This window comes from Pseudomonas nicosulfuronedens (genome assembly GCF_005877905.1).
Classification (GTDB): domain Bacteria; phylum Pseudomonadota; class Gammaproteobacteria; order Pseudomonadales; family Pseudomonadaceae; genus Pseudomonas; species Pseudomonas nicosulfuronedens.
The window spans coordinates 169491-224602 of the sequence record NZ_SWDV01000013.1 but is presented as its reverse complement, the minus strand read 5'-3'; the positions used below and the strand labels follow the sequence as shown (position 1 = coordinate 224602).

Annotated in this window: 49 protein-coding genes (1 of these 49 only partly in view); 16 read left to right on the top strand and 33 right to left on the bottom strand. The window is 65.0% G+C overall.

Features of this window, described 5'->3' with window-relative positions:
- Positions 1-290: 290 nt before the first annotated feature.
- Entirely contained in the window at positions 291-1724 is a 1434-nt protein-coding gene (locus FAS41_RS13885; RefSeq protein WP_138523137.1) for a basic amino acid/polyamine antiporter, read from the bottom strand.
- 580 nt (positions 1725-2304) lie between these two features.
- Positions 2305-3225 carry a LysR family transcriptional regulator gene (locus FAS41_RS13880; protein WP_138523135.1) on the bottom strand — a complete coding sequence of 307 codons (921 nt, stop codon included), beginning with the start codon at positions 3223-3225 and terminating at the stop codon, positions 2305-2307.
- A 117-nt stretch (positions 3226-3342) separates the two neighbouring features.
- Between FAS41_RS13880 and FAS41_RS13875 the strand changes: the two genes are divergently transcribed.
- The 4 genes from FAS41_RS13875 to FAS41_RS13860 all read left to right on the top strand — a co-directional run bounded on the left by FAS41_RS13875 (position 3343) and on the right by FAS41_RS13860 (position 7017).
- The gene (locus tag FAS41_RS13875; protein ID WP_138523133.1) at positions 3343-4257 is read left to right on the top strand and encodes an alpha/beta hydrolase; all 915 of its coding nucleotides are present in this window, start codon (positions 3343-3345) and stop codon (positions 4255-4257) included.
- Between the two features lie 27 nt (positions 4258-4284).
- Positions 4285-5214 (top strand): alpha/beta hydrolase, encoded by a 930-nt coding sequence (locus tag FAS41_RS13870; protein WP_138523131.1) that lies wholly within the window; start codon positions 4285-4287, stop codon positions 5212-5214.
- 30 nt (positions 5215-5244) lie between these two features.
- On the top strand, positions 5245-5883 hold the full coding sequence (locus FAS41_RS13865; protein WP_138523129.1) for an SDR family oxidoreductase: 639 nt from the start codon (positions 5245-5247) through the stop codon (positions 5881-5883).
- 243 nt (positions 5884-6126) lie between these two features.
- Positions 6127-7017: a serine hydrolase domain-containing protein gene (locus FAS41_RS13860; RefSeq protein WP_138523127.1), complete on the top strand. Its 891-nt coding sequence runs from the start codon at positions 6127-6129 to the stop codon at positions 7015-7017.
- 280 nt (positions 7018-7297) lie between these two features.
- Here the strand turns inward: FAS41_RS13860 and FAS41_RS13855 are convergent, their stop codons facing one another.
- On the bottom strand, positions 7298-8092 hold the full coding sequence (locus FAS41_RS13855; RefSeq protein WP_138523125.1) for an SDR family NAD(P)-dependent oxidoreductase: 795 nt from the start codon (positions 8090-8092) through the stop codon (positions 7298-7300).
- 108 nt (positions 8093-8200) lie between these two features.
- On the opposite strand from FAS41_RS13855, the gene FAS41_RS13850 reads away from it, so the two are divergent.
- The 3 genes from FAS41_RS13850 to FAS41_RS13840 all read left to right on the top strand — a co-directional run bounded on the left by FAS41_RS13850 (position 8201) and on the right by FAS41_RS13840 (position 11623).
- Positions 8201-9184, top strand: a complete 984-nt coding sequence (locus FAS41_RS13850) for a GlxA family transcriptional regulator (RefSeq protein ID WP_138523156.1) — start codon at positions 8201-8203, stop codon at positions 9182-9184.
- A 229-nt stretch (positions 9185-9413) separates the two neighbouring features.
- A complete protein-coding gene (locus FAS41_RS13845; RefSeq protein WP_138523123.1) occupies positions 9414-10403 on the top strand; it encodes a D-2-hydroxyacid dehydrogenase family protein in 990 nt (329 codons plus the stop codon).
- Between the two features lie 335 nt (positions 10404-10738).
- Positions 10739-11623, top strand: a complete 885-nt coding sequence (locus tag FAS41_RS13840; protein ID WP_138523121.1) for a DMT family transporter — start codon at positions 10739-10741, stop codon at positions 11621-11623.
- Here FAS41_RS13840 and FAS41_RS13835 read toward each other — a convergent pair.
- The 3 genes from FAS41_RS13835 to FAS41_RS13825 form a co-directional block, all read right to left on the bottom strand.
- Entirely contained in the window at positions 11620-12954 is a 1335-nt protein-coding gene (locus FAS41_RS13835) for an MFS transporter (protein WP_138523119.1), read from the bottom strand. The two genes, FAS41_RS13840 and FAS41_RS13835, sit on opposite strands and share 4 nt — an antisense overlap.
- Positions 12955-13121: 167 nt before the next feature.
- Complete coding sequence (locus FAS41_RS13830) at positions 13122-14201, bottom strand: C45 family autoproteolytic acyltransferase/hydrolase (RefSeq protein ID WP_138523117.1); 1080 nt, start codon at positions 14199-14201, stop codon at positions 13122-13124.
- A 93-nt stretch (positions 14202-14294) separates the two neighbouring features.
- Positions 14295-16019, bottom strand: coding sequence for an amidohydrolase (locus FAS41_RS13825; RefSeq protein ID WP_138523115.1), 1725 nt, complete (start codon positions 16017-16019; stop codon positions 14295-14297).
- Positions 16020-16125: 106 nt separating this feature from the next.
- Here FAS41_RS13825 and FAS41_RS13820 point away from each other — a divergent pair, with 106 nt between their 5' ends.
- Positions 16126-17040, top strand: a complete 915-nt coding sequence (locus FAS41_RS13820; protein ID WP_138523113.1) for a LysR family transcriptional regulator — start codon at positions 16126-16128, stop codon at positions 17038-17040.
- A 213-nt stretch (positions 17041-17253) separates the two neighbouring features.
- Here the strand turns inward: FAS41_RS13820 and FAS41_RS13815 are convergent, their stop codons facing one another.
- Together FAS41_RS13815 and FAS41_RS13810 are read right to left on the bottom strand one after the other, a co-directional pair.
- Positions 17254-18726: an aldehyde dehydrogenase family protein gene (locus FAS41_RS13815; protein WP_138523111.1), complete on the bottom strand. Its 1473-nt coding sequence runs from the start codon at positions 18724-18726 to the stop codon at positions 17254-17256.
- 219 nt (positions 18727-18945) lie between these two features.
- Positions 18946-19686, bottom strand: a complete 741-nt coding sequence (locus FAS41_RS13810; RefSeq protein ID WP_425049022.1) for a helix-turn-helix domain-containing protein — start codon at positions 19684-19686, stop codon at positions 18946-18948.
- Positions 19687-19925: 239 nt separating this feature from the next.
- On the opposite strand from FAS41_RS13810, the gene FAS41_RS13805 reads away from it, so the two are divergent.
- From FAS41_RS13805 to FAS41_RS13795, 3 genes are all read left to right on the top strand, one after another.
- Complete coding sequence (locus FAS41_RS13805; protein WP_138523107.1) at positions 19926-21311, top strand: NAD(P)/FAD-dependent oxidoreductase; 1386 nt, start codon at positions 19926-19928, stop codon at positions 21309-21311.
- Between the two features lie 11 nt (positions 21312-21322).
- Positions 21323-21682: a cupin domain-containing protein gene (locus FAS41_RS13800; protein ID WP_138523105.1), complete on the top strand. Its 360-nt coding sequence runs from the start codon at positions 21323-21325 to the stop codon at positions 21680-21682.
- A 314-nt stretch (positions 21683-21996) separates the two neighbouring features.
- A complete protein-coding gene (locus FAS41_RS13795) occupies positions 21997-22821 on the top strand; it encodes a lytic transglycosylase domain-containing protein (protein WP_138523103.1) in 825 nt (274 codons plus the stop codon).
- Between the two features lie 198 nt (positions 22822-23019).
- On the opposite strand, the gene FAS41_RS13790 is transcribed toward FAS41_RS13795, so the two are convergent.
- The 6 genes from FAS41_RS13790 to FAS41_RS13765 form a co-directional block, all read right to left on the bottom strand.
- Positions 23020-24126 (bottom strand): arginase family protein, encoded by a 1107-nt coding sequence (locus FAS41_RS13790; RefSeq protein ID WP_246084871.1) that lies wholly within the window; start codon positions 24124-24126, stop codon positions 23020-23022.
- A 92-nt stretch (positions 24127-24218) separates the two neighbouring features.
- On the bottom strand, positions 24219-25370 hold the full coding sequence (locus tag FAS41_RS13785) for a M24 family metallopeptidase (RefSeq protein WP_138523099.1): 1152 nt from the start codon (positions 25368-25370) through the stop codon (positions 24219-24221).
- Between the two features lie 90 nt (positions 25371-25460).
- Positions 25461-26303 carry an ABC transporter permease gene (locus FAS41_RS13780; RefSeq protein WP_138523097.1) on the bottom strand — a complete coding sequence of 281 codons (843 nt, stop codon included), beginning with the start codon at positions 26301-26303 and terminating at the stop codon, positions 25461-25463.
- Positions 26300-27151, bottom strand: a complete 852-nt coding sequence (locus tag FAS41_RS13775) for an ABC transporter permease (RefSeq protein WP_138523095.1) — start codon at positions 27149-27151, stop codon at positions 26300-26302. The genes FAS41_RS13780 and FAS41_RS13775 overlap by 4 nt, the downstream gene beginning before the upstream one ends.
- Before the next feature lies 1 nt (position 27152).
- Complete coding sequence (locus FAS41_RS13770) at positions 27153-28286, bottom strand: ABC transporter substrate-binding protein (RefSeq protein WP_138523093.1); 1134 nt, start codon at positions 28284-28286, stop codon at positions 27153-27155.
- A 39-nt stretch (positions 28287-28325) separates the two neighbouring features.
- Positions 28326-29405: an ABC transporter ATP-binding protein gene (locus FAS41_RS13765; RefSeq protein WP_138523091.1), complete on the bottom strand. Its 1080-nt coding sequence runs from the start codon at positions 29403-29405 to the stop codon at positions 28326-28328.
- Between the two features lie 131 nt (positions 29406-29536).
- Between FAS41_RS13765 and FAS41_RS13760 the strand changes: the two genes are divergently transcribed.
- The gene (locus tag FAS41_RS13760) at positions 29537-30430 is read left to right on the top strand and encodes a LysR family transcriptional regulator (RefSeq protein WP_138523089.1); all 894 of its coding nucleotides are present in this window, start codon (positions 29537-29539) and stop codon (positions 30428-30430) included.
- Between the two features lie 261 nt (positions 30431-30691).
- On the opposite strand, the gene FAS41_RS13755 is transcribed toward FAS41_RS13760, so the two are convergent.
- From FAS41_RS13755 to FAS41_RS13735, 5 genes are all read right to left on the bottom strand, one after another.
- A complete protein-coding gene (locus tag FAS41_RS13755) occupies positions 30692-33127 on the bottom strand; it encodes an efflux RND transporter permease subunit (RefSeq protein WP_138523087.1) in 2436 nt (811 codons plus the stop codon).
- A 59-nt stretch (positions 33128-33186) separates the two neighbouring features.
- Positions 33187-34263 carry a WD40/YVTN/BNR-like repeat-containing protein gene (locus FAS41_RS13750; RefSeq protein WP_138523085.1) on the bottom strand — a complete coding sequence of 359 codons (1077 nt, stop codon included), beginning with the start codon at positions 34261-34263 and terminating at the stop codon, positions 33187-33189.
- A 54-nt stretch (positions 34264-34317) separates the two neighbouring features.
- Positions 34318-35676: a DUF1329 domain-containing protein gene (locus FAS41_RS13745; RefSeq protein ID WP_138523083.1), complete on the bottom strand. Its 1359-nt coding sequence runs from the start codon at positions 35674-35676 to the stop codon at positions 34318-34320.
- 41 nt (positions 35677-35717) lie between these two features.
- Positions 35718-37556 (bottom strand): DUF1302 domain-containing protein, encoded by a 1839-nt coding sequence (locus FAS41_RS13740; RefSeq protein ID WP_138523081.1) that lies wholly within the window; start codon positions 37554-37556, stop codon positions 35718-35720.
- Between the two features lie 141 nt (positions 37557-37697).
- Positions 37698-38231, bottom strand: a complete 534-nt coding sequence (locus tag FAS41_RS13735; RefSeq protein WP_425467715.1) for an RBBP9/YdeN family alpha/beta hydrolase — start codon at positions 38229-38231, stop codon at positions 37698-37700.
- Between the two features lie 374 nt (positions 38232-38605).
- On the opposite strand from FAS41_RS13735, the gene FAS41_RS13730 reads away from it, so the two are divergent.
- On the top strand, positions 38606-39610 hold the full coding sequence (locus FAS41_RS13730; RefSeq protein WP_138523154.1) for an AraC family transcriptional regulator: 1005 nt from the start codon (positions 38606-38608) through the stop codon (positions 39608-39610).
- Between the two features lie 568 nt (positions 39611-40178).
- Here the strand turns inward: FAS41_RS13730 and FAS41_RS13720 are convergent.
- From FAS41_RS13720 to FAS41_RS13680, 9 genes are all read right to left on the bottom strand, one after another.
- A complete protein-coding gene (locus tag FAS41_RS13720) occupies positions 40179-41189 on the bottom strand; it encodes a YeiH family protein (protein WP_138523075.1) in 1011 nt (336 codons plus the stop codon).
- The gene (locus tag FAS41_RS13715) at positions 41186-41512 is read right to left on the bottom strand and encodes a Rieske (2Fe-2S) protein (RefSeq protein WP_138523073.1); all 327 of its coding nucleotides are present in this window, start codon (positions 41510-41512) and stop codon (positions 41186-41188) included. The genes FAS41_RS13720 and FAS41_RS13715 overlap by 4 nt, the downstream gene beginning before the upstream one ends.
- The gene (locus tag FAS41_RS13710; protein WP_138523071.1) at positions 41509-42174 is read right to left on the bottom strand and encodes a DsbA family protein; all 666 of its coding nucleotides are present in this window, start codon (positions 42172-42174) and stop codon (positions 41509-41511) included. Before FAS41_RS13710 ends, FAS41_RS13715 begins: the two co-directional genes overlap by 4 nt.
- Positions 42174-43463 carry an MFS transporter gene (locus tag FAS41_RS13705; RefSeq protein WP_138523069.1) on the bottom strand — a complete coding sequence of 430 codons (1290 nt, stop codon included), beginning with the start codon at positions 43461-43463 and terminating at the stop codon, positions 42174-42176. Before FAS41_RS13705 ends, FAS41_RS13710 begins: the two co-directional genes overlap by 1 nt.
- 89 nt (positions 43464-43552) lie before the next feature.
- Positions 43553-44605 (bottom strand): beta-keto acid cleavage family enzyme, encoded by a 1053-nt coding sequence (locus FAS41_RS13700; protein ID WP_138523067.1) that lies wholly within the window; start codon positions 44603-44605, stop codon positions 43553-43555.
- A gap of 44 nt (positions 44606-44649) precedes the next feature.
- Complete coding sequence (locus tag FAS41_RS13695) at positions 44650-45498, bottom strand: TauD/TfdA dioxygenase family protein (RefSeq protein WP_138523065.1); 849 nt, start codon at positions 45496-45498, stop codon at positions 44650-44652.
- 10 nt (positions 45499-45508) lie between these two features.
- On the bottom strand, positions 45509-46489 hold the full coding sequence (locus FAS41_RS13690) for a quinone oxidoreductase family protein (RefSeq protein ID WP_138523063.1): 981 nt from the start codon (positions 46487-46489) through the stop codon (positions 45509-45511).
- Positions 46490-46778: 289 nt separating this feature from the next.
- On the bottom strand, positions 46779-47738 hold the full coding sequence (locus FAS41_RS13685) for an HlyD family secretion protein (RefSeq protein WP_138523061.1): 960 nt from the start codon (positions 47736-47738) through the stop codon (positions 46779-46781).
- A gap of 3 nt (positions 47739-47741) precedes the next feature.
- Positions 47742-48113, bottom strand: coding sequence for a DUF3302 domain-containing protein (locus FAS41_RS13680; RefSeq protein ID WP_138523059.1), 372 nt, complete (start codon positions 48111-48113; stop codon positions 47742-47744).
- Between the two features lie 213 nt (positions 48114-48326).
- Here FAS41_RS13680 and FAS41_RS13675 point away from each other — a divergent pair, with 213 nt between their 5' ends.
- The gene (locus FAS41_RS13675) at positions 48327-48515 is read left to right on the top strand and encodes a hypothetical protein (protein WP_138523057.1); all 189 of its coding nucleotides are present in this window, start codon (positions 48327-48329) and stop codon (positions 48513-48515) included.
- Between the two features lie 28 nt (positions 48516-48543).
- Here the strand turns inward: FAS41_RS13675 and FAS41_RS13670 are convergent, their stop codons facing one another.
- The 5 genes from FAS41_RS13670 to FAS41_RS13650 form a co-directional block, all read right to left on the bottom strand.
- Entirely contained in the window at positions 48544-48792 is a 249-nt protein-coding gene (locus FAS41_RS13670) for a hypothetical protein (RefSeq protein ID WP_138523055.1), read from the bottom strand.
- 105 nt (positions 48793-48897) lie between these two features.
- Entirely contained in the window at positions 48898-49182 is a 285-nt protein-coding gene (locus FAS41_RS13665; RefSeq protein WP_138523053.1) for a hypothetical protein, read from the bottom strand.
- An 87-nt stretch (positions 49183-49269) separates the two neighbouring features.
- A complete protein-coding gene (locus tag FAS41_RS13660; RefSeq protein WP_138523051.1) occupies positions 49270-49821 on the bottom strand; it encodes an SCO family protein in 552 nt (183 codons plus the stop codon).
- 2 nt (positions 49822-49823) lie between these two features.
- Positions 49824-50945: a hypothetical protein gene (locus FAS41_RS13655; protein ID WP_138523049.1), complete on the bottom strand. Its 1122-nt coding sequence runs from the start codon at positions 50943-50945 to the stop codon at positions 49824-49826.
- Positions 50946-50955: 10 nt separating this feature from the next.
- Positions 50956-52455, bottom strand: coding sequence for a multicopper oxidase family protein (locus tag FAS41_RS13650; RefSeq protein WP_138523047.1), 1500 nt, complete (start codon positions 52453-52455; stop codon positions 50956-50958).
- 265 nt (positions 52456-52720) lie between these two features.
- On the opposite strand from FAS41_RS13650, the gene FAS41_RS13645 reads away from it, so the two are divergent.
- Both FAS41_RS13645 and FAS41_RS13640 read left to right on the top strand, forming a co-directional pair.
- Positions 52721-53722, top strand: coding sequence for an HlyD family secretion protein (locus FAS41_RS13645; RefSeq protein WP_138523045.1), 1002 nt, complete (start codon positions 52721-52723; stop codon positions 53720-53722).
- Positions 53722-55112, top strand: the 5' portion of a protein-coding gene (locus FAS41_RS13640; RefSeq protein WP_138523043.1) for an ATP-binding cassette domain-containing protein. Its footprint extends 397 nt past the window's final position; 1391 of the gene's 1788 nt are visible here — the first part of the coding sequence; it begins with the start codon at positions 53722-53724; the stop codon falls past the right edge of the window. Before FAS41_RS13645 ends, FAS41_RS13640 begins: the two co-directional genes overlap by 1 nt.

Here is a 55112-nt window from a genome sequence, read left to right as displayed (position 1 = left end):
TTGATTCGAGAACTAGAAGAAATGATCCGTCCGCGCAAACCGGCTGCCAATAGTGCGTTCGGAACCGCAGCTGTAGTGCGTACCTGATTCTGAGGGGAGCGAACTGCAGCTCCTTCAACCGAGATTTCTCTGGAGCGCCGCCGGATTCTGGAATGGGCGCATGAAAGCGACCTACCGTCCGCGTGGGTTCCTGCAACTGCCGATTCGACACAATGCGCCGGCGCGACTCAAGCGACTAAGGACTGCCCCGGAAACGGTTTTGAAAGAGATGCATGGGGCGCCCGCGGGGCCTAGATCTTGATGGTGCCGGTCACCAAGCCATAGATCCCGCCGAGAGCGGCAGCAATCGTCACTACGAATATCAACAACTCGACACCGGAGAACAGCCGAGCGTTCTGCTCCTTCCTGGCCCAGAAATAAAGCACCGTACCGGCCAGGCAGAGCACTGCCATCAGCAGAACATATTCGAGCCCGGCAGCCACGAACATGAACAGGGTGTAGATAACGGCAAGCGCACCGATCACCAGGTCGCGTCCTCGCTCGCCGGAAGTGTGCTCGTAGCCTTCGCCGCCGCGCGCCACCTGCACGCCGTAGATGGCAACCAGCAAGTACGGCAGCAGTGCGGTGACACTGGTCATGTCCAGCATGAGGTTGAAGGCATCGCGCGACCAGAACGTCGAAATGACGAAGCAGGAAACCACCCCGTTGGTGAGCCAGAGCGCGTTGGCCGGAACCGCGTTGGCGTTCTGCGTCCCAAAGACCCTGGGCATGTCTTTGGAGCCGGCGGCGGCGAACAGCACTTCGGCACAGATAAGCGACCAGGCGAGGTAGGCGCCGAGGACCGAAACCAGGACGCTGATCGAGATGAACACCGCCCCCCAGTGGCCGACGACCAGCTCCAAGGCCCCCGCCAACGAAGGGTTGGCAACCCCTGCGATGACCGCCCGTGGCGCTACGGCGTAAGGCAGGAGGGTTACCGCCACCATCAGGCCGGTAACGGCGACGAATCCCAGGATGGTGGCGCGACCGACGTCCGAGCGAGTCCGCGCATAGCGCGAGTAGACGCTGGCCCCTTCGATGCCGATGAACACAAAGACGGTGATCAGCATCGTGTCCCGCACTTGCTGCAGGAGGGGCTTCTCCGGCATGCCGGTGCCGCCGAAGAAGTTCTCGGCGAATTGATCGTAGTGAAAGAAGAAGATGAACGAGAGGATGGCCACTAGGATCGGCACGATCTTCGCGATGGTCACCACGGTATTGATATAGGCGGCCTGCTCGACCCCACGCAGGATGAGGAAGTGGAACAGCCAGATGCCGACCAGCGAGACGGCGATGGCCGGGGCGCTGCTGCCATCGCCGAAGACCTCGGGAAAGAAGCGCCCGAGCGTCGAGCCGATCAGCACCCAGTAGAAGACATTGCCCAGGCAACTGCCCAGCCAGTAGCCGAATGCCGACAGAAAGCCTACGTAGTCGCCGAACCCGGCCTTGGCGTAGGCGAAGACGCCAGAGTCGATGTCCGGGCGCTTCGCGGCCAGGGTCTGGAACACCCGAGCCAGCATGTACATTCCGGTGCCGGCGATCGCCCAGGCGATGATGGCGCCGAAAGGACCGGTCGCGATGGCGAAGCGTCCCGGCAGGTTGAAGATGCCAGCACCGACCATGGAGCCGACAACCATCGCGAAAAGCGCAAGCAGAGAGAGCTTGGTGACGGGGCGTTCACTCACGTTGACCTCCAATATCCCTGGCTGCCATGGGAAAGGCTTGCAGATGCTGCGCGAGGCAGGTGGCTCGGCTGGCGCAGAGTATAGCCACAGACATAACGCACATCGGGCATGAGGCAGAAGTTGCCGAGCGTCACCGTTTTCAGAAGTTTCTCGGCCATACCGTTGCTCTGCGATCGGCACAACGAGAGGCAGTGGCAGCTGGCCAATCTGCCGAACAAGGGTACGGGCTGTTCGGCGGTACAAGTCAGCTGGTTTCACGTAGCCACTGCACAGACGTCGACGGCAACACTCCGCCAGGGTGTTGCTCGCAGGCCTTCAGCACCGCATTGCGAGGGATGCCCGGCAATATCTGAAGTTTCAACCATTTTCAAATCGACCATGGCAACGGGGTGAAACCCAGGCGAGCGGATCATGAGGAGAAGCCGCTCATGCCAGGTAAGACGAGCGCATCCAACCTACCCGAAAGCTGCAATTAGTCTCTGGAGGGCTGACGCGAACATATGTCCGCTATGGGTCGGTAGCTGCCTCCCACCAGCGGCAGAAATCGGCCAGGAGCGGACATTGAGCAACCCCATCCTATTCAGCCCATGGCTTCACGCTTTTCTACGAGGAAGTCGATCAGCGCCCGCACCTTGGCCGGCATCTGGGCGCGCGTGGGGGCATACAGGTAGAAGCCGGGGAAGGACTGGCACCAGGGCTGCAGCACGCGCACCAGTTCTCCGGATGCCAGTTGCTCGCGGACGCAGACGTCCAGGTACTTGATCAGCCCGACGCCCTGGACGGCGGCCTTGAGCATGCTCTCGTCGTCGTTGAAGACGACGCTGCCCCTTGGCTCGAACACCTGAGTGATTGTCTCGTCCTCCGGCGACGTAAAAGCCCAGCGATCCAGCGTCCCGCTGCTGGTGAAGCGGTAGGCGAGGCAATTGTGCTGCACCAGATCGGCCGGTGTCTGCGGGATGCCATGGCGCTTGAAATACGCTGGTGATCCGACGATCGCCATCTCGATTCGCGGCGTGATCGGCACGGCCACCATGTGTTCGTCCAGGCTCTCGCCCAGCCGAACCCCTACATCGGCTCCGTCGGCAATGATGTTGGCGAAGCCATCGTTGAGTACCAGTTCCAGCCGCAATCCGGGATAGCGGGAAAGGAATTCCCCCAGGTGGGGCTCCAGCAATGTCCGTGCGGCGATGCGAGAGGAGTTGACTCGAATCAGACCCGTTGGCGCAGACGTCACTTCACTGAGCTCGGCAACGGCTGTGTCGATCATCTTCAACGCGGGCGCTACCGCCTCGAACAGGCGCCGGCCTTCTTCGGTCAGTGACATGTCCCGTGTCGTGCGATGCAACAACCGGACATTGAGCTGCTGCTCAAGACCTTTGAGGTGCTGTGAGAGTGCCGCCCGGGAAATTTCCATCTCCGTCGCGGCCTTGGTGAAACTGCGATGGCGGGCGATGTGGACGAACCAGGCCAGGCCGGGAAGCAGCGCAGGATTGATCGACATATTGTTTAGCTTTGCTTACGAGTCATGTCGATTTTGGCACGTTTTTCCAAAACAAAACTGGGCCTAGCATGAATCCATCGAGCAACGCCCTGTTGCTCACTCCCAGGAGCCAGGCTCATGCAACACATCCGCATTCAAACCCTCGATGGTCATGGCATCACGCTCGCCGCTGATCTCCATCTGCCGGCCGGTTTCGACCAGAACAAACCGTACCCCGCCATCGTCGTTGCCCACCCGGGCGGTGGCGTCAAGGAGCAGGCCTCTGGCTTGTATGCTCGCAAGCTGGCCGAACAGGGCTTCCTGGCAATCGCCTTCGATGCGTCCTTCCAGGGTGAAAGCACCGGCATGCCGCGCCAGCTGGAGAACCCCTACATCCGTACCGAAGACATCAGTGCCGTGATCGACTACCTGACGACTCTTCCGTACGTCGATGCCAACCGAATCGGCGCGATGGGCATCTGCGCAGGCGCCGGTTACACCGCCAACGCTGCGATCAATGACCGCCGCATCAAGGCAGTTGGTACGGTCAGCGCCGTGAACATCGGCCAGATGTTCCGCAATGGCTGGGAGAACACCGTCAAGGATGCCGAGGCCCTGCCGTACATCGAGCACGGTTCCCAGGCCCGCACCCAGGATGCACAAGGCAAGGAGCTGGCCACCCTGCCCCTGGCACCGATGCGCGAAGAAGATGCCCCCAACGAAGAACTGCGCGAAGCCTGGGAGTACTACCACACCCCGCGCTGCGAACACCCCAATGCACCGGGCTTCATGACCGCCCGCAGCCTGCCGCAGATCATCACCTACGACGCCTACCACAAGGCCGAGGCCTTCCTGACCCAACCGTTGCAGATCGTCGCGGGCACCCAGGCCGGCAGCAAATGGATGAGCGATGACCTGCTCGCCCGTGCGGCCTCCAGCGACAAGCACCTGCACCTGATCGAGGGCGCCAACCACATGTCGCTCTATGACAAGCAACCCTATGTCGACGAAGCCGTGTCGGTGCTGGCCGGATTTTTCCAGAGCCGCCTGTAAGCCATTCCCTTGTTCGGAGCACGCAGCATGACCACCATCCAGCACGTCACCTACCGCAACCTGGGCTGGGACTCGGCCGCCAACCTGTACCTGCCGCCGGGTTTCGATGAGAGCAAGAAATACCCCACGATTGTCAGCACCCACCCCATTGGCAGCTGCAAGGAGCAGACCTCGGGCAACGTCTACGGCCAGCAACTGGCCGAACAGGGCTTCGTCGTACTCGCCTTCGATGCCAGCTTCCAGGGCGCCAGTGGTGGCGAACCACGCTTCATCGAAGACCCGGCCATCCGCGTTTCCGATATCCGCTTCGCTATCGACTTCCTGGTCGCCCAGCCCTATGTGGATGCGCAACGCATTGGCGCCATCGGCATCTGCGGCGGTGGTGCCTACACCATCAACGCAGCGATCACTGATCACCGCATCAAAGCCCTAGTCTCGATTACCGGTGTCAACTTCGGGCGGCTGATCCGCGAAGGTTTCAGCCAGTTCGATCCGCTCGGCGCCCTGAAAGCGATGGCCGCCCAGCGCACCGCCGAAGCCCAGGACGCGCCACGCCATGTGATCGACTACCTGCCGGAGTCGGTGGAAGCCGGGAAACAGGCCGGCCTGAAAGACATCGACGTACTGGAGGCCACCGAGTACTACAAGTCCGCACGCGGCCAGCAACCCAATGGGGCCACCAGTGGCCTGTTCTCCTTCAACAGTGCAGCGATGGCCTGGGATGCATTCGCCCATGCCGAAACGCTACTGACCCAACCGCTGCTGGTGGTGATTGGTGACAAGCCCGGTGCCTTTGGCGCCTACCGCGACGGCTGGGAGATCTATGGCCGGGCAGCATCGGCTGCCAAGCAGATTTTCGTCGCCGAAGGCTGGTCGCACTACGACCTGTACGACAAGCCAGATCCTGTGGCCCTGGCCATGGCTCAGGTCGCGCCCTTCTTCAAGGAATACCTTTAGTCCACGCAAATCGCAGACGCGGAGCGCCTCATGAAAAATGTAGTCATCCTCGGCGCCACTGGGCAGATCGCTTCGTGGGTCGTACAAGGGCTTGGGCAACTGAGCGGAGTGCAGCAGACCTTACTGCTGCGCGACCCCAGGAAGCTTTCCGGAGCGGAGCCTGATAATGCTCGAGTGGTTATCGGCAACGTACTGGATCAGGAACTGCTGCGCGAGGTCATGGCTGGCCAGGACGTTGTCTATGCAAATCTCAGCGGCGACGATCTGGAGGAGCAGGCAAACAGCGTGATCGATGCCATGCAGACCAGTCACGTCAAGCGCCTGATCTTTGTCCTTTCACTGGGCATCTACGACGAAATCCCTGGCAAGTTTGGCCAGTGGAATCACGAAGTCATCGGCGAGCCGCTCAAGTACTACCGGCGCGCAGCCGATGCCATCGAAGCCTCAGGGCTGGAATTCACCATCCTGCGCCCAGCGTGGCTGACCGACGAGGACGAAGTGGACTACGAAACCACCGGCAAGGATGAACCGTTCAAAGGCACGGTGGTGTCGCGCAGGAGCGTGGGCGACCTGGTCATCCATCTGATCCGGACCCCCGGCCTGCATGTGGGTGCGAGTCTGGGCGTGAATAAACCCGGGAGCGAGGGCGACAAGCCTTACTTCATGTAGTCCCTGACTGGAGCATTCCCGCCAGCCAAGTGGCGGGGACGACATTGAGGCCGGATCGGCGTCGTACCTGAACGTCCGCTATGGGTCTGTAGCCGCCTCTCACCAGGGGCAGTCATCGGCCAGAAGCGGTCTTTGGCGTGGAATGCCCCGTATCGGAACACATCAAGTGGGGGGCCCCGTGGAAATGGGCTAAGTTGTCGTCCCATCCTCAAAACTGACCTGTCATTCCTGCGCGAATATCTGATGCTGAGCTCTACCCTTATCAACGGCCGATCAACAACACCGCCCTTGCAGGACGAACCCCTGGTGCCCTGGTGGAGTTTCACGAAAACGGTTTTGGCCGCGACTGCTCTGACGTTGGTGCGCGACGGTAGGCTCGATCTGGATGCGTTGCTTCCCGAAGGTGCCTTCACTCTGCGCCAGCTTTTGCGTCACGAAGCAGGCCTTGCGGACTATGGCGAACTGGCCGAGTACCACGCCGCCGTAGCCAACCGTGAACCAGCATGGCCCGCAGACGAAATGATGCGGCGCCTGGATGGCCACCGCCTCCGATACAGCCCCGGAACGGGTTGGCGCTACTCGAATGTTGGTTTCATGCTGGTAGCCCAAATCATCGAGCGTGCTGCCGATTTGCCGCTCTCAGAGGCTCTCCGGCAACAAGTCCTGGGCCCGCTGGGCATATCGACGGCTCGCTTGGCAATGGAGCGAACTGAACTGAGTGGAGCGTGCCTGGGCAGTTCGTTGAATTACGACCCCGGCTGGGTCTATCACGGACTGCTGATTGGCCCTGTCTCGCAGGCTGCCCGACTGCTTGATGGTGTGCTTGCAGGAGATCTCCTGCCCGCCAACCTGCTTCAGGAAATGCAGGCGACGCGAGCACTGGGCGGCCCGATGGCAGGCCGGCCCTGGGTAGCGCCTGGGTATGCGCTGGGCCTGATGCGAGGAGGCATAGAGGGTGATCTGACGTTGGCTGGGCATACCGGGTGCGGGCCAGGAAGCGTTATTGCGGTCTATCGATGTGCCGTTGGAGACTCCACCGCCTGCTGTGCCATGCACGCGATGGGGGCGGATGAGGCAGCTCTCGAAAAGCAGCTAGTGCAAAGGATACGACAGGCACTGGAAGCCAGACGCTGAAGCTGCACCAGCCTGCTCGGAGCGCCTTCTCTGCGCAATGTCCTCGCTGGGTCGTTAGCCAACAGTGAACCACCCGCCTTCGAACCCCTTGAAGACGTGGCGCGATGTTCGCCAACGCGCGTTCAACTTTGGCGTCCTTCTCTCCCACAGAAGCGACGTGGAACATGATATCCCGAGCAGTTTCGACATCCGCCCAGGTGGTGCGAGGAAAGGTACCCGCACGCCTTGGTCGGCCTGCCAGGCCGGACCTGCCCTCAGGCAGGCCCGGTATTCGCCCGATTCAAACCTGATATCTGGCTGCCGGCACGTTGCGCGACAAATTGGGCATCAGTTTCTGGCGCGCCGTTTCATAGTCATTCAAGTCGTTGATTTCCGGGAGCGCCGGAATGGTGACGAACTCGCCCTGGTCGAGCCCGGCGAGCGCCGCATCCACCATGTCGTCCGCCTTCATCACGATAGCGTCCGGCAGATGTTCCAGCGGTGTGCCGGCCAGGCCCCAGAAGTCGGTGGCGGTTGCACCAGGCAGTACCACCTGTACTCGGACGTTCTTGTCCGCCAGTTCATGGCGCAGCGATTGACTGAAGGCGAGGACGAATGCCTTGGAGCCACCGTACACACCATTCAGCACCTCCGGTGCAATGGCGACGATGGAAGCGATGTTGATCAGCGTGCCGCCACCGCGAGCGACGAAGCCGGGCACGGCGGCATAGGTCAGGCGCGTCAGCACATTCACGTTCAGCGTGAGCAGGTCCTCCAGCTTGTCGACATTCGACTCCAGCAAGGGGCGGGTTGCACCGACACCGGCGTTGTTTACCAGCACAGAGATGCTGGCATCCGAGCGGAGCAGATCTTCGACCCGGGCCAGATCGGCCCTGTCGGCCAGATCGGCGACCTCGACTTCAATGGCACGTCCGGTTTCATCGCTCAGGCGCTTGGCCAGCGCATTCAGACGCCCACGGTTACGGGCGACCAGGATCAGGTCATAGCCACGACGAGCCAGGCGTTCAGCATAGATGGCGCCAATTCCGGACGAGGCGCCGGTGATCAGTGCAGTACCAGGTTGAGAGTGAGTCATGTCGATTCTCCAGCGGCGGTTGGGAGGAACTGGAGATCAGAATGCAGCAGCTTGGCGATATCTCAAATGACGTATAAGGTAGTGATTAAGGACATTCGAGAACTCATCATGCACCGCATCGGCTATCTGCTTACGGACGGGTTCCAAGTGCTCTCCCTGGCCACCCAGTCGGTCTTCGAGTTTGCCAATCTGGCGGTTGGCAAGCCGGTCTACAGCATCGAGCACTTCTCGCCATCCGGAGGCCTGGTTCGTTCCTCGCTGGGCCTGACGATGCAGACCCGCCCCCTGCAAGCGCCAAGACTGGCCGACACCTGGATGGTGGTCGGGGTTAACAACCCGCTGGAGAGCGAGACAGCAGCAACGGTTCTCGACTTCGTGCGCAAGGCCGGTAGCCAAGCGCGCCGCACCGTCGGTATCTGCACTGGCGGCTTTATCCTCGCAGAAGCAGGGCTGCTCGCCGGGCGGCGTGCAACAACTCATTGGGCCTACGCCCAGGCCTTGCAGAGTCGCCATCCAGATATCTCGGTCGAGGAAGATCGTATCTACATCGTCGATGGGCCCTTCTGGACATCGGCCGGCATGACCGCCGGCCTCGACCTCGCCGTCGGCCTGGTGGAGAAGGATCTGGGGCCCGAGGTCGCCCGCTCGGTGGCGCACAAGTTGGTGATGCACCAGCACCGCTCGGGTGGTCAATCGCAGCACTCTGAAATGCTCGACCTCGCCCCCAAATCCGATCGTATCCAGAGCGTCCTGAACTATGCCCGACAGCACCTGAAGCAACCGCTGGGCGTCGAGGAACTCGCCGATATCGCACACCTCAGCCCCCGCCAGTTCACCCGCGTGTTCACCGCCGAGACGGGGCAGTCCCCGGCCAAGGCCATCGAAGGGCTGCGCCTGGAAGCCGCCCGGCTGATGATCGAGCAAAGCCGCCACTCACTCGATGTAGTGGCCAGGGAGACAGGTTTCCGAGATCGCCGTCATATGCGAGAAGTCTTCATGCGCGGCTTCGGTGTGCCGCCACAAGCCGTACGCCGAGATGCTCGCAGGGTAATGCCTGCTCATTCCGGACTGACTGATGGGCAAGCAAGCTGATTGCTTCCCATGAATCCGCATTGGCACAAAAATGAAGTCAGCACTCCATGCTCGCATGGGAATTCAGGCAATCCTGGGCTGCCCTCAAGCTGCACGACAGCATGTTGGGGATAGTCGATGGCAAACGCAGTAAGACGACCATTGCCATCGCGACGTCATGGATCGAAAGCCTCCTGAAGATCGGATATCGTCCTGCGTTAAACCAAACAAGCGCAGAGGCGGATTCCCCATGAACATCGTCATTCCCGATGACTACCAGGACGTGATCCGGACGCTGGACTGCTACACCCGACTGGCCGGGCACGATGTCCACGTGCTGCATGACCTGGGGCCCGCCTCGCCGGACGAACTGGCTGCGCGCTTCGCCGATGCAGACGCGCTGGTGCTCACCCGCGAGCGCACCCGCATCGACGCTGCGCTGCTCGACAGACTGCCCAGGCTCAAACTGATCAGCCAGACGGGCAAGGTCTCGGGGCACCTCGACCTGGACGCCTGCACCGAACGCGGCGTCGTGGTGACGGAGGGTCGGGGCTCGCCCGTGGCGCCCGCCGAACTGGCCTGGGCGCTCATCCTCACCGCACGCCGGCAACTCGTTCCAGCCATCGAGGCGTTCAGGAGCGGGCAATGGCAGGTCAACCTGGGCCACGCGCTGGCCGGGCAGACCCTGGGCATCTGGGGCTACGGCAAGATCGGCCAGCGTCTGGCGCGCTACGCCCAGGCGTTCGACATGCCGGTGCTGGTCTGGGGCAGCGACAACAGCCGGGCCGCCGCCGTCGCCGACGGCCATCAGGCGGCCACTTCGCGCGCAGCCTTCTTCGCCGAAGCGGATATCCTCAGCCTCAACCTGCGCCTGTCCGACAGCACTCGCCATGGGGTCACCTCCACGGACCTGGCTGGCATGAAGCCCAGCGCCCTGCTGGTGAATATCAGCCGCGCCGAGCTAATTGCCCCCGGCGCGCTACGGCAGGCCCTGGACGCCGGCCGGCCTGGCTACGCGGCCGTGGACGTGTTCGAGCAGGAACCTCTGCTCGCCCCCGACAACGACCTGCTGAATCATCCCCGCGCACTCTGCACCCCGCACCTGGGGTACGTGGAGAAGAACGGCTACGAGCTGTACTTCGGCGATGCCTTCGACAACGTGGTGGCGTTCTTCGACGGAGCACCGAAGAACATGGCGAATCCGCAAGCCCTGGCGGCTGGGCGGACGCAAAGGCCCTAGCGGACTCTGCCGCTTCGGCGCATCAGGGCCACGCACTCAAGCTGGAAAGTGGCAAGGCCCTGCGCAGCACTCGAAACGGACACAGATCCCGACATGAGCCGGATACCAATCTCCAGCGAACCTGAAGATCGCCGGCGCACTGCAGTACCAGGCAGCACGACAGCGCATCCGACCTCGCCGAGGAAAGAGGCAGGTACGGGCAGGCGAAATGCACCGTCGGCAGATAGAAAAACGTCGGTGCGCCGCCTTCCCAAGGATCATGGCGGCCCGGCAAGATAGCGGCATTCGCCGCCGCTTTTCGGTGGTCCCCGTCTGCCTTGCGCCACCGGAGTCGTATGCAACCGCGCGACCTTGCCGCCTACCTGTTCCTCGCACTCGGCTGGGGGCTGTCCTTTCTCGTCCTGCTCAAGGCCATTGCCGGGTTCGGCTGGGTGGGCGCGGTGAGCTTCCGCGCGCTGATCGCCAGCTTCACGCTGTTCGCAGTGGCGAAACTGTCCGGGCGCCGGTTGAATTTCGAAGGACTGTGGAAACCACTGTGCGTGGTCGGTGCCACGACGGTGGCCGGCCAGTTGATCGGCATGACCTACGCCACCCCACGCATCGGCACCGCCATGGCGGCGATCTTCGTCGCCGGCATCCCGCTGTTCTCCATGCTCATCGGCCGTCTCTGGGGCCTGGAGCGCATCACCTGGAGCGGCCTGGGCGGGCTGGTCCTGGGCTTCTGCGGCATGGTGCTGCTGGTGGGATTCCCGGCGGTACCGGTCACCCACGAATTCATCCTCGGCAGCGCAGCCTCGGTGTTCGGCGCGGTTTGCGCAGCCTTCGGCAGTAACTACGCGAGCCTCAGACTACGCACCGCCGGTCCCTGGGAAGTCACCTGCGGCGCCTTCGGCATCGGCGGGCTACTGACGCTTCCATTGCTGATCTGGGTGCCGGTTCCGGGTACGCCGCAACCGGTCGACTTCCTCTTCCTGCTGCTCTGCGGCTGCGTGCTCAGTGCGGTGAACTACGTCGTGTACTTCCAACTCGTCGCGCGCATCGGGGCGACGAAAACCATCAGCGTGGAATTCGTCGTCACCGTCGTCGCCGTTCTGGTGGGTGCGCTAGTGCTGGGCGAAAGCCTGTCGCTGATGCAAGGCGTGGGCGCGCTGATCATCCTGATCGGTTGTGCCCTGGTGCTCGGGCTGCTGCCCGGCACCAGGGCGCGCGCCATCACTTAGCTGACCTGGGCCTGGGCGATGCCAGTTGCGGCGTCGTCGCGGTCGATCACTTCCATGGGCAGGCGCGAGGTTTCACGCAGCAGCCAGGAACACACTGCCACCAGCAATAGCGCCGCCGCGCCGTAGAGCGCCACGCCGAACGGGTTGCGGCCCGTGGCGATAAGGATGGCCGTGGCGATGCTCGACGCCGTGCCGCCGCCCAGTGCCGCGCCGATCTGGTAGCTGAAGGAAATCCCCGAGTAGCGCATTTCCCGCGGGAACTGCTCAGCGAGGAAAGCCGGGATCGGCCCCTGGGTCGCGCCCATGAAGAAGCCCACGGCGACGTACGCCAGCAACGCCAACGGCAGGTTGTGCAGACCGATCAGCGGGAAGAAGGCGAACAACCCCAGCGCCATGATGGCCGCCCCGAAGATCATCACCGCGCGGCGCCCAAAGCGATCCGACAGGTGGCCGAAGAACGGTGCGGACGCCACGATGGCCACCGACAACGAAAAATCGAACAGCAAGGCGTGGCTGCTGCTATAGCCGATATCGGTCGCGTAGGCGAGGAAGAAGGTGCTGCCGATGTAGGCGATGGTGACGTAGCCGAAAGCGATGCCGATGCACAGCAGCAGCTCGCGCGGACGGCGGCGGAAAGCCTCCATCAGCGGCATGCGCGCCTCGGCCTGCGGCGCGGCCTTGGGCGACGGTGCGGTGTTCTGCAGGCGCGCGTAGAGGCCAATCAGCATCAGCAGGCCGCCAAGCCAGAACGGGATGCGCCAGGCGATGCCGCTCAGGTCATCGTCGAAGGCGAAGCTGACAATGGCGAACACCGCCGAGCCGAAGATGCCACCGATGCCGATGCCGATGCTCGTGAAGCTACCCCACAGACCGCGGCGACCCTTGGGTGCAACCTCGATGCCGAACAGCGCCGCCCCGCCCCACTCCCCGCCGGCGGCGAAGCCCTGGACCAGCCGCAGGAGTACCAGCAGGACGGGCGCAGCCGCGCCAATGCTGGCGTGGGTTGGCAGGAAGCCGATCAGCAGGGTGCTCGCCCCCATCAGCACCAGGGTGGCGACCAGCGCCTTCTGCCGGCCGTAGCGGTCACCCAGGTGGCCGAACACCACGCCGCCCAGTGGACGGGCAAAGAAGCCGGCGCCGAAGGCTGCAAAGGCAACCAGCACGGCGGTCAGGCGATCCATGCCGGGGAAGAACAGCTGCGGGAAGATCAGTGCGGCGGCGTAGCCGTAGATGACGAAATCGTAGAACTCCAGCGCGGTACCCATGCCGGAGACGCAGAAGGTGCGAAAGGCCGAGCGCGAGCCAGGAGCTGCGGGCGTGTGGTCGATCATGGCGGTTCACTCTTGTTTTTTTGGCAACACGAAACCCGCGCGGCGGCCGGCAGGCCGCCACGGGGCGTTGGTTTAGATGCGATGACGCGTAGGACACACAACCCGGAACGGGTTTTCCGCCGACAGCTCGGCGGCGGATAACGCTGGCGCGTTATGCGCCCTACGAACTAGAAACGCAGGAAGCCTTCGTCGGCCAGCTTCTTCGGCGTACCGGCGACGTACTCCAGGGCGCAGTTCGTGGTGTCCAGACCGATGCTCAGCAGGGTTTCCCAGCGCTCGGTATCCGGCTCGGACATGTCCGGGTGGAAGCAAACCACCGCCTGGTCGCCGTCCGCGCCGCAGAAGGCGTCGGCACGTTCGCGCAGGGCCTTGCCAGTCATGCCGGCGGTGGCGGCCTTGAGGTGTTCCAGGCGCGCATAGGTGGTAGACACGTCCGCCGTGCGCTCGCCCCAGCTCAGCTCGCCGTCGAGGAAGTGGTTGGTGTGCAGCAGCCAGCCATCTTCGCGCGGTACTACCACGGCGGTGTGTGCCGGACTCATCTCGATGCTGGCGGCGCGGGCGCGGACGTCGTTGCGCGTGAACACAGTGAGCACCGTGGATGCGCTGACCCGCGCCGACCGCGCCAGGTCGATGGCCTCGGTGACGCTGCTGGCTTCTTCCAGCACCCGACGGGCGATGGCGTGCACCGGCACGCCGGCGCTGCCGTCGTCACTGGCGTGGTGCAGGATGTTGAAGTGCACCCCCAGCCCTGCGCTGTTCACGCCGATCTTGCCGAGCATCCCGAACTCGGTGAACAGTTTGGCAGTCAGGCCGGTACTGCCGGTGAAGCCCAGCAGCAGGCCGTGGGGCACCAGGCTGTCGTGCCAGTCCCAGGTCTGCAGACTGCGCGGTGCAGCAGCACCCGCCGGGGCGTAGACGGAGGTGGAGCATTCGCCTTCCACCGGTTGCTCGGGCATTACCGCCAGAATCTCGGTGCGGGCGTTCAGCGCCGCCAGTTGCCAAAGCGGCAGGCCGACGCCCAGGGCCAGGCCTTCGACCTCCTTCGCCAGGGCCGGGCACCAGTCGGCCAGCGCTGCCAGGCTCGCTTCGCCAATGGCGCGCGCCTTGTCGATCTCCACGCCGACGCGCGGGAAGAAGTCCAGGTACAGCGCCACGGTCTGGCGGATCTGCTCGGCGAAGGTTTCACCTATCTGCCGGCCACGCTGCAGCGGGTCGCGGATGTCGGTGGTGAAGGTGTGAAGAATCACGGCAAGGCTCCTGTTACTACATGAACGAATGAATTGAAGCAAAGCGCACTTTGTAGAATGAAGAAGGGTCAGGGTTTGTCGCACGCTTTTTAACTATGGCCGACTATAGACTTCGCGGCCGGCAAACCAGGTCTTGAGCACTCGGGTATCGCGCAACGCCTCGGGCTTGACCGTGAACACGTCGCGGTCGAGCAGGACCAGGTCCGCCTGCTTGCCCGGCTTGAGCGACCCGATGCTGCCCTCCAGACGAATAGTGCGCGCGGCGTTGAGGGTGTAGGCCTGGAACATGGTCTGCCGGTCGATGTCCTCAGCGGCGTTGAGCACCCCTTTCGGGCCGACGCGCTGGATCGCCTGGTAGATGGCCTTCCACGGATCGGGCGTGGTAATCGGCCAGTCGCTGGCGCCGGAAATGGTCGCGCCGTTCTTCAGCAGCGAGCGCGCCGGGTACATGTGCAGGAAGGCCATGGCACTGACGTAGGGCTTGACCAGGTCGACGCTGTTCTCGTCGGCGGCCGCCCAGTACAGCTGCATGGCGGCAATCACGTCGAGCGCCTTGAAGCGCGGGAAGTCCTTGGGATTGACCATCTGCAGGTGAGTGATCGAATGCGGGATGCCGCTGTGGCGATCCTTGCGCGCTTGCTCGATGCCGTTGAGCGACTCGCGCACCGCGCGGTCACCAATGGCATGGATGTGCACCAGCCAGCCACGGGCGTCGGCGGCGCTGACCAGCTCACCGAAGTGCTTGGGATCGATCAGCAACTCGCCGTACTTCTTCGAATTGCTGTAGGGCTCGATCATCGCCGCGCTCTGCGCCGGAATCTCGGCCACGCCGTCGGCGAATACCTTGATGCCCGGCAGCGTCAGGTTGGGAACATCGATGAATTGCTGGCGCACCTTGTCCAGTTCGTCGAGGTCGGCCGGTGTGGCCTTCGAGTCGGCCATCAGCAGCGCGGCGACGTGCGCCGTCAGCCCGCCCTGCTCCGCCAGCAGCTTGTAGGCCGGCAGCACGCCAACGGAGTCGTTGTGGATGTCACCACCGGGGTTCTCGTTCGCCAGGGGCTCCATCCAGGCGGTGATGCCCAGCTCGTGGTAGTAGCTCTGCGCGCCCTTCAGGGCCTTGAGCAGCTCGTCGTTGCTGGCCAACGGCAGCAGCGCCTGCACCGGGTACAGACCGGCATCCACCAGGAATCCGTTGGGCTTGCCGTCGGCGTCGTGGCCGATGGTGGCCTGCTCTTCGCCCTTCAGCGACTTGACCTTGGCCACGTCGATCCCGGCGAGGTCGAGCAGCGCCTGGTTGGCCCAGCCGGTGTGATAGTCACCGCCGGCCAGGAGGATCGGCTGCTTTGCCCATTCTCCCTGGTTGAAGCGCTGCTGCAATTCACCGAGTTCGTCCCAGTACGCCGTCGGCACGCCACCGACATAGAGGAACTGGCCACGCCGCGCGCGGCCGTCGTCACGCCACTGGCGCAGCTTGCCCTCGAACTCGGCCAGGGGCAGGTCCTGGTTGTCCAGGTTGGCCTGGAGCATCTGCAGGCCGCCCTTGACCAGGTGGGTATGGGCATCGATGAAACCGGGCATCAGCACCTGACCCTGCAGATCGATGACCTGGGTCGACGGCTGCCGGAGCTTGAGGACCTGCGCATCGGAGCCGACGGCGAGGATACGGCCGTTCTCCACCGCCACCGCCTGCTGCAGCGCCTGGCCGGGTTCGGCGGTGTAGACCTTGCCGCCGTGGAAGATGAGGTCGACGGCGGCCATAGTTTCCATCGAGGAAAAAGCGCAAGCCGCCGACACCAGCGCCGGAATCAGTAGTTTCATCGCAGAGCCTTCGTTATTGTTGATCTGTGACGAAGGTTAAGCAAAAGCCCCGGCGGCTTTAACACTGACTTCCCGCACAACTTCTGTTCCTGCCAGGAAGCAATCCATGGACAAGATGACCGCCCTCACCATGTTCGTCGCCACCGCCGACCACGGCGGCTTCAGCCGCGCCGCCGAACAGCTGGGCAAGACACCCTCGGCGATCACCAAAGGCGTGGCGCAACTGGAGGCCGACCTGGGCCAGCGCCTGTTCGAGCGCACCACGCGACGCATGGCACTGACCGAGGCCGGGCACATCTACCTGGAAGGTGCGCGCTCGGCGCTGATGCAACTGCAGCGCGCCAGCGAAGAGGTCGAGCAGTTGCAGACCGAGCTGCGCGGCAGCCTGCGCATCGTCTCGCCACCCTCCTTCGCCCCGGCCTTTTTCAACGCGGTGTGTTGCCGCTTCCTGCGCGAGCACCCGCAGGTGCGCCTGGAGGTGGACCTGTTGGACGAGTTCGTCGACCTGGTGGAAGGCGGCTACGACATCGCTCTGCGCGACGGCCCCATCGACCTGCCGGACGTGATCGCCCAGCCACTGATCGAGAACCGTCTGATGCTCTGCGCCAGCCCCAGGTACCTCGCTGAAAAGGGTCTGGAGGTGACATTGGAGAACTACGAGCAGCACGACTGGCTGATCTTCCGCCACCCACTGCTGAACCGGAATTTCTGGTGGGTGCAGAAGGACGGCGAACGCCTGCGCATCCGCCAGCCGGTGCCGCGCATCGCCAGCGACAACTACGATTTCCTGCTCTCCTGCCTGCTGGACGGACAAGGTCTGCAGTTCCTGCCGCAATGGAGCGCGCTGCCCTACCTGGAAAGCGGCGAGCTGGTGGAGCAGCTACCCGATTGCTGGCGCGACCAGAGCGCCTTCGGGCCCTGGGTGCATGTACTCTACCTGCCGCACCGGCGCAGTACGCGCAAGGTGCGGGTGTTCATCGAGTACCTGCGCGAGCATCTGCAGGGCAAGGGGTTGATCTGATCTACGTTCGCGCCAGCTGGTGTAATGGCATGCCTGAACACCCAGGGCGTTCTGTGCCCTCCCAACAAAGCCGGCGCTGGGCGGGTTCGCGAGCAAGCTCGCTCCTACAGGCATGTACGTAGCTGCTTTTCGTAGGAGCGAGCTTGCTCGCGAACAATGGCCCATCGATGTTCCGAGGCGCCACGTGCAACATTCACCGCGCCGCGCATCGACCTACTTGATGTACCAACCCCAAGGCTGGTCGCTGAGGTACTCGGTGACCTGTTTGGTCTCCAGGTAGTTGTCCAGGCCCCACACACCCAGCTCGCGGCCGATACCGCTCTGCTTGTAGCCACCCCAGGGCGCCTGGGTGAAGGTCGGCTGCGAGCAGTTGACCCAGACGATGCCGGCACGCAGGCCCCGGCTCACGCGTTGGCAGCGTGCGGGGTCGGCGGACATCACCGCCGCCGCCAGGCCGAACTGGCTGTCGTTGGCCAGGCGCAGCGCCTCGGCTTCGTCCTTGAAACGGCGTACGGCGAGCACCGGGCCGAAGATTTCCTCGCGCCACACAGCACTCTCCAGCGGCGCGTCGATGAACACCGTCGGCTCGACGAACCAGCCCTTGTCCCGATGCGCCGGGCGCTTACCGCCGGTCACCAGTTTCGCGCCATCGCGCACGCCGGCCTCGATGGCCTGCAGCACCTTGGCATGCTGACCGGCGCTGACCAACGGGCCGAGCAGCACACCCGGTTCCAGGCCGTTGCCGATAGTGATACGGCGGGTTTCTTCCACCAGCCGCTCGATCAACCGGTCGTGCAGCCCATCCTGCACCAGCAGACGCGAAGTGGCGCTGCATACCTGGCCCTGGTTCCAGAAGATACCGAAGAGAATCCACTCCACGGCCGCTTCGACATCCGCATCATCGAAGACGATGAACGCCGACTTGCCGCCCAGCTCCAGGCTGACGTTCTTGATGTCCTGGGCCGCCGCCTGCATGATCGCGCGCCCGGTCGGCACGCTGCCGGTGAAGGCCAGCTTGTCCACGCCCGGATGCGCCGAGAGCGGCGAACCGGCGTCGCGGCCCAGGCCGGTCACCACGTTGAGCACGCCCTTGGGCAGGCCCGCGGCATCGGCCGCGGCGGCCAGCTCCAGGGAGGTCAGCGGCGTCAGTTCGGAAGGCTTGAGCACGGCAGTGCATCCGGCAGCCAGCGCCGGAGCGACCTTCCACGAAGCCATCAGCAGCGGGTAGTTCCACGGAATGATCTGCCCCGCTACGCCGACCGGCTCGCGCAGCACGCGGCAGGCAAAACGCTCGTCGGGCAGCGCGACCACTTCACCGTCGTCATTCAGCCCTTCGGCCAGCTCGGCGTAGTAATCGAAGCAGCCGATGGCGTCGTCGATATCCCACTGCGCCTCTGGCAGCGGCTTACCGTTGTCCTGCACTTCCAGACGGGCCAGGTCCTCGCGGCGGCCACGCAGGTTGTCGGCGATGGCACGCAGGTAGCCAGCGCGTTCCTTCCCGGTACTACGACCCCACTCACCCTCGTCGAAGGCCCGGCGCGCAGACTGCACGGCGCGGTCCACATCCTCGACGGTGGCGGCGGCGACTTCGGTCAGCACCGTTTCGCTGGAAGGTTCGTACACTTCAAAGCGGCCGCCTTTCGCGGGTGCCTGCCACTGGCCATCGATATAAAGCTGGTCGCGCATGCGAAGGTCTCCTGAACGGGTTGGACTATTTGTGGACCGAGCATAGGGAAATGGGCGCGGGATTGATAACGCAGCTGCCGTGCATGCGGGCACGCGCGGAGCGGGCCATGCGGGGACATGGCTCTCGTAGGATGGGTGGAGCTTGCGATACCCATCGTCAGGGTCGCCAGCGATTGATGGATACCGCTTTGCTCCACGCCATCCTACAAAGCGATCCGATCACGAAGTCGCCTTCTGCTCCAGGTAGGCTTTGGGCGACAACCCCGTCTCTTCGCGGAAGCAGCGGTAGAAAGTGGACAGCGAGCGGAATCCCGCCGCCCGCGCCAGTTCGTCGATACGCGTGACGCTGGTGGCGTCGCCCAACTGACCGAGCAGGTGGCGCAGGCGCAGCTGGTTCAGGTACTGGTAGAAACTCAGGCCCAGCACCTGGTTGAGAAAGTAGGAAATCTGGTTGCGCGTGTAGCCGGTGGCCGCAGCGACCTGGGGCATGTCCAGGTCCGGGTTGAGAAACGGCCGGCTCTGCTGGAAATACTGCTGGATGTCGCCGCCCAACTGGCTCAACTGTCGCGCAGAAAGCCCCAGGCGGCTGTCGGCCATGCGTGGCTGCGGTTCGCCGGCGGGTTTCTGCGGCTGACCGACCAGCGCCGCGTGCTCGTTGACCCGAATGATCCGGCCATCCCGCACGGTATAGGCCTCGGTGGTGCGGAAGGACACCAGACCTTGCGTGCCGCGCAGGGTCACCTGGTACTGCAGGAAAGCCGTGTCGCCGTCCACCCGCAGACGGTCGGTGTAGACCTGCGATTCATCGCCCGCCGCCGGCATGCTGGTCTGCAGGTATTCACGCAGTTCGTTCGGCGCGATCCGACGCCCCTGGAAGAAGTCGTTGTACTCCACCTGCGGGTCGAACAGCGCCATCAGCGCTTCGATGTCATGGCGGCGCCAGGCCTGGTGATAACGCATCACCACGGCGTGAGTAGCGGCGCTGGCCGGATCGGGCTGGTAGGTCGCGCCTTCGAGCGTGGCACTCCAGCCCTGTTCTTCGCTCATTGTTTTCCCCTGCCGGTCTCGGCCGGCTTTTCCTGCTCCGGGCGTGCCCGCAGAAAGCGTTGGAGCGTATGCCTGGCCCCCGGAAGCGATTACAAAACTCGGACGCGGCCCGAAGACCGCTTTTTCTTCCGACATTCTGCCGGAGTTTTCCGATGACATCCGCCCTTCTTGCGCACACCACTCCCCGACCCTTCTGGCTCGACACCCTCGATCCTGCTGCTGCCGCACCGGCGCTGGAAGCGGATCTACGCTTCGACCTGGTGGTGGTAGGCGGCGGCTTCACCGGTCTCTGGACTGCCCTGCACGCCCGTCAGCGCTGGCCCGGCGCGAGCATCGCAGTGGTCGAGGCGCGACGCTGCGGCGGCGAGGCCAGCGGGCGCAATGGCGGCTTCTGCGCACCGAGTATTTCTCACGGTGTAGGCAATGCCCTGCGCCGCTGGCCGGAAGAAGCCGAAACCCTGGTACGCCTGGGCCGTCAGAACCTCGATGAATTCGAGGCGGACCTCAAGCGCTTCGGCATGAATGTGGAGTTCGAGCGCCGCGGCAAGCTCAGCGTCGCCGCCCAGCCCTGGCAGGTCGACGGCCTGCGTGGCATGCAGCGCAACTATGAGCGTTTCGGTATCGAGTCCGCTTTTCTCGACAAGGCGCAGTTGGCCGGAAAGCTGGACTCGCCCGCCTACCAGGCCGGCGTGTTCGAGCCCAACTATGCGCTGCTCAACCCGGCGAAGATGGCCGCTGAGCTGCGCCGCGTCTGCCGGGAGCAGGGCATCGAGCTGTTCGAGAATACCCCCGTGCACGAGCTGCACCAGCGCGGCGACCGCCTGCTGCTGCGCTGCGACCGTGGCGAACTGGAGGCCGGGCAGATCGCCCTGGCGACCAACATTGCCCCGCCGCTGCTTGGCCACCTGAATTCCAGCGTGATCCCGGTGTACGACTACTCGCTGGTCACCCAGCCGCTCAGCGACGAACAGCTGCGCGCCATCGGCTGGGTCGATCGCTACGGCATCGCCGATGCCGGCAACCAGTTCCACTACCTGCGCAAGACCGCCGACAACCGCATCCTCTGGGCCGGCTTCGACGCCATCTACCATTTCGGCAGCCGCCGCGACGAATCCCTGACCCAGCGCCCGGAAAGCTTCGAACGCCTGGCCGGGCAGTTCCGCGAGGCCTTCCCGCAGCTTGGCCCGGTGCAGTTCAGCCATGCCTGGGGCGGCATCATCGACACCTCGGCGCGTACCACGCTGTTCACCGGTTGCGTGCTCGGCGGGCGCGTCGCCTACGCGCTGGGTTTCACCGGCCAGGGCGTCTCCGCCAGCCGTTTCGCCGCCTTGAACATGCTCGATCAACTGGGTGGCGAGCGCACCGAGCGCACCGAACTACGCATGACCTCGCAGAAGCCCTTCCCCTTCCCGCCCGAGCCGCTGCGCTACCTCGGCGTACGCCTGGCCCAGCGCTCGCTGGCCAAGGAAGACCGCAACGGCCGCCGCGACCTGCTGCTCAAGACCTTCGATGCCTTCGGCATCGGTTTCGATTCCTGATGGAGAACTTCATGCCCACCCTGCCCCGCCATGTCATCGACTTCGCCAACCCCGAGCTCGCCCCGCAGGAACGCGAGATCAACGACCCGGCCATCGTCGATGCGCCTTACCAGAGCCGCAGCTGGCGGCACTTTGCGGCACCGGAAAAGAGCGCCATCGCCGGCATCTGGGAGGCCGGCGTGCACCTGGAGCGTTGCGAGTGCGACTACGACGAGCTGTGCCACATCCTCGAAGGCACCGTACGCCTGACCGATACCGACGGCGTGGCGAAGACCTTCGGCCCGGGGGATTCCTTCGTGGTCGCGGCGGGGTTCAAGGGCACCTGGGAAAACCTCACGCCGGTGCGCAAGGTCTATTTCATTCTCGGGTGACTTCAGTGTTTGCCGACTGTTCGCGAGCAAGCTCGCGAACAGCCTGAAAACCGGCATCACCGGTGACGACTCTGACCTGCCTCTACTCCGCCCCCAAACCTGCTTCCTCAGCGCAAACCTACGCCACGCTCCTCAGCCCCCGCTGGCCGTACGTCCCCCAAAGCTCCACCGCCGTTTGAAAGGGCTATAACTAGCGAAACGAAACGGCAGGTCGGCAGGCTCCCCCCTGCAGCGACAGCCTCTATTGGCGTTTCCCCCTTGCATGGATCAGGTACTCCCGAGCCTGATCGGCGCCCGCGGCGCGGAGCGGTTTGATGAGTTCCAGAACCTGGCGATGGGCTCGCAGGAGCCTTCCTGGCTGCATCGGACTGGCATTGCTGGTCGCTCCGCTCTACGCCAGCGCCCTGTTCAGGTGCCAGGCCCGCGACGGGACCGTCAGCCACACCAGCCACGCCGTTGCCGGCGCGCACTGCACGCTTCAGAACGGCAAGACTGGCCAGACCGGCAAGACGAGTGCGACTGCTGGCGCCAGGTCAAAGGCCGCGCCAGCAGCCGCACGCGGGGACGATCCGGGCTCAGGACGGGTTCGGGTCTACACCTTCGTCCACAAGGGTGTCCGCCAGTATGTCAGTCGACGTCCTGTCGGGATCTCCGCGCGGGTCGATGTGATCGATGTGTATTACATCAAGGGTTGCTACCTGTGCATGGCGCCGAAGGATTTCAACGTCGCCACGCTGCGCCTCGACACCCGCTCCTATCGCCGGGAAATCGAGGCCGCCTCACTGCGCTACGGCGTCGACAGGGCGCTGGTCCGCGCGGTGATCCATGCCGAATCGGCGTTCCAGCCCAACGCCATTTCCATTGCCGGTGCCCAGGGGCTGATGCAGTTGATGCCCGATACCGCCGAGCGCTTCAACGTCAGCGATCCGTTCGATGCGCGGCAGAACATCCGCGGCGGCGTGCGCTATCTGGCCTGGCTGCTCAAGCGCTTCAATGGCAACCAGCGGCTGGCGCTGGCCAGCTACAACGCCGGGGAGATGACCGTCGACAAGTACAACGGCATCCCTCCCTACGCCGAGACGCAAACCTACGTCGCCCGCGTGCAGTCCCTGACCGAGCGCTATCGCAATCATCCGTAGACGGTGGGGTCAGCGGGGGTTCGCGAGCAAGCTCGCTCCTACAGAAAGCACGCCGAAGCTCGCCCGTGGGTGTAGGAGCGAGCTTGCTCGCGAACCGCGTTGATGGGACGTAGGGCGCATAACCTGGAACAGGTTATCCGCCGGCTTTTCGGCGGACAACGCGGACGCGTTATACGCCCTACGAAAGGCACCAGGGTTTCAGCCGAACTTCCACCCCGCCGACGCCAGTCGCGTATCCAAGGCGGCGAGGTCGGCTTCGACCCGTGCCGCAGGCTCCGGCATATACGCCAGCGGATCGGGCAGCGTGGACGACTCACCGAGGAAGCCTTCCGTCGCCGCATGCAGGCAGTAGGCGCTGTAGGCCGGGTTATAGCCCCCCTCCTGCACCACCAGCAGTCTTCCCTGGCAGAGCTCGTCGGCCAGTGCGCGGGCACGACGGGCCAGGCGATTGAAGCCTTGCATGGTCACCAGTTGGCGGCCGTTGGGGTCGAACTGAGAGGCATCCAGGCCATTGGCGATGATCAGCAGGTCCGGCTTGAAGGCGCGCAACGCCGGCTCGACGAAGCGGCTGAAGACCATCTCGTAGAGCTGGTCGCCCGAGCCCATGGGCAGTGGCAGGTTGAGGTTGCTGCCAAGCCCCGCGCCATAGCCACGCTCATCCACCGCGCCGGTCTGCGGGTGGCTCGGCCCCCAGGCGCCGTGGTCCATGTGCAGCGACACGGTGAACACCGACGGATCATCGTAGAACCCCTCCTGGGTGCCATTGCCGTGGTGCACGTCCCAGTCGACGATGGCAACGCGTTCGAGACCGGCCGCCTGGGCTGCGCGCGCGGCGATCCCGGCATGGTTGAAGAAGCAGTAGCCGTCCGCCATCGCCGGCGCCGCATGGTGGCCCGGCGGGCGCACCAGGGCCATGGCCGGGTTGCCGCTGGCCAGTACGCTTTCCAGCGCCGCCAGGCTGGTGCCGGCGGCGGCCAACAATCCGCCAAGGCTGCCCGCAGCCATCAGCGTGGTGCTGCTGAAGCGCTTGCCCTGGGCATCCGCCTCGAAGATGCCGCGCAGGTAATCGGCATCGTGGAAGCCCAGCAACTCCTCTTCGCTGGCATGGCGACCTTCATGCCAGCGCAGCGAGCCGGCCACCGGCCCGCGCTGGAGGATGGCGCGCATGTTCAGCAGCCGCGGATTGCTCTCCGGGTGCTGCAGCTGCTCGGCCAGCAGGTCGCTGGGCGGCGCCTCGAACACGCCGGCGGCAGTGTCGTGGCGCAGCACGTCGTCGTGCCAGAAAACATCCATCGTATGACTCATCAGAAGCCCTCGGTTTCCATCACTGCGCCCATAGGCGCAGACACGCAACACGGCTTCGCCCCCGGCCTACGCGGACCGGGGGCGAACCTCCATCAGTCGATAATGGTCAGCTCGGGCGGTATCTCCGACAGGCTCACCGAACCTTTCTCGCCACACAGCACGGTGTCGCCGAGCTTGATACCGAAGCCTTCGTTGTACAAGGACAGGTTGGGTTCGATGGAGAACGACATGTTCGGCTGGAACACGTGGTCGTCGGCCTCGTCCACCATCATTGCTTCCAGCCAGGTCGGCGGGTACGCAAGACCGAGGCTGTAGCCGATGCGGTGCACGCGGGTGCGCGAGAGGTCGATGCGGTCGAGGATCTGGTTGCACACGCGGTTGGCCTCGCCCACCGGGGTGCCCGGCTTGGCGATCTCGATGGCGGCGTTGAAGGCCTCGGTGAGCAGGGTCGCCACTTCCTTCACCCGCGGGCTGGGTTTGCCGATTACAGCGGTGCGCATGAGGATGGCGTGGTAGCGGTTGCACACGCCGGCGTGTTCGAGGATCACCACGTCGCCGTGGCTGATGGTCTGACGGTGCGGCATGGCGTGGGTCATGGTGCTGCGGCGGCCGGTGGCGCACATCGGGCTGATCGCCGAGTACTCGCTGCCAGCGCGGCCCAGAGCGTTGGCGACGATGCCCGCTACTTCCACCTCGGAAATGCCCGGACGCAGTGCCTCGAAGGCGGCCAGCATGCCCTGGTCGGCCATGCGAGCGGCGCTGCGCTGGTATTCGATTTCCTCGGCAGTCTTGATCAGGCGATTCTCCGCGACCAGCGGGCCGGCGTCTTCGAAGCGGGCTTCGGGCATGTAGCCCAGCAGCGCGTTGTATTGTGCCGGGGAGAAGGTCGAGGCAGTCATTTCCAGGCCGATGCGCGCCTGGCTCAGGCCCGCCTGGGCGAGCACGTCGGCGACGATCTTCAGCGGGTCCTGCTTGGCGATGTCATAGAAGATCGCCTCGTTGATGCACGACAGCTCCCAGGTGCAGGGCTCTTCGCTGGTGCGGGTGAGGAACACCGGTTCCGCCAGCTTGGGCGAGATGATCAGCGCCTGGTACCAGAGGAAACCCAGGCTGTCGAAGCCGGTCAGGTAGTTGATGTTGTCCGGGTAGTTGACCACCAGGGCATCCAGGCCACGGTCGGCCATGCGGCGTTTGACGGCTTCGACGCGTTGACGGTAGGTGCGAGCGGGGAAAGCAGTAAGCATGGGGATTCCCTCCTCAGGGACAAGGTGCAAGCGATACAGGCGTTTTTGTTTGGGGCCGCCATCCAGCGGCCATATGCGGGGTTAAAACAGTCAGCTGGGTGGCTGGTGCCGCGCCAGGTACAGGCGCACCAGCATCACCACCAGGGTGAGGACGATCATCAGGGTGGACACGGCGGCAATCGCCGGATCGAGGTTGTAGCGCAGGCCGTCCCAGATGCGCTTGGGCAGCGTCACCACGTTCAGGCCGCTGGTGAACAGGGTCACCACCACTTCTTCCCAGGACATCACGAAGCCCATGAAGAAGCCGCCGGCCACGCCGCCGCGCACGTTGGGCAGCAGCACGTTCCACAGCGTCGGCCAGAGCCCGGCGCCAAGGGAGCGTGACGCCTTGTAGAGGCTCTGGTCGAGCCGCGCGTAGACCACCAGCAGGGCGATCACCGAGTACGGCAGCGCCATCAGCAGATGGCCGAAGCCAACACCCAGCAGGCTGTCGAGTACGCCCAGGCGCGCATCGAGGTAGTAGATCGACATGGCCGAGACCACCTGCGGCACGATCATCGGCAACAGCACGATCGCCGTCAGCAAGGTGCGGTGCCGGCGCTGCAGCCAGATGCCGGTGGCGAACAGGAAGGCCAGCGCCGTGGACAGCGCGCCGACCACCAGCGCCAGGCCGAGGCTCTGCAGGATCGACACCAGCCAGGCGCCGTCGAACAGCGTCGCGTAGTGGCGCAGCGACCAGTCGCCGTCCGGGAAGGCCAGGTAGCGCTGGTTGCCGAACGACAGCGGGACGATCACCAGAATCGGCAGCAGCAGGAACAGAGCCGACAACGACAGGGCGAGCCAGGACAGCCAGCGGCCGACCGGCGGGCGTGGCAGTTGCGGCTTTTTCACGCCCTTGGGCATGGCGGAGAGATAGGTTCCCTGCGGGGTCACAGCTCAGTCCTCCCGAGCAGGCGGCGGTAGCCGATGAGTTGTCCGAACAGCAGCGCGCAACCGACCACCAGCAGCATCAGCACGATGCTCAGCGCCGCGCCCAGGCCCCAGTTGGACAGCTGGAACATCTGCACGTAGATGTACTCCGCAAGCATCGCCGCCTTGCCACCACCCAGCAGCGCCGGCGTGACGAAGCAACCGAGGCTGAAGACGAAGACGATGGCCGATGCAGCAACCACACCTGGCAGGGTCAGCGGGATGAAGATGTCCTTGAGCGTCTGCCAGTGGCTGGCGCCCAGGCTGCTGGAGGCCCGCAGCAGGCTGTCGTCCACCTGTTTGAGCGAGGACAACAGCGGCAGCACTGCATACGGCACCATGAAGTGCACCATGCCGATCAGCGCGCCCAGTTCGTTGCGCACCAGCGGTGGCGGCGCATCGAACCAGCCCGTGGCCATCAGCCCCTGGCTGACCAGCCCACCGTTGCGCAACAGCACCAGCCAGGCGAAGGCGCGGATCAGCATCGACAGCCAGAACGGCAGCAGCACGAACAGCTCGATCAGCTGCCGGCCGCGTGGTGTCGCGAAACGCCAGCGGTAGGCGATCAGGTAGGCGATGGCGACGCTGATCGCGGTCGTCAGCAGGCAGATGCGCAGGGTGCGCCAGATCACCGCCTGCAGGTTGGCGTTGTCTGCGATGGCCGCGTAGTTCTGTGTGCCCCACTCCGGCAGGCTGAAGCTCCAGCCCAGCACGCCGAGGGTCGGCAGCAGGTAGCCGACCACCACCAGCAAGGGCAGCGGCAGGATCAGCAGGCCGTAGACCGGCAGCACGCCCGGTGCGAAACGTCGCATCTCAGCCACCGATCAGCGCCAGGTAGCGCTCCAGGGTTTCGCCGTAGTGCTCGGCGTGCCACTTGTTGTTCAGCGACACCTGCTTCTTCAGGTTGTCCGGCGCAGTGGGATTGATCGCCTGCAACTGCGCACTGAGCAGGTCGTTGGCCTTGAGGTTCACCGGGCCCATGTTGTAGACCTCCATGAGCTTTGCCTGCACCTCCGGTCGCAGCGCATAGGCGATGAAGTCCATGGCCGCCTTGGCTCCGGCCGGGTTGCCCTTGGGCACCATCCACACCGAGGGCGAGACGATACCGCCATCGAAGCTCCAGTCGATCTTGCCGGCGGTGTCGTTCTTCACCAGCTCCGCGCGGGTATGCCACATCTGCGCCATGCTCACTTCGCCATCGCGGATCAGCTGCTGCGACTCGGCGCCGGTGGACCAGTGGGTGGCGATGTGCGGCAGCAGCTCCTCGATCTTGCGCAGGGCGCGGTCCACATCCAGCGGGTAAAGCTGCTCCGGCGACACGCCGTCGGCCAGCAGCGCGCACTCCAGGTTGGCGCTCATCCACTTGTAGAGGGTGCGCTTGCCCGGGTACTTCTTCACGTCCCAGAAGTCGGCCCAGGACTTGGGCGGGTTCTTGCCGAACTGCTCGTGGTCGTAGCCGATCACGTAGCTGTAGGTGTAGTTGGCGAGGCCGAAGTCATGCACGTCGCCATAGCCGATCAGCGACTTGTCGACGATGCCGTAGTCGATGGGGGTGAGGAACTTGTCCTTGCCCAGGCGGTAGGACGAATACATCTCGCCGTCGCACACATCCCAGCGCACCGCGCCGCTGCTCACCTGGGTCTTCAGCGCACCTTCGGTGGGGCCGCTGCCGTCCACTTTCAGGGTCAGGCCGGCAACCTGGTCGAAGCCGCCGAAGCTCTTCTCGAAGGCCGGCACCGCGTCGCCGCCCCAGTTGGCCAGCACAAGGTTGCCGCCCGCAGCGAAAGCACGGCTGCCGGCACCGAAAGGCAAGGCGCTGGCAGCAGCAAGCAGTAGCAGGCTGCGGTTGAAATCGCGGCGGCTGATGCCGGCGCGCTCGCTTTTTTCAGCGGCGACTTCGATGGCGTCTTCGATGAAGCCTTGGCCTGCTTTTGGATAATCGCTCATGTGATTGCTCCCCGATGGTTTGTTTTCGTTATGCGTGGGTCAGGCAGACAACAGGTGGCAGTGCTGCGGCGACCAGCTGCACCAGTAGCGCTGGCCGCTGCGCAGCTCGCCCAGCAGCGGGTGCGACACCGGCAGGCGCAGGTCCAGGCGTTCGCCCTGCTCCAGGGTCAGTTCGAGATTGACGTGGGCGCCCTGGTAGGTGGCGCTGCCAGCCGTGGCGCAGAGGCCGTTGTCGCGGCCGGCGTCCTGCAACGGGCGCAGGTCGATGTGCTCCGGGCGCACCGCCAGCCAGCTCTTGCCGCCCTGGCTGGCCTGGACCGAATAGGCCGCCCGCAGGCGCTGGCCACGGAAATCACAGAGTGTGGCCTCTGCCTCGCGGCCCACCACGCCGACTTCCAGCAGGTTGGTATCGCCGAGGAAGTTGGCGACGAAGCGGCTGGCCGGACGCTCGTAGACCTCACGCGGAGTGCCGAGCTGTTCCAGGCGGCCCTTGTTGAACACGGCGATGCGGTCGGAAAGTGCCAGCGCTTCTTCCTGGTCGTGGGTGACGAAGACGAAGGTGGTGCCGAAGTCCTTGTGCATCCGCGCCAGCTCGCCCTGCATCTCCTGGCGCAGGCGGCGGTCGAGGGCGGACAGCGGCTCATCGAGCAGCAGCAGTCTGGGCTTGAACACCAGTGCGCGGGCCAGCGCCACGCGCTGCTGCTGGCCACCGGAGAGCTGGGCAATGCCGCGATTGCCCATGCCGCCCAGGCCGACGCGTTCCAGCACGTCCGCCACTCGGCGCTCGATCTCGGCGTCCGGCACCTTGCGGATACGCAGCGGGTAGGCAACGTTCTGCGCCACACTCATGTGCGGGAACAGCGCATAGCCCTGGAACACCACGCCGAAGTCACGGGCATCCGGCGCCAGGTGGGTGATGTCGCGGCCGTCCATCTCGATGCGCCCTTCGCTGGGCTCGACGAAGCCGGCGAGCATCATCAGCGTGGTGCTCTTGCCCGAGCCCGAAGGGCCGAGCAGCGTGAGGAATTCGCCCTGGCGGATGCTCAGGCTGAGGTCGCTCAGGACCTGCAGGTTGCCGTAGCGCTTGCCCAGGCCGAGCAAGTCGACGAAATGCTGCATGGCGGATCTCCAGCCGTTTTTTCTTGTTGATCGGTGTTGGCTTGGGCTCATCTTCTGTGCAAATTTAACTAACGACAATTCAATAGATTTCCGCCTGAATCGTTAGTCAAATTCACGAAAGAAGGTCCCTCATGCGTCAGAACAGTGCGTTCCGCCTGCCCTCTCTCATTGCCCTGCGCGCTTTCGAGGCGCTGGTCCGCCAGGGCAGCATCAGCCGCGCGGCGCTGGAGCTGCACGTCACCCATGGGGCGGTCAGTCACCAGGTGAAGAAGCTGGAAGAAGAGCTGGGCGTGGCGCTGGTGGAACGCCAGGGCAAGGGCGTCAAGCTGACCCCGGCCGGGCGCCAGCTGAGCCAGCAGATCAGCAGCGCCTTCGACCAGCTGCGCGACATCCGCCGCGCGCTGCCCACCGAGGAACCCGCCGGCGAGCTTCGCATCGCCTGCGCCCCGGCGTTGTTGGCGCGGGTGTCATCGCTGCTGGAGAAATTCCTGCGCAACTATCAGGAGGTCGCCCTGCACCTGCTGCCGATGAGTAGCGACCTGGGCCAGGTGGACATGGTGATCTCCTTCGGCGAGACGCACATCGAAGGCCAGCGCTTCGCCGCGCTGGGTGACATCCGCTACTTCCCGGTGTGCAGCCCGCGCCTGCTCAACACCCAGGAACACCTGCGCAAGCCGCGCGACCTGGCGCGCCAGGTACTGCTGCACGAGGACGACGGTTTCGACTGGAGCCGCTACTTCCTCGCCGCCGGCGTGCCCGGCCTGCAAGCACGGCAGAATGTCTTCCTGCCCGACGCCTACCTGACCATCCGTTCCGCGCTGGCCGGCGGCGGCGTGACCATCAGCGACCATATCCTCGCTGGCGAGGAGCTGGCCGAAGGCCGCCTGGTGCGCCTGTTCGACATCGACTTCCCGGCACCCCACCCCTACTTCCTGATCATCCCGCCCCACGGCAACCAGGCCCTGGCACGGGAGTTCGCCGATTGGCTGCTGCATGAGCTGGAGGCGATTCCGGCGTTTGATTGAGTGGCAAGATGCTCTCGTAGGATGGCGTGGAGCGCAGCGATACCCATCGATTTCGTGCACGGACAGCATGGGTATCGCTTCGCTCCACCCATCCTACGTACTGGCAGCGATTCCGGCGTTTGATTGATGACCGCATAGCCGCGTGGTCCGGTGATGGGCCAGTTCGCGAGCAAGCTCGCTCCTACGAAGAGCACCATGGCGCACCCTGTAGGAGCGAGCTTGCTCGCGAACAAATATCCGCAGCGGCGGGCGGCTATGTCATCAGAGCTTCTTCCCACCCAGCAGGAAATGCGACAACGCCGGAATCAGTATCAACGCCCCGAGCATGTTCCAGAGGAACATGAAGGTCAGCAGAATCCCCATGTCCGCCTGGAACTTGATCGGCGACCAGGCCCAGGTAATCACGCCCGCCGCCAGGGTCACGCCGACCAGCGCCACCACCTTACCGGTGAAGGCCACGGCCTGCTGGTAGGCCACCGACAGCGGCAAACCTGCCCGCTGCATCTGCAGCTGCACGCTGAGCAGATACAACGCGTAATCCACCCCGATCCCCACGCCCAGTGCGATCACCGGCAGCGTGGCGACCTTCACGCCGATGCCCATCACCACCATCAGCGCCTCGCAGAGGATCGAGGTGAGCACCAGCGGCAACAGCGCCACCAGCGTCGCGCGCCAGCTGCGGAAGGTGATCAGGCAGAAGATGCCCACCGCCGCATAGACGTAGAACAACATGCGATGGTTGGCCTCGCGCACCACGCGGTTGGTCGCTGCCTCGATGCCCGCGCTGCCGGCGGCCAGGAGGAACTGGCGGTCCGGCGTACTGTTGGCGCGGGCGAAGTTCTCAGCGATGCCGGCCACCTCGTCCAGGGTCTGCGCCTTGTGGTCCTTGAGGAAGGCGATCACCGGCATCAGCGAGCACTCGGTGTTGAACAGCTCCGGGGTGTTCACCGAGGCCTGCTGGGCGGCGTAGTTGAGCACATCCTGGTTGCGCTGCAGGCTGGCGAACTTGGGGTTGCCCTCGTAGGTGCCGGCGGTGATCTGGCGGACCGCGTTGACCAGCGAAGTGGTGGCCTGCACGCCGTCGTGTTGTTGTAGCGCCCAGCCCAGGCGGTCGGCGAGGATCAACGTGCGGTAGTTCAGGCAGCCTTCCGGCGCGGTCTTCACCATCACTGCGAAGAGGTCGCTGGAGAGCGCGTAATGGCTGGTGATGTAGGCATTGTCGCGGTTGTAGCGCGAGTCGGCGCGCAGCTCCGGCGCGCCGGCGTCGAGGTCGCCGATCTGCAGGTGCTGGCTGACCAGCAGGCCGCCCACCCCCAGCAGCGCTGCCACGGCCAGCGCGATGGTTGCCCAGCGACGCTCGGTGAAATGGTCCAGCAGCGCCCACAGCTTGCCGATGCCCTGCTGGCGGTCCACCTGGCGCTCCTCGCGCAAGGCACGCTCGGCGGCCCGCTGGCTGACGCCGACATAGGACAGCGCCACCGGCATCATCAGCAGTGAAGTGAAGATCAGCACCGCCACGCCGATGCTGGCGGCAATCGCCAGGTCCTGTATCACCGGGATGTCGATCAGCATCAGCACGGCGAAGCCCACGGCGTCGGACAGCAGCGCGGTGACGCCGGCCAGGAACAGGCGGCGGAAGGTGTTGCGCGCCGCCACCTGCTTGTGGGTGCCACGGCCGATGTCCTGCATGATGCCGTTCATCTTCTGGGTGGCGTGGGACACGCCGATGGCGAAGATCAGGAACGGCACCAGGATCGAATACGGGTCCAGTGCATAGCCCAGCCAGGCCACCAGGCCGAGCTGCCAGACCACCGCCAGCAGCGAGCAGCCGATCACCAGCAGGCTGCTGCGCAGGCAACGGGTGTAGAAGAGGATGATGACGAAGGCGGTGACCACTGCCAGGCCGAAGAACAGCATCACCCGCACCAGGCCGTCGATCAGATCTCCCACCAGCTTGGCAAAGCCGATCACATGCAGGCGCACCGGGCCCTTGCCCTCCTCGCCAGCGGCGAAGGGGCGGGCGTCGCCCAGGTATTCGTACTTCAGCCTCAGGTCGTCGAGGGCACGGGAGAACTCGCGGTAGTCGATGCCCTTGCCGGTGGCCGAGTCGCGATCGAGCAGCGGCACCACCAGCATGCTGGAGCGGAAGTCGTTGCCCACCAGGCTGCCGACGATACCGGCGCGGGCGATGTTCTGACGCAGCTGAGCGATGGACTCCGGTTTGCCGTCATAGCCGTCGGGCATTACCGGGCCGCCCTGGAAACCTTCCTCGGTGACCTCGGTCCAGCGCACCGCCGGGGACCACAGCGACTTCATCCAGGCGCGGTCGACGCCGTGGCTGAGGAACAACTGGTCGCTGATCTGCCGCAGGCTGTCGATGTAGGCCGGGTCGAAGATATCGCCGTCGGGGTTCTCCACCACCACCCGCACCGAGTTGCCCAGGCCGCGCAGCGCGGCGCGGTTGTCCAGGTAGTTGCGGATGTAGGGATCGCCGTGGGGGATCATCTTTTCAAAGGCCGGGCGCATCTCCAGGCGGGTCACGGCCATGTAGCCCAGCACCAGGGTGACCAGCGCGATCAGGGCGATGAACAGCGCGCGGTGGTTGAACACCAGGCGCTCCAGCAGGTTGCCGCTGTGGGTGTCGAAGTCCCGCAGTTCGCGGACTACAGGCATCTCGCCTTGCTTCAGGTCGACCATGAGGCTGTCTCTCTATCTCTTGTTCTTATGGTTCTTGAACGGGTGAGATACCGGTGCGCTCAGCGCACCGGTATCGCGTTCTCGCGGATACCGCGGGCGCCGACCAGCAGCAGCCGGCCGGGTCCGGCCACGGCGCCGCTGACGGGCAGGCGCTCGGCCAGGTCCAGGGTTCTGAAGCTGGCGCCACTGTCATCGCTGACCAGCCCCTGGCCGGCCTGGCTGAACAGGTACAGCCGGCCGTTGGCGTCGAAACTGGCGGCGGTCAGGCTCACCGGAAGGCCGGTATCCACGGCTGTCCAGCTTTCGCCGCCGTCGAGGCTGCGGATCGCGTGGCCGCGCAGGCCGTAGGCGAACACCAGGCCGGGCCGCGCGACAACGCCGAAAAAGCTGCCGGCGTAGGGCGACGGCAGGGCGACGAAACGCTGCTGTGGACTCTCCTGTCGAGCATCAAGGCGCAGCAGCAGGCCCTGCTCGCCAACGACGAACAGGTCATCGCCGCTCGCCGTCATGGCGGTCAGGTGCAGCGCCTGGGGATTGTCGATGCGGTGGTTCCAGGGTTCCCAGCTGAGCCCGCCGTCGGTGGTGTGCAGGATCAGGTTGAAGGCGCCAACCACGAAGCCTTCCTTCGCGTCGCGGAACCACAGATCGAGGAATGGCTTGTCGGCGCCCTCCTCCTTCAGCCGCTGAGCCTGGTTCAGCCAGGTGGCGTTGTCCGGCTGCGGGTGGGCGTTGTAGTAATCGATCATCAACTGGCCGATCTGCCGGCCGTCGAGCTGGCGCTGCCAGTGCAGGCCGCCATCGGCGCTGTGCAGGACCACGCCGTCGTGCCCGACGGCCCAGCCGTCCTGCGGCGTGGGGAAGCGCACGGCGGTCAGGTCGGAACTCACCGGCACCTCGGCCTGGCGCCAACTGCTGCCGCCGTCATCGGAATACAGGATGTGGCCACGCGCGCCCGCGCTGATCAGCCGGTTGCCGGCGCGGCTGATGGCCAGCAGCGGGACATGACTGGGGGCGTTGCTGTAAGCGGCAGGCAGGTCGAGCACATCGACGAAGCCACCCGCGTCGTCACCGGCATGGGCGCCGCCGGCCAGCAGCAAGGCGCCCAGGAGCAGCAGGCGCTTGAAGGGAATCTGCATGGAGCTTTCCTCGGGTAGAGCAGCGGCGGCCCCCGCCGGGGCCGCCGCCCGTGGTCAGCGGATGCCGCTGCCGGCCAGCGCCTCGGGGGACCACTGGGTCTTGGCCAGCGGATCGATGTAGGTGATGCCGCCGTACGGGCCGACCACGCCGTTGATGTTGTAGGAACCGGCGGTGAGGTCGTAGATCATGAACGGCGTGGCGTCCGGGATGCGCTTGTCGTAGCTCTGGCTGAGGAAGGCGAAGGAGCCGCGGTAGAGCTGGCCGCGGGCGTCGTACTGGTCGGAGGCCAGGGCCACCCAGCTGTCTTCGTCGAGGTAGAAGCGGCGCTTGGCGTAGATGTGTCGCGCCCCGGACTTCAGGGTGCCCTCGACGACCCACACGCGGTGTTTTTCCCAGCGAACGTAATCCGGCGAGAGGTGGTTGGGCGTGACCACCGGCTTGATGTCGCTGACGTAGGTCAGGCGGTAAGTGTTGTAGGGCACGATCATTTCCTGCTTGCCCACCAGCTTCCAGTCGTAGCGGTCCAGGGCACCGTTGAAGACGAACACGTCGTCGTAGGTGCCGGCACCGGCCATGCCGGGGTTCGGGGTGTCGTAGGCAAGGTTCGGCGCCAGCTTCACGCGGCGCTGGCCGGGCAGGTACTGCCAGGCGCGGCGCGGCTGCTGCAACGGGTTGGCGGCGTCCTTGAGCATCATCGCCTCGCCGGCGCGGCGGGCCGGGCCGCTGTAGTACAGCTTCATCTGGTAGTAGACCTCGGAGCCCTTCACCGGCTGGGTGAGGTCTTCGTACACCGGGTAGTTGATGAAGGCCTGGCCGGTGGTGGCGAGGTTGGCACTGCCGGAGGCGTCAACGTTCCAGGAGTCGTACTTGGCCTTGATGTTCACGCCCTGATAGCGCAACAGGAAGTTCCACATGGCTTCGGCGCCGCTCTGCGGAATCGGGAACGGTACGCCCGGCAGTGCGTTGTCGATGGCGGTACCGCCTTCCAGCGATTGGGCGGTGACGGCGTTCTTCTTGCTGTTCTCCAGCACGGTATCCGGCAGCGCGGCGCTGCGGTGGGTCGGGTAGACATCGACGCGGAAGCTCGGATAGCGCTTGGCCAGTTCCACGGTCGTGGCGCTGAGCTGGTTCTTGTACTGCTCGACGTTCTTGCCGTCGATCACCAGCAATGGCTTTTCACCGGCAAACGGGTCCGGACGCATGCTGTCGCCGGCCTTGAACCCGGCCGGGGCGCTGGTCAGGCCGCCGCTGTAAGCGGGAATCGCGCCGTCGCTGCTGGCGGCCTTCTCGGCGCCGACCAGGGTCAGGGTGCTGCCCAGCTGGGCAGCATCCTGCGGGGAAACGGCGGCCTGGGCCAGGCCGCAGAGGCTCAGGCCGAGGGCGGTGGCGATCAGGGTGGGTTTGAAGTTCATGCTGTGTTTCTCCTGCTTCGAGCTCGAAGCCTGGGGTGAAATCAGAAGGTGGCCTTCAGGGAGGCGGTGACCATGCCGCGGTCCTTCAACAGGGGCGCGAGGCCGCCCTGCGAGGTGATCTGGCCGGGAATGCACTGGTACTGGCCGTTGGCGCCAGGGGTGTTGTTGTCGCGGCCGCTTTCGCAGGTGTCGAAGGGGCCGAAGGCGTCGACGTACTTCAGGTCCAGGCGGTACTTCTGGTGGAAGTCCGCAGCCACGCCGATGGAGTAGCTGCCGGCGTCTTCGTTGCCGCCCAGCTGCACTGCCGAGTTGCCGTGCAGGCCGACGTTGTAGGCCATGGGCATGGACAGGTCGACGCCGGGGAAGGCCTGGTACCAGGTCGGGGTGAAGTTGGCCGACATGGCGTAGGCATTGGTGGTGACCTTGTCGACGCCGTGGTAGCTGGAGTCACCCTTGAAGGTCTGCTCGCCTTCGGTGACGTCGATCAGGTGCGTCAGGGTGCCTTCCACGGCCAGGGACGAGGCGTCCCACAGCGGGGTGGCGCCGAAGGTGACCAGGCCGTTGAGCACGACGTGGAAGGTCTTGCCGCGAGCGAGGCCGGTGTCGCCGTCGCTGGGCAGCTCGCCGATCAGGTTGGCGCCGTTGACCGCGCCGCGCTTGGCCGCTGCATAGAGCGTGGAGTTGACCGTGGTGAAGTTGCTCGCCAGCGGCATGTTCTCGCGGTAGTTCAGGTCCATGCCGACGCTCACCCCGCCGATTTCCTTCGACAGGCTGATGCCGTAGATGTCGATGTCGTCGGCATAGGCGGTGATGTAGTTCATCCCCTGCAGGCCGGCGAGGCCGGGCTTGTGCAGGTTCGGCGCGTCGATGAGCACCGCCGGCAGGGTGTCGGAGGTGTTGCGGTAGTAGAAGCCCAGGGTGCCGTCGAGCCATTCCGGGCTCCACTTGGCCATCAGGCCGAAGTCGCCGGTGTTGCTCGGCTCGCGGTCATGGCCACGCGGCGCGCCATAGAAGGCGTTCTGCGCAGGCAGCGGCAGCCAGAAGACGTTGCCGCCGTCGTTGAGCATGTCGTAGGGGCCCATGTAGGTGCCGCCTTCGGGGAAGCGCGAGTTCTCGAACTCGAGGAAGTACTGCGCCGCCAGGGTCAGCTCGGGGTTCACGGTCAGCGAGGCGGACAGCTGGTTGCGCGGCATGAACAGCTCTTTCGCCTCGGTGCCGGGCACGTTGTACAGCTTGCCCAGGTCCAGGGCCGACTGGCCGTAGTTGATGCCGTTGGCGGCGCTGAACAGCGTCTCGCCCCAGTAGATGGTGTGGCGGCCGAGCTTGCCGCTGAGCTGCATGTCGTCACCGACCTGGTGGCTGGCAAAGACGAAGGCATCGAGCAGCTCACCGGACGGGCCGTTGTAGTAGCGGTCGGCGAAGGTACTCAAGCCATGGGTGGCCGGCTGTGCACCCCGCGGGGAAATCACGGTGCCGTTGCGGCTGACCAGGTGGCCGGCGTTGCCCTTCTGGCCGGGGAACGGGTTGTCCGAGCCGACATCATCGTAGGCATGGTCGTACCAGCCGGCGGCAGACAGGCGGAAGCCCATGCTGTCGCGGTAGACGAAGTCCAGTTCGCTGAGCAGGTCGAAACGCTGGGTCACCGGAGTGCCGGAGGAGAAGTTGCGGTCGCCGTCGTTGGTGTTGGCAGTACCGGCGATCTTGCTGTTGGGCGACTCGACCCGTTGCCCGTAGCTGAGCTTGACGGTGTTGTCGAAGCGAATCGACAGGTCGGGGTTGCCGGTGTCCAGCTCGAAGGCCTGCAGCGACTGGCTGGCCATCGCGGTGACGACAGCGGTTGCCAGCAGGCAGCGTTGCAGGGGGTTGCTCTGATGATGCATGCGTGTGCTCCGTTTCTTGTTGTGGTCGGGACGCTTTCCGGGCCCGTCCCGCAGCCCCTTTCGCGTGCGCCAGGGCGCACGAGGGCCTGCCCCGGCGTGAACGCCGGAACCGGGGGTTGCTGTTGAGTCAGGGGTGGTGAATCAGCTGTCCAGCATCTGGATCAGCGCTTGCGCCTCAGGCCAGTCGCCGAATCCCGAAGCGGGGTTGAGGTGGCCGACACGGCCCAGTTCCACCAGGCTGGCGCGCCAGTGGCGGGCCATGCGCTGCACGGCCTCAGGGCTCGCCAGCGGGTCGTTGTCACTGCAGGCCACCAGCGTGGGGAATGGCAAAGGCTCCAGCGGCAGTGGCGCCCAACCCATTTCGGCCAGGACCGCCGGCTTGGGATAATGGGCAGGCCAATCGCCGTCGAGATCCGGCGGTGTAGCCAGCAATGCGCCCTTGATCGGTCGGCTGTAGCGTGCCGCCCAGTGGGCGACCATCAGTACACCGGCACTGTGGGCAACCAGGATCACCTCGCCGTCGATGCTTTCCAGTTCGCGCTGGATGGCATCGACACGGGCGCTCAAGTCCAGCTTGTTCTCGGTCAGCGGCGGCACGCTGCGAACATTGGGCAGGCGCTGCTGGAGCAGGGTCTGCCAATGCTCGGCCACGTGGTCGCGCAGTCCGGGGACCATGAGGACGGTGGTGGAAGTCTTGTTATGGCTCACCGATTCACCTTTGCCGTGATTTCGAACTTGTTGGACAGACAGTAGAGATGCACCGGTGAAGGTGCTTTGCATTGAGCGTCAGGCACTTCGCATTTGATGACAGGCCCTGCCCCGCCTGAAGCCTCGCCGCCCGGCTGCATGGCTTGCACCACGGGACGTACGGCGCATTCCAGAGCGCCGCAGGCACTGGCCGAACTGCGAAACTTCGTACACGCTTGGTTACAGCTGCCGATAGAATCTGCTGTCATCGACCCAGCCAGCGTGCGCTCGGCCGTCGGCGTCCCCGGACCCCGCCGGCACGCAGCAACCACAAGAACAAGAAGGCGATCGGCATGACTCCAATGGTTCGCATTGCGGCCCTGACCAACTACCTGGAAGTGGCCCGACACCTGGGCCTCAACCCGCAGCAGCAACTGAGTGCGGTGGGCCTCTCTCAATCCATGCTCGAGCACCCGGAGCAGCGCATCCCCGTCTCCGCGGCGGTCGGTCTGCTGGAGGACTCGGCGCGCATCAGCGGCTGCGAGACCTTCGGCCTGCGCATGGCCGAATCGCGCCAACTCGCCGACTTCGGCGTGATCAGCCTGCTGCTGTCGCACCAGGCCACCCTGCGCGAGGCAATGGACACCATCATTCGCTACCGCCACCTGCTCAACGAATCCCTGGCGCTGTACGTGGACCAGGAAGGCAAGATGGCGATCCTGCGCGAGGAACTCCTCACCGTACCGCCGATGCCCATGCGCCAGGGTCTGGAGCTGGCCCTGGGTACGCTCTACCGCCTTTGCGCCGCCCTCCTCGGCCCGCACTGGCGACCGATCAGCGTCAACTTCAGCCACGACGCCCCGGCGGACCTGCAGGTCCACCGGCGTCTGTTCGGCTGCAAGATCGAATTCGGCAGCGAGTTCAACGGCATCGTCATCCCCGCCGCCGACCTCGACGCCGCCAACCCGATGGCCGACCCGGCCATGGCGCGACATGCGCGAAGCTTCGTCGACTCCCTGCCCGGCGCCACCGACGGCAGCACGCTGAACGAGGTGCGCAAGTCCATCTACCTGCTGTTGCCCATGGGCCGCGCGACCATCGAGCAGATCGCCCAGTCGCTGGGGCTGAACGTGCGCACACTGCAACGGCGACTGGAAGACAACGGGGTGACCTTCTCCGACCTGATCAACGAAGTCCGCCGCGAGCTGGTGCTGCGCTACATGGAGAACCCGCGCTATTCGCTGGGGCGCATCGCCGACCTGCTGGGGTATTCGATGCCCAGCTCGTTCACGCGCTGGTTCGCGGTGCAGTTCGGTGTGTCGCCGGCGGCCTGGCGCAAGGAGCATCTGGGGCGGGAGGGGGAGTGATTCATTCCTGATAGGACGGTGCGGTGCGGTTCGCGAGCAAGCTCGCTCCTACAAGAGCACGCTTTGGCTTTGGCTTTGGCTTTGGCTTTGGCTTTGGCTTGGCAAGGCTTCCAGATAAACGTCAGCGCACTCCGAACGCCCCGTTCAGGAGGCCTCGTTGAAGCGGAGTTTCGGGGGTTGAGCGGCATGGATGCCGCGAGAGCCGCGATGGGCCAGGGATGGCCCTTCGCGGCGGGCCCCTGAAACTCCGATCACCTTCGGCCTCCTGAAAGGGGCATTCGGCGCGCGCGGAAGTTTCTCTGGAAGCCCTCAAAAGCCAAAACCAAAACCAAAACCAAAACCAAAACCAAAACCAAAACAGTTCGCAGGATGGGTGTTTCACCGATTACGTCGGCGTTATCGGGGGGCCAAGGTGATCGGAGTTCCTCTGGAAGCCCTCAAAAGCCAAAGCCAAAACAGGAGTCTTTGCGTAGGGCGCATAACCCGGAACGGGTTATCCGCCGATACCACGTCGGCAGATAACGCTGGCACGTTATGCGCCCTACGACTTACGACCGACGCAGCGGGATCAACCCGCGACCTTCAACATCCCCAGCACCAACAGGGCCAGAAACACCGTCTCCCCCACCATCAGCAGGATCGGTTTCACTCCCACCGTCGCCAGCGCCTTGAGCTGGGTCTTCATCCCCAGCGCTGCGATGGAAATCACCAGGCACCACTGCGACAGCTTCCCGCCCGCCTCCACCACCAGCGACGGCAGGAAGCCGGTGCTGTTCACCGCCGCCAGCAGCACGAAGCCCACGGCGAACCACGGCAGCAGCGGCGGACGCTTGTCCCCCGGCTCCACGCCGCGGGCGCGGGTGATCATCGCCGCGCAGAGGATCACCGGCAGCAGCATGGCCACGCGCATCAGCTTGACCACCGTGGCGCTGTCGCCCACGTCCTTCGAAAGGCTGTAACCGGCACCGACCACCTGGGCCACATCGTGGATGGTGCCGCCAAGGAAGATGCCCGCCTGCAATGGCGGCAGGCCCAGCGAGCGGACGATCATCGGGTAGAGGATCATCGCCAGGGTCGACAGCGCCGAGACACCGAGCACGGTGAACAGCGTGGCCTTCTCCTTCTGCGTGTGCGCTGGCAAGGCCGCCGCCAGGGCCAGGGCTGCCGAGGCGCCGCAGATAGCCGTGGCGCCGCCGGTCAACAAACCGAAGAGGAAGTTGAAGCCCATGGCTCGGGCCGCCGCGATGGACACCAGGATAGTCACCGTGACCAGCACCACCACCATGACCACCGGCTGCCAGCCCAGCTCGGCGATCTGCCCGAAGGTGATGCGGATACCCAGCAGTGCCACGCCCAGGCGCAGGATTTCGCGGGCGGTGAACTCGATGCCGGCCTTGCAGACGCTGTCGGCGGAGAGGAAGTTCATCGCCAAGCCGAGCAGCAGCGCAAAGAGCATCACCGGCGCGCCATAGTGTTCGGACAGGAAGGTGGCAGCGGCCGCCACCATGGCGCTGACCAGCAGGCCCGGCAGCAAGGTGCGGCTGCGGCTGCCGAGGGCAGAAATCGTCAGCGCGGTCATGCCGACACCTCTTCATCGGCAATCACCACGTGGCACTCGCCGGCAATCCAAGAGATCCCGTGCCGGCGCAGGCCGAAGCCCTTGATACCCGCCGGGCAACCCGTGGCCACATCAAAGCGCAGGCCATGGGCCGGGCACTGTAGCCAGCGGCCATCCAGGCGACCGCTGAACAGCGAGGCGCCAGCATGGGGGCAGCTGTCGCCGATGGCATGCAGCTCGCCGTCGATATCCAGGAGCAGGATGAGCCCCTGCTCATGGTGGATCAGGCTCCGGCCGCCGCGCGCCGGCAGGCGTTCGGCGGGAATGTGCAGCACAGCATTCATGCCGGGATCGCCTCCGGGAACTGTCGTTCCAAAGCTCGGTGGAGGGCTGCCAGCAGCTGTTCCGGGCTCTGCCCGCCCAGGGCGAAGGCACGGCCTTCAAGGAGGAACATCGGCACGCTGGAGTCCGCCAGGGCGACGCGGCGGCCGATGAACTGGCGGGCACCATCGGCCAGGGCATCCTCGAAGTCAGCCTCCTTGAAATCGCAGGCGCGCAGCAGACGGCGCAGGGTGTCGCGGTTGCCGATGTCCTGGCCGAGCTGGAAGTGCGCGCGGAAGATCATCTCCAGCAGCTGCTCCTTCTGACTCTCGCTGCCTACGTGCACCGCGCGCTGAAACACCCGGTGCGCATAGGTGGTATTGGGCATGGTGAGGATGCGTTCGAGGTCGAGATCGACCTTGGCGCCCTCCGCCGCCCGCCGCACTTCGCCCATGCGTGCCTTCACAGCACGCTTGCCGCCCAGACGGCGCTGGTAGAACTCGGCAAAGGGTTCGCCGTCCATCGAAATCTGCGGCAGCAGTTGCAGGCCGAGCCAGTTCACCCGCACCTGCAGCTCGGGGCGCTGGCGGGCCAGCAGGCGCAGCGCGACGTCGAGGTTGCGCTTGCCGATCAGGCACCAGGGGCAGATGAAGTCGAAAGTCATGTCCAGATTGAGAGTCGGCATCAGGCGCCCTCCTCTTCGCCGCGCAGGCGGCGCATGTCGTTGTGGTAGTGGCGGCGGGCGTAGATGAACACCAGCGCGGCGAGGATGCTCAGCAGCGGGATGAGCTGGAAGGCGCGATCCAGGCCGATATGGTCGGCCAGTACGCCGGTGAGCAGCGGGCCGGGGGCCAGGCCCAGCAGGTTGTTGGCCAGGGTCAGGGTGGCAAAGGCAGTGCCATGCACAGCGGGTGCGGTGAGGTTGGCAACCATGGCGCCGGACGGCCCCGAGGTGCCGGCCGCGACCAGCATGCCCATCGCGAGCAGGCTCAGTTGCGCGGTGCCCGGCGGCAGGTGGAAGGCGATGGACAGCAGGACACAGCTGACCAGGCAGAAGCCGATAGCGAGAATGATCTTGCGCGGTGGATTGGCGCGCCCCAGACGGTCGCAGAGGATGCCGCAGAGCACCATGCCACTGCCGCCCACCAGCACGATGACCGCCGAGATCAGCCCGGCCTTGCCGGTGTCCAGGTGGTAGTAGCGGTTGAGGTAGCTGGGGATCCACACCATCACCGCGGCGGCAACGAACAATTGCAGGCCGCTGCCCAGATAAGCGGCGATCACCGAACGGCTGCCGAACAGGCTGCGCAGCGAGCGTCCGCCGGCCTGTTGCCTGGCTTCAGCGGCGGCAACCGGCGCGATGCGTTTCTCGCTGACGATCAGCGGATAGAGCAGCGCCAGCAGCAGGCCGAACAGCGCCATGCCGGCAAAGGCCCAGCGCCAGCCCAGGTGCGCGGCGAGCACCCCGCCCAGGCCCATGCCGAGCACCGAGCCGAACATGCCGCCGGCCATGAAAGCTCCGGTCAGGGTGGCGCGCAGGTGCGCCGGGAACACCGAGATGACCACGGCGATGCCGACGCTGCCGTAGGCGGCCTCGCCGACGCCGACGAAAAAGCGTGCAGCGAACATCTGCGGGAAGGTCTGCGCCACGGCGCAGCCCAAGGTGGCGAGGCTCCAGAGCATGGCCATCAGCGCCAGGCTACGCACGCGTCCCCAGCGGTCGGCGAGCAGCGACAGGGGGAAGGTCAGCAAGCCGACCATCACCGCGACGATGCCGCTGAGCAGGCCGAGCTGCGCATCGCTCAGGGTCCATTCGACCTTGAGCAGCGGAAAGACGGCGTTGAGCACCTGGCGCGACATGTAGTCGGAAATCAGCAGGCCGAAGGTCAGGGCAAACACCACCCAGGCATAGCGGCGCGGCACGCTGGGTTCAGCGGCAGGGATGTCGCCCAGGGCGACGGAGGGGATGGCCATGGCGATAGTGCTCCGGGTGGGTCAGTGGATTCTTGTTGTTCTGGTTGAAAGCCGGCGCGGGTTACTGGCAGAACCCGCGCCGGAGCCTGTCACGCGCGTTGCGGGACGGACTTCTGGCCCGGCTGGCGGTTGGGCGCCATGCCGTTCATGCGCAGGGTTTCCTCGACGCTGTCGTACTGCACGCCGATCTTGTAGATGGCGCGCGCTTCCTTGCCGCTGGCGACCTCGCGACCCAGTTCATGGGCGACGCGGACGCACTGCTGGATCTGCTCCACCGAACTCATGCGCTGGCCGTGCTGGCCGATGATGGTGTCCTCGATACCGCAACGCGGGTGCAGCCCCATGGCCATCGCCATCATGTTGAACGGCAGGACGTTCTTGAGCAGCGATTCGGCAGTGACGGTGGCGCCGTCCGGAGCGCGGTGCACGAAGTTCATGAAGTTGAACGGATTGGGGCCGTCGAAGCCGCCGCCGATGCCGATCCAGGTCAGGTTCAGCGGGCCCTTGTAGACGCCCTTGCGCACCAGGCGCTCGAGGGTTTCCAGGGCGTGCATGCCGGTGAGCTGGAAGTGCGGCTGGATGCCGGCGGCCTGCAGGCGCTTGAGGTGTTCCTCGACCCAGGCCGGGCCGGCCGGCACGGTCATCTCGCTGTAGGCTGCCTGGTACAGCGGGTTCTCCAGGGAGGTGCCCTTGAGGTACTCCGGGTAGAGCAGCTCCATGATGTTCATCTGGGTGGTGTTGATCGCCACCGTCACCTGGTCGGGCTTGGGAGTCAGCTCGGCGAGCATGTGCCGGGTGTCGTCGGACAGCCACTTGGCCGCTTCGCCGTCACTTTCCGGGGCGAAGGAAATCGAGCCGCCGACCTGGATGATCATGTCCGGCACGGCTTCGCGTACGCCGGCGATCAGCTCGTTGAACTTGGACAGGCGCTTGGAGCCCTTGCCGTCCAGCTCACGTACGTGCAGGTGGAGCACGGTGGCGCCGGCTTCATAGCAGTCAACGGCCTTCTGCACCTGCTCGTCCATGGTCACCGGGATGTCTTCGGGGAAGTCCTCGGGCATCCATTCCGGACCATAGGGCGCGGTGGTGATGACCACCTTTTCCTGGTTCTCGGGGTGCAGCGAATCGTCGAAGAATTGCATGTCTGTCTCCTGGAATTGTTCTTGTAGGGGGCTTGTTTCGAGACTCAGAACGGCTTGTCGCCGATGATCCCGGCACGCTCCATGCGGCGCGTGCAGGGTGGGTAGTCCATCACCGCGTAGTGCTGGGTACAGCGGTTGTCCCAGATCGCCACATCGTTCTTGCGCCAGCGCCAGCGCACCTGGAACTCGGGGATGTACACCTGGCTCACCAGGTAGCGCAGCAGGTCCGAGGCACCCGGGTTGGCGTCCTGGCCGAAACGCACGTTCTGCGGGGTGTGGTAGTTGCTGAAGTGGGTGGTGAAGGCGTTGACGAACAGCACCTTCTCGCCGGTCTCCGGGTGGGTGCGCACCACTGGGTGCTCGGCGTCGGGGTACAGGGCCTTGAGCGCCAGGCGCTTGTCGATGGGCATCGCCGCGCCGAAGCTGGCCTCGATGCTGTGGCGTGCGCGCAGGTTGGCGATGCGCTCCTTGATCTCGGCCGGCAGCATCTCGTAGGCCAGCGCCATGTTCGCCCACATGGTGTCTCCGCCCACCGGCGGGCACTCCACGCAGCGCAGGACGCAGCCCATTGGCGGCACCTCGCGCCAGGTGGCGTCGGTGTGCCAGGCGTTCTCGTAGCGGTCGTTGGGCAGGTCCGGAGTCTTGTAGATCCGCACCAGGCCCGGGTGCTCCGGATCGCTGCCGGCCACCGGGTGGTCCTCCAGCTCGCCGAAGCGATGGGCGAAGGCGACGTGCTCGGCACGGGTGATGTCCTGGTCGCGCAGGAACAGCACCTTGTGCTTGAGCAGCAACTCGCGCAGCTCGGCGAACAGCCCTTCATCGCGGGAGGCGTCGCCCAGGTTCACCCCGGATATCTCGGCGCCGATGCTGCAGGTCAGACGTTCTACGTGCATGGCGGCGCCCTCAGATGACGAAGATCGACGAGCCGGTGGTCTTGCGCGACTCGAGGTCGCGGTGGGCTTGCACGGCATCCTCCAGCGCGTAGTGCTGGTTGATCTCGATGCGGATGTCGCCATTGCCCACGTGGGTGAACAGCTCGTCCAGCAGCGCCGCCTTTTCCGCCGGGTCGGCGATGTAGTCGGCGAGGGCCGGACGAGTGAGGAAGATCGAGCCTTTCATCGCCAGCAGCACCGGATCGAACGGCGGGATCGGGCCAGAGGCGGTGCCGACGCAGACCATCAGGCCTCGGCGCTTGAGCGACTCCAGGGAGGTCATGAAGGTGTCCTTGCCGACACTGTCGAAGACCACGTCCACGCCACGGCCATCGGTCAGTTCGCGCACCCGCTCGGCCACGCCTTCGCGGCTGTAGTTGATGACGTGCTCACAACCGTGGGCGAAGGCGATCTCGGCCTTGGCGTCGCTGGACACCGTACCGATGACCCGCAGGCCGAGCAGCTTTGCCCACTGCGCGACGATCAGCCCGACACCGCCGGCGGCAGCATGCAGCAGGATGCTCTGGCCCGGCTTGAAGTCATGGATGCGCCGCAGCAGGTAGGCCGAGGTCAGACCGCGCATGGTCATGGCGGCAGCGGTCTCGAAGGCGATGTTCTCCGGCAGGCGGATAAGCGGCGCCGCCGGTACCAGGCGCTCGGTGCTGTAGGCGCCGAGGGTGTTGATGAAGCCGGTGTAGGTTACGCGGTCACCGGGCACGACGTTGTTCACACCCTCGCCCACCGCGACCACCACACCGGCGGCCTCCACGCCCATGCCGCTGGGCAGCGGGACGGCGTAGGTGCCATTGCGGAAGTAGGTATCGGCGTAGTTCAGGCCCACCGCCACATGGCGGATGCGCACTTGCCCCGGGCCGGGCTCGCCGACCTCCACGTCCTCGTAACGCAGGACTTCGGGTCCCCCTGTTTCATAGAAACGAACGGCTTTGGCCATGGCCGGAATCTCCAGTTGTCTTGTTGTCGTGGGCGCCCCGTTTGGAGCAGGCAAGCGCCCTTTGAGCGGACAATAGGCAGGGGCCGGGCAGGAAGCTTCACATCGTGCGACAGGGGCTTTTCATTTCATGACAGGCAGCACGCGCCCGATTTTCGTAGGAGCGAGCTTGCTCGCGAACAGTGTTCACCGGCGGCACAGGCGCAAAGCGATTCGCGAGCAAGCTCGCTCCTACAGGGGGGCCATTCTGGGGGGAACGGCTGCGGCCGGGCGGCCGCAGCGCGGGGATGGATCAGTGGAACGGGAAGATGTAGTTCATCCAGGCCGCCATGCGCAGGAGGATCTTGCGCATGATCGCCACGTGGTGGAAATGCTGGCTGTACAGCGCCGCCTGGCCGTAGGAGCCGCCGGGCATCAGGGTGGCGTACTGGGCGTAGTCGGGGTCGGTGATCTCGATGAACACCGGCACACGGCCAGCCGGCGGTGAGCCGGTGTAGCTGAGCAGGGTGCCGGAGGGCTGTACCTGGCCTTCACCGATCACACCGATGACCTGCTTGACCTTGCCACTGAAGACCTTGCCGGGAATGCCGTCGAAGGCAATCTCCGCTTCGTCCCCGGCGGTGAGGCGCAGCTGGCTGTTCTGGCGCATCCAGGCAACGAAGTACTGGCCCTCGTCCGGCACGAAGACCATCGAGGGACGCAGCGGCAGGCGTGTCGCCATCATGCCCGGGCGCAGCGAAACGTGGGTGACGAAGCCTCGGGACGGAGCACGCACCACCGAGTTGTCGAGGTTGAACTGGGCCAGCCCCAGTTGTGCGTTCAGGTCATCGACCCGTGCGGTGGTCAGATCGACGTCGCGCTTGTTGCCCACGTTGCGCAAGGCCAGTTCGCGGGCGCGAGACTGGTCGGCGCGCGCCGACACCAGTTGCGCCTTGATCGAGTCCAGTTTCAGCTGGAACGGTTTGGGATCAAGGCGGAAGAGCACGGCACCCTTCTCGATCAGCTCGTTACTCTTCACCGGTACTTCGATGACCTGCCCGGTTACTACCGGAATCACTGGCGTGGTGACGAAATAGGTACGCGCCACTTCGGAATACGGGTGGTTGTAGTTCATGGTGAAGATCAGCGCACCGATCAGTACCACACCGCCGAGCACGGCGGTTGGGACTGTCCACTTGTTCAGCGGGATGCGGAAGATCTTGAAGATGGCAATGCAGATGGCGGTGTAGGTCAGGATCAGCAACAAATCCATGCTTCAGCCCTCCCCGCCCGGCTGTTTCGGTACAGGCGGCGTGTCGGCGCCGGTCGCTCTGCCTTCCAGTACTTCCAGACGGTGGCGCAATTCCGCCAGTTGTCCTTCGAGATACTCCGCCTCGGCTTGCGGTGTTCGGCCGTGGTGGAATCCCCAGCCACGGTCCTTGCGGTACAACATGGCCCAGATCCAGAGGAACGGCCAGAGTGCGTGCAGGGTGAAAAGACTCACCCATCCGGCCGCGTGGATCGCGTCCTGATGGGGGTGATCGCGGTGCACCGCGATCTCATAGGGAATGTCGTGCAGCACGATGATGCCGTAGAACAGCACCACCGCGGCAAAAATCAGTATTCCCAAAGCAACGTAGTCGAGCATCCCGCCCTCCTTGCCACCTGGCCCAGCGCCAGGGCGAATGGCTTGAGTATGGATGAGCCCCGGCGTTCTGCACGAGCGGCGAGAGGGCCGCACGGCGCGGTTTCGCACAATCGCCAGATACCAAATGCCGCAGACGCCCCATTCGTCAGGCCGGGCCCTCCAACACCGGGTTTTCGCTTTCACTCGTGGGAGGGATCATCCAGGAGACATGCCATGGGCAAGTCCACTTTTCTGCTGCTGATCGTCGCACTGGCCGTGCTGCTCGGCGGCTCATCCTGCGGTACTCACAATCGCCACCCGGACGCGCCACCCCCGCCGCCCATGGACGAGGGTCAAATGGGTTACCAGCGCATTCCTCAGCAACAGATCCAGCCACAGGTGCAGTCCATCCCGCGGCGCTAGGGCAAGCGTTCTTCGCCGCAGCGAAACCTCACGGGTGCCGAGTACGGAGCCTGCCCGCCGGGCTCAGCAGGATCAACCGCGCCACCAGCAGGGCCAGCAAGCCAACCACGGCGAAGACGATGAGGATCGCCACGCCGCCACCCTGGTCGAGGAAATCGGTCAGCGCCGCGAGGGCCGCGGCGAGGAACAGCAATACCACACCGAACCACTGCATCCGCAGGGCGCGCAGGTGCCAGGATGAGCGCTGATGGCTCAGGAAGTTGCTCTCGTTGTCCATTTTGCAATCTCCGCGAGAGGTGTTCTTCCACGCTATCAGGCAATCCGGCGGACGGAGCGATAGCTGACGAAACGCTCGCCAGCGGGCCGATCCGCCGACATGGCATCACGAAAATGGCCTGCGGTTCGCCTGGTCGCCCGCTCGCTTCTTGTCTGCGGGGCTCATCAGGTAAACGGTGAGGATGAACCGTGCCGGCACCAGCGACAGAAGCCCCAGCGCTCCCAGTATGGCGATGGCAGTGATGCCTCGCGGGTGTTCGGTGAAATCGGTGAAGAGAGCCAGCGACACGGCCACGATGAACATGACCAGCCCGAACCCTTGCATCCATCGCGCACGGCGGAACCAGGGGGACTGGCGAACGGCTTGCAGGTTCTCGACTTCATCGTTCATGACAGATTCTCCAGCGGGGGTGATCCGTCACGCTAACAAGCGTCGCAGAGCCTCAGCGACGTGACAGGCGAAAGTGCCAACCCGTACTCACTGACTCAGTTTCTGCGCGACACGCTCGACGATCTCCTCCTCCTTCAGCCCCCGGCCGAAGTGGTCGAGATAACCGCCCTCCCTGTCCAGCAGGAACAGGAAGGTGGAGTGATCGACCGTGTAGTCACCGGGCCTGTCGCCAGTGGGTACCTTCTTGTAGAACACGTGATACTCGTCGGTAATGCTGGCGATCTCCTGCGGCGTGCCGGTGAGGCCGACGAACTCCGCATCGAAGTGCCCGACATAGCCCTTGAGCTGCTGCGGCGTATCGCGTTCGGGATCCAGGGTGACGAAGATCGGGCGGGGTTTCACGCCCTTCTCCTGCTCCACCGCGCGGGCGATACGCGCCATCCTGGCGAGGTCCGTCGGGCAGATGTCCGGGCAGGAGGTGAAGCCGAAGTAGAGCAGCGCCGGACGCCCTTCGTAGCTGCGCTCGGTCACTCGCTGGCCGTCCTGGTCGATGAGGCTGAACGGCCCGCCGACATCGGTGCGGGTCGCTGCCTCCAGCGTGCCCACCAGCAGTGCCAGGCAGAGTATCCAGAGCCGCATGGTCAATAGCCTCCCGAATAGGTCAGCGCCAGGCCGACGATGTTGGAGTTCTCACCCTGTTGTTTCTGGGTGCCGGCGGAGACGTCCAGCTTGAGCTGCCCGGTGATGTTGTAGACCACGCTGAATTCGTTGAGGTAGTCGTCGGGCGTATCGCCCAGGCTGTAGCTCTTGTTGGTGCGCGTCAGGCCGAAGGCCCACAGGCCCCAGTCGAAGGTCAGCGAGGTGGTCAGGTACTTCGTGTCGTTGCCGGCAATGGCGTCCTCGTTGTCGACGTCGGCGTACTCGATGAAGGGCACCAGGTCCATGTATTGCCGGTCCAGCGTCGGCCCCAGGGTATTGCCGTGGAAGGCCCAGATATAGCGCGCCGACGCCAGGCGGATGACCTCGTCGTCCGGTTCGCCTTGCCCCTCCACAGCATCGCCCTCGCGGCTGCGCGCGTAGCCGGCCTGCAATTCCAGGTAGGGAATCGCCGGGATCGCCAGCCAGTTCACCATCACCGCATAGGAGTCCAGCTTGCCGGTATTGGCCGGGCCGCCGGCGTCCTTCTTGAGCATCTCGCCGTGGCGGAAGTACGGCCGGCCCAGGTAGGAGTTGTCGGCGGTATACAGGCTCAGGTTCGGTTCGATATTGCCCAGACTCTGGCTGAAGAAGCGGTACGAGTAGGTACCGCCGAGCATGCCGTCCATGTCGTAGGTATCGACGAAGTCGCTGGTATAGAGCCCCGGTGCCTGGTCCATGGCGCGGCCGATGGGTACGTGGTACTTGCCGACGACGAAAGCCTGGTTGTCGAACTGCTGGTAGTAGTCCAGCTCGTTGATGACCATGCCGACATCTTCGAAGAAGCGCTTCTCGCCGTTGTTCGGCGGGTCGATCGGGTTGATCTCGGTGGAGAAGCGAATCTGCGAGTCGCGGCTGAAGCGCAAGTAGAAGGTGCTGTTGATGTCCGGGTAGCCGTCCAGCGTCTCGCGGCCGCCGGGCTGGGAGTGGTCGGCGCGGGTGTAGTCGTACTGGAAGGTGGCGTCGTAATCCAGGCCGACGTTGGGGTACTGGCCGTCGTCGGCGTGCGCGACGGGACTGGCCAGCAGTGCGCCGAGCAGCGGCAGGGTCAGGCGGTTGGGGTTCATGGCGGCGCCCTCACTTGGCCAGCGGGTTGGACTTGTCGAAGTCCCGCCCGGTGTTACGCAGATAGGCGCACGTCTGGTTGTCGCCGTAGATGCCGCCCAGGGGTTCGAGCTTCACCGCCTGCTCGTAATCCTCCGGGCGTACTACCTGGATCGCCTGCATCATGCCGCCGTCCTCGTGTTCGAGGATGTGGCAGTGGTAGACGAACTTGCCGAGCATCACCGGGTCGCGGAACGGAATGCGCAGGGTGATCGAGCCGGTAGCGGGGATGTACACGTTGTCCCGGTAGCCACTGAAACGCACCGGCTTGCCGTTGATCTCGACGACCTGGAAGTCGGTCTGGTGGATGTGGAACTGGTGCAGTTCCTGGGATGGGTTGTACAGCCGCCACTCCTCCAGGTCGCCCAGTTTCACCGTGGTATTCACCTTGCCCGGATCGAAGCGCGTGCCGTTGATGTAGAAGGTATTGGGGTCACTGTCCGAGTCCTGGAAGGCGAACTGGCGGACCCGCGCGACTTTCTCCTGGCGGAAGTCTTCGACCTGCGGATACGCACTGGTGATCTGCTTCGTCGCCACCGCCGCGCCACTGGAGTTGAGGATGGCGAGCCGCTGCGCCGGATAGGTATCCCCCGCCGGTCCCGTATTGGCGGCGCCCATGGTGATGTCGTGCTGGCCGGCCGCCGGCCCCACCACCAGCACGCTGAAGCGCGCCGACGGGCCGATCAGCACCTCTTTCGCATCGACCCGCCGGGTCACCGTGTTGCCGTCGCGGGACAACACCTGCATCGACTGGCCATCGATGGCGATGCGGAAGTACTGGTTGGCGGCGATGTTGATGAAGTGCCAGAGCTGCGTCTCGCCCGGCTGGATATCGAGGGTCGGTTCGAACTGGCCGTTGATGGTGCGGATAGAAGGCGCGCTGGTGATGACCTCGGTGGCGTTACGCCCGGTCAGGGTCTTCTGGAAGTTGCGCAGCACCAGCACGCGTTCCCTGATGCCCTTGAGCTCGGGGAACGGATCGAGGATGCCGTCGACGATGATCGGCCCCGCGATCCCGGCCGACACCTGGTACTGCGACCCGCCGTGAAAGTGGCTGTGGTACCAGTACGCACCGGGGCTGTGGTTGGCGGGAATCGCGAAGTGATAGTCACCGACTTCATGGGATCGGGTCTCGCGAAAGATGCTGTCGCCACCGTCCAGCGGCGTGACCGTCATGCCGTGGAAGTGCAGGTTGGTGATGTCGTCCATGCGGTTGTCCAGGCGCAGGGTCAGCGTGCCGCCGGGCTTGAGCCGCAGCAGGGGCGAATCGTACTGGCCGTTGAACACCAGGGTGTCGTAGCGCACGTTGCCTACCGCCACCTCGCGGCGTTCGGCGGTCAGCGTCGCCGTCGTGGCGCCCTGGGCGTCGTAGCTGAATTCAGGTGGCGGCTGGAGGGGCGCGGCGAACGCGTTACCCAGGAAGAACGCAGCGAGCGGGCACAGCGCGGCGAGCGGCAGGCGCAGTCTGGACATGGTCGACCCCGTACGGTGGCGATGGGCAATGGACCGGAGCCCGGGAAGGGCCCCAGCCGTCGCCCGAAAGGTCGGAACTGCGCTGCGTGTGACGGCTACTGGGAATCGTTATAGCCAACCCGCAAAACGAGTTGAAACCAAGGTCCCAATCTTCCGTCGAACGGTCAGGACGCACGCTAGAGCGTTGCGTCGTTGATACAGATCCGGGTGCCCGGTGCAGAACTGTCTATCCTTCACCCGGCTGTCACGAAACAGGGATGGGCTCATGCCGAAGAAGCTGGTGCTGGTAGCGCTCGTGGCGCTGCTGCTGGGGGGTGGAGTGTGGTGGTACCTGCACTCCCGCGAAGGTGATGACAAACGCCTGGTGCTCTACGGCAACGTGGACATTCGCCAGGTGTCGCTGGCCTTCACCGGCAGCGAGCGCATCGCGAAGATGAATGTCGAGGAAGGCGATCAGGTCAAGGCTGGCGACGTGTTGGCCAGCCTCGACACGCGCACCCTGCGCTTGCAGATTGACAAGGCCCAGGCGCAGATCGCCGCTCAGGAGCAGAATCTGCTGCGCCTGAAGAACGGCTCGCGCCCCGAGGACATCGACCGGGCGAAAGCCCAGGACAAGGCAGCCCGCGCCCAGCTCGACCTCGCCAACACCCAGCTGCGCCGGCTGCAGAACATTCGCGCCAACAGCCCAGGAGGCCGCGCCGTCAGCCAGCAGGACATCGATAGCGCCACCTCGCAACAGAAAGTCGCCCAGGCCGAGCTGGAAGACCGGCAGAAGTCCCTGCGTCTGGCCCAGATCGGCCCGCGCGCGGAGGACATCGCCCAGGCCGACGCCCAGCTCGCTGCCGCCCGTGCCGACGTGGCACTGCTGCAGCACAACCTCGACGAAGCCGACCTCAAGGCGCCGCAGAACGCCACCGTACGCTCGCGCCTGCTGGAACCCGGCGACATGGCATCGCCGCAGCGGCCGGTGTATTCGCTGGCCCTGACCGATCCGAAATGGATTCGCGCCTACGTCAGCGAAACCAACCTGGGGCAGATCAAGCCCGGCATGAAAGCCCAGGTGTTCACCGACAGCCACCCGGACCAGGCCATCGACGGCCACGTCGGGTTCATTTCCTCGGTGGCCGAATTCACGCCCAAGTCAGTGCAGACCGAGGAGCTGCGCACCAGCCTCGTCTACGAGGTACGCGTACTGGTGGCCGATCCGGACAACCGCCTGCGCCTGGGCATGCCGGCCACGGTGCGCTTCGCCGACGAGCCGCGCTGATGGCCTCGGTTCAGGCAACCCACGCCGAAGGCCCGGTCATCCGCGCCGCAGGCCTGGCCAAGCACTTCCTGGTGAAAGAGTCAGGCAAGACCGTGCAGGCGCTCAAGGACATCAGCCTGGACATTCCGCGCGGCCAGCTCACCGCCCTGGTCGGCCCGGACGGCGCCGGCAAGACCACCTTCCTGCGCCTGGTCGCGGGGCTGCTGCAGGCCGACTCCGGCACGTTGACAGTGCTGGACCTGGACGTCCATGCCCAGCCGCAGCAGGTGCAGGACCGCATCAGCTACATGCCGCAGCGCTTCGGCCTCTACGAAGACCTGAGCGTGCAGGAAAACCTTGACCTCTATGCCGACCTCCATGGCGTGCCACACCAGCAACGCCAGGAACGCTACCAGCGCCTGCTGGAGATGACCGACCTGGCGCGTTTTACCGACCGCCCCGCGGGCAAGCTCTCCGGCGGCATGAAGCAGAAGCTCGGCCTCGCCTGCACCCTGGTGCGCTCGCCGGACCTGCTGCTGCTCGACGAGCCCACCGTCGGCGTCGACCCACTGTCGCGCCGCGAACTGTGGGAAATCATCCAGCAGCTGATCGAGCAGGAACAGCTCAGCGTGCTGGTCTCCACCTCTTACATGGACGAGGCCGAGCGCTGCGCCGAAGTCTTCCTGCTGCACCAGGGCCAACTGATGGCACAGGGCGACCCGGCATCGATCCGCGAGCACGCCGACAACCTCTGCTTCATCGCCACGCCACCCTCGGACGAGCCCGCGCGCACCCTGCAGGCCCGGCTGCTGGACGACCACCAGAACATCGTCGATGCCGTGCCGCAGTCCGGCGAAGTGCGCTTCATCCGCCAGCCCGACGCCGACCAGGCCACCCTGGACAAGCTGCTCGACGGCGCCCCGGTGCGCCAGGTGGATGCGCGCCTGGAAGACGGCTTCATGTTCCTTCTGCGCGCCCGCAGCGATGCCGAACAGGTCGACATGGATTCGCTCAAGGCCGGAACGCACCGCCACGCCGACAGCGACGAAACGGTGATCGAAGTAAAGGACCTGGTGCGCAAGTTCGGCGACTTCACCGCCGTGGCCAGCACCAGCTTCAGCGTGCACCGCGGCGAGATCTTCGGCCTGCTCGGACCCAACGGCGCCGGCAAGACCACCACCTTCCGCATGCTCTGCGGGCTGCTGCCGGCTACCAGCGGCACGCTACAGGTTGCCGGGGTCAACCTGCGCCACGCGCGGGCCCAGGCGCGGCGCAAGGTCGGCTACGTGTCACAGAAGTTCTCCCTCTACGGCAATCTCTCGGTGGCGGAGAACCTGCGCTTCTTCGGCGGTGCCTACGGCCTGGGCGGCAAACAGCTGAAGCAGCGGATGGACGCGGTTTCCCGGCAGTT

Excerpts from the sequence above, each read along its gene's own strand:
- FAS41_RS13840 (WP_138523121.1), top strand. The coding sequence starts at position 10,739 with ATGCAACCGCGCGACCTTGCCGCCTACCTGTTCCTCGCACTCGGCTGG.
- FAS41_RS13690 (WP_138523063.1), bottom strand. The coding sequence starts at position 46,489 with ATGGCCAAAGCCGTTCGTTTCTATGAAACAGGGGGACCCGAAGTCCTG.
- FAS41_RS13675 (WP_138523057.1), top strand. The coding sequence starts at position 48,327 with ATGGGCAAGTCCACTTTTCTGCTGCTGATCGTCGCACTGGCCGTGCTG.
- FAS41_RS13825 (WP_138523115.1), bottom strand. The coding sequence starts at position 16,019 with ATGAAACTACTGATTCCGGCGCTGGTGTCGGCGGCTTGCGCTTTTTCC.
- FAS41_RS13700 (WP_138523067.1), bottom strand. The coding sequence starts at position 44,605 with ATGCAATTCTTCGACGATTCGCTGCACCCCGAGAACCAGGAAAAGGTG.
- FAS41_RS13715 (WP_138523073.1), bottom strand. The coding sequence starts at position 41,512 with ATGAATGCTGTGCTGCACATTCCCGCCGAACGCCTGCCGGCGCGCGGC.
- FAS41_RS13750 (WP_138523085.1), bottom strand. The coding sequence starts at position 34,263 with ATGCAGATTCCCTTCAAGCGCCTGCTGCTCCTGGGCGCCTTGCTGCTG.
- FAS41_RS13820 (WP_138523113.1), top strand. The coding sequence starts at position 16,126 with ATGGACAAGATGACCGCCCTCACCATGTTCGTCGCCACCGCCGACCAC.
- FAS41_RS13760 (WP_138523089.1), top strand. The coding sequence starts at position 29,537 with ATGCGTCAGAACAGTGCGTTCCGCCTGCCCTCTCTCATTGCCCTGCGC.
- FAS41_RS13800 (WP_138523105.1), top strand. The coding sequence starts at position 21,323 with ATGCCCACCCTGCCCCGCCATGTCATCGACTTCGCCAACCCCGAGCTC.
- FAS41_RS13815 (WP_138523111.1), bottom strand. The coding sequence starts at position 18,726 with ATGCGCGACCAGCTTTATATCGATGGCCAGTGGCAGGCACCCGCGAAA.
- FAS41_RS13645 (WP_138523045.1), top strand. The coding sequence starts at position 52,721 with ATGCCGAAGAAGCTGGTGCTGGTAGCGCTCGTGGCGCTGCTGCTGGGG.
- FAS41_RS13855 (WP_138523125.1), bottom strand. The coding sequence starts at position 8,092 with ATGACTCACTCTCAACCTGGTACTGCACTGATCACCGGCGCCTCGTCC.
- FAS41_RS13710 (WP_138523071.1), bottom strand. The coding sequence starts at position 42,174 with ATGCCGACTCTCAATCTGGACATGACTTTCGACTTCATCTGCCCCTGG.
- FAS41_RS13720 (WP_138523075.1), bottom strand. The coding sequence starts at position 41,189 with ATGACCGCGCTGACGATTTCTGCCCTCGGCAGCCGCAGCCGCACCTTG.
- FAS41_RS13850 (WP_138523156.1), top strand. The coding sequence starts at position 8,201 with ATGCACCGCATCGGCTATCTGCTTACGGACGGGTTCCAAGTGCTCTCC.
- FAS41_RS13665 (WP_138523053.1), bottom strand. The coding sequence starts at position 49,182 with ATGAACGATGAAGTCGAGAACCTGCAAGCCGTTCGCCAGTCCCCCTGG.
- FAS41_RS13765 (WP_138523091.1), bottom strand. The coding sequence starts at position 29,405 with ATGCAGCATTTCGTCGACTTGCTCGGCCTGGGCAAGCGCTACGGCAAC.
- FAS41_RS13755 (WP_138523087.1), bottom strand. The coding sequence starts at position 33,127 with ATGGTCGACCTGAAGCAAGGCGAGATGCCTGTAGTCCGCGAACTGCGG.
- FAS41_RS13650 (WP_138523047.1), bottom strand. The coding sequence starts at position 52,455 with ATGTCCAGACTGCGCCTGCCGCTCGCCGCGCTGTGCCCGCTCGCTGCG.
- FAS41_RS13875 (WP_138523133.1), top strand. The coding sequence starts at position 3,343 with ATGCAACACATCCGCATTCAAACCCTCGATGGTCATGGCATCACGCTC.
- FAS41_RS13670 (WP_138523055.1), bottom strand. The coding sequence starts at position 48,792 with ATGGACAACGAGAGCAACTTCCTGAGCCATCAGCGCTCATCCTGGCAC.
- FAS41_RS13845 (WP_138523123.1), top strand. The coding sequence starts at position 9,414 with ATGAACATCGTCATTCCCGATGACTACCAGGACGTGATCCGGACGCTG.
- FAS41_RS13740 (WP_138523081.1), bottom strand. The coding sequence starts at position 37,556 with ATGCATCATCAGAGCAACCCCCTGCAACGCTGCCTGCTGGCAACCGCT.
- FAS41_RS13655 (WP_138523049.1), bottom strand. The coding sequence starts at position 50,945 with ATGAACCCCAACCGCCTGACCCTGCCGCTGCTCGGCGCACTGCTGGCC.
- FAS41_RS13880 (WP_138523135.1), bottom strand. The coding sequence starts at position 3,225 with ATGTCGATCAATCCTGCGCTGCTTCCCGGCCTGGCCTGGTTCGTCCAC.
- FAS41_RS13680 (WP_138523059.1), bottom strand. The coding sequence starts at position 48,113 with ATGCTCGACTACGTTGCTTTGGGAATACTGATTTTTGCCGCGGTGGTG.
- FAS41_RS13705 (WP_138523069.1), bottom strand. The coding sequence starts at position 43,463 with ATGGCCATCCCCTCCGTCGCCCTGGGCGACATCCCTGCCGCTGAACCC.
- FAS41_RS13860 (WP_138523127.1), top strand. The coding sequence starts at position 6,127 with ATGCTGAGCTCTACCCTTATCAACGGCCGATCAACAACACCGCCCTTG.
- FAS41_RS13790 (WP_246084871.1), bottom strand. The coding sequence starts at position 24,126 with ATGAGTCATACGATGGATGTTTTCTGGCACGACGACGTGCTGCGCCAC.
- FAS41_RS13685 (WP_138523061.1), bottom strand. The coding sequence starts at position 47,738 with ATGGATTTGTTGCTGATCCTGACCTACACCGCCATCTGCATTGCCATC.
- FAS41_RS13810 (WP_425049022.1), bottom strand. The coding sequence starts at position 19,686 with ATGCGTTATCACCAGGCCTGGCGCCGCCATGACATCGAAGCGCTGATG.
- FAS41_RS13745 (WP_138523083.1), bottom strand. The coding sequence starts at position 35,676 with ATGAACTTCAAACCCACCCTGATCGCCACCGCCCTCGGCCTGAGCCTC.
- FAS41_RS13735 (WP_425467715.1), bottom strand. The coding sequence starts at position 38,231 with ATGGTCCCCGGACTGCGCGACCACGTGGCCGAGCATTGGCAGACCCTG.
- FAS41_RS13730 (WP_138523154.1), top strand. The coding sequence starts at position 38,606 with ATGGTTCGCATTGCGGCCCTGACCAACTACCTGGAAGTGGCCCGACAC.
- FAS41_RS13805 (WP_138523107.1), top strand. The coding sequence starts at position 19,926 with ATGACATCCGCCCTTCTTGCGCACACCACTCCCCGACCCTTCTGGCTC.
- FAS41_RS13870 (WP_138523131.1), top strand. The coding sequence starts at position 4,285 with ATGACCACCATCCAGCACGTCACCTACCGCAACCTGGGCTGGGACTCG.
- FAS41_RS13785 (WP_138523099.1), bottom strand. The coding sequence starts at position 25,370 with ATGCTTACTGCTTTCCCCGCTCGCACCTACCGTCAACGCGTCGAAGCC.
- FAS41_RS13695 (WP_138523065.1), bottom strand. The coding sequence starts at position 45,498 with ATGCACGTAGAACGTCTGACCTGCAGCATCGGCGCCGAGATATCCGGG.
- FAS41_RS13775 (WP_138523095.1), bottom strand. The coding sequence starts at position 27,151 with ATGCGACGTTTCGCACCGGGCGTGCTGCCGGTCTACGGCCTGCTGATC.
- FAS41_RS13865 (WP_138523129.1), top strand. The coding sequence starts at position 5,245 with ATGAAAAATGTAGTCATCCTCGGCGCCACTGGGCAGATCGCTTCGTGG.
- FAS41_RS13795 (WP_138523103.1), top strand. The coding sequence starts at position 21,997 with ATGAGTTCCAGAACCTGGCGATGGGCTCGCAGGAGCCTTCCTGGCTGC.
- FAS41_RS13660 (WP_138523051.1), bottom strand. The coding sequence starts at position 49,821 with ATGCGGCTCTGGATACTCTGCCTGGCACTGCTGGTGGGCACGCTGGAG.
- FAS41_RS13770 (WP_138523093.1), bottom strand. The coding sequence starts at position 28,286 with ATGAGCGATTATCCAAAAGCAGGCCAAGGCTTCATCGAAGACGCCATC.
- FAS41_RS13835 (WP_138523119.1), bottom strand. The coding sequence starts at position 12,954 with ATGATCGACCACACGCCCGCAGCTCCTGGCTCGCGCTCGGCCTTTCGC.